Source organism: Streptomyces sp. NBC_01267, assembly GCF_036241575.1.
Taxonomy (GTDB): Bacteria; Actinomycetota; Actinomycetes; order Streptomycetales; family Streptomycetaceae; genus Streptomyces.
This window is the reverse complement of record NZ_CP108455.1, coordinates 283878-339601: the sequence shown is the minus strand read 5'-3', so window position 1 is coordinate 339601 and position 55724 is coordinate 283878. Positions and strand designations below refer to the sequence as shown.

General features: G+C 69.2%; 56 protein-coding genes, 2 pseudogenes and 1 riboswitch (2 of these 59 cut by a window edge). Of the genes and pseudogenes, 30 read left to right on the top strand and 28 right to left on the bottom strand.

What is annotated here, in order from left to right; translation table 11 throughout:
- Positions 1-372: the final stretch of an AraC family transcriptional regulator gene (locus OG709_RS01760; RefSeq protein WP_250304937.1), read on the top strand. It extends 411 nt beyond the left edge of the window; 372 of the gene's 783 nt are visible here — the last part of the coding sequence; the start codon falls outside the window, past its left edge; the stop codon is at positions 370-372.
- A gap of 190 nt (positions 373-562) precedes the next feature.
- Here the strand turns inward: OG709_RS01760 and OG709_RS01755 are convergent, their stop codons facing one another.
- The 3 genes from OG709_RS01755 to OG709_RS01745 form a co-directional block, all read right to left on the bottom strand.
- Positions 563-2107 (bottom strand): FAD-dependent monooxygenase, encoded by a 1545-nt coding sequence (locus OG709_RS01755; protein WP_443068567.1) that lies wholly within the window; start codon positions 2105-2107, stop codon positions 563-565.
- A gap of 129 nt (positions 2108-2236) precedes the next feature.
- Entirely contained in the window at positions 2237-2866 is a 630-nt protein-coding gene (locus OG709_RS01750; RefSeq protein WP_329164488.1) for an acyl-CoA-like ligand-binding transcription factor, read from the bottom strand.
- 181 nt (positions 2867-3047) lie between these two features.
- A complete protein-coding gene (locus tag OG709_RS01745) occupies positions 3048-4631 on the bottom strand; it encodes a hypothetical protein (RefSeq protein ID WP_250304939.1) in 1584 nt (527 codons plus the stop codon).
- 205 nt (positions 4632-4836) lie between these two features.
- Between OG709_RS01745 and OG709_RS01740 the strand changes: the two genes are divergently transcribed.
- Positions 4837-5628, top strand: a complete 792-nt coding sequence (locus OG709_RS01740) for a sirohydrochlorin chelatase (protein WP_329164486.1) — start codon at positions 4837-4839, stop codon at positions 5626-5628.
- Between the two features lie 141 nt (positions 5629-5769).
- Here OG709_RS01740 and OG709_RS01735 read toward each other — a convergent pair whose 3' ends face one another.
- The 3 genes from OG709_RS01735 to OG709_RS01725 form a co-directional block, all read right to left on the bottom strand.
- Complete coding sequence (locus OG709_RS01735) at positions 5770-5961, bottom strand: hypothetical protein (protein ID WP_329164483.1); 192 nt, start codon at positions 5959-5961, stop codon at positions 5770-5772.
- A gap of 282 nt (positions 5962-6243) precedes the next feature.
- Positions 6244-7059: a family 1 encapsulin nanocompartment shell protein gene (locus OG709_RS01730; RefSeq protein ID WP_250304942.1), complete on the bottom strand. Its 816-nt coding sequence runs from the start codon at positions 7057-7059 to the stop codon at positions 6244-6246.
- Between the two features lie 34 nt (positions 7060-7093).
- Positions 7094-8065: a Dyp-type peroxidase gene (locus OG709_RS01725; protein WP_266644621.1), complete on the bottom strand. Its 972-nt coding sequence runs from the start codon at positions 8063-8065 to the stop codon at positions 7094-7096.
- 164 nt (positions 8066-8229) lie between these two features.
- Here OG709_RS01725 and OG709_RS01720 point away from each other — a divergent pair, with 164 nt between their 5' ends.
- Entirely contained in the window at positions 8230-10752 is a 2523-nt protein-coding gene (locus OG709_RS01720; RefSeq protein WP_323136649.1) for an ATP-dependent Clp protease ATP-binding subunit, read from the top strand.
- A 121-nt stretch (positions 10753-10873) separates the two neighbouring features.
- On the opposite strand, the gene OG709_RS01715 is transcribed toward OG709_RS01720, so the two are convergent.
- On the bottom strand, positions 10874-11467 hold the full coding sequence (locus OG709_RS01715) for an isochorismatase family protein (RefSeq protein ID WP_250304944.1): 594 nt from the start codon (positions 11465-11467) through the stop codon (positions 10874-10876).
- Between the two features lie 253 nt (positions 11468-11720).
- Positions 11721-12248, bottom strand: a complete 528-nt coding sequence (locus tag OG709_RS01710) for a DUF1990 family protein (RefSeq protein WP_266644622.1) — start codon at positions 12246-12248, stop codon at positions 11721-11723.
- A 254-nt stretch (positions 12249-12502) separates the two neighbouring features.
- Between OG709_RS01710 and OG709_RS01705 the strand changes: the two genes are divergently transcribed.
- The 3 genes from OG709_RS01705 to OG709_RS01695 are packed head-to-tail and all read left to right on the top strand — an operon-like array spanning position 12503 to position 17569.
- On the top strand, positions 12503-13444 hold the full coding sequence (locus tag OG709_RS01705; protein WP_266644623.1) for an ABC transporter ATP-binding protein: 942 nt from the start codon (positions 12503-12505) through the stop codon (positions 13442-13444).
- Positions 13441-14796, top strand: coding sequence for an ABC transporter permease (locus OG709_RS01700; protein ID WP_266644625.1), 1356 nt, complete (start codon positions 13441-13443; stop codon positions 14794-14796). The genes OG709_RS01705 and OG709_RS01700 overlap by 4 nt, the downstream gene beginning before the upstream one ends.
- 4 nt (positions 14797-14800) lie before the next feature.
- On the top strand, positions 14801-17569 hold the full coding sequence (locus OG709_RS01695) for a bifunctional YncE family protein/alkaline phosphatase family protein (protein ID WP_329164480.1): 2769 nt from the start codon (positions 14801-14803) through the stop codon (positions 17567-17569).
- A 144-nt stretch (positions 17570-17713) separates the two neighbouring features.
- Here OG709_RS01695 and OG709_RS01690 read toward each other — a convergent pair whose 3' ends face one another.
- Together OG709_RS01690 and OG709_RS01685 are read right to left on the bottom strand one after the other, a co-directional pair.
- The gene (locus OG709_RS01690) at positions 17714-18319 is read right to left on the bottom strand and encodes a DUF998 domain-containing protein (protein ID WP_250304949.1); all 606 of its coding nucleotides are present in this window, start codon (positions 18317-18319) and stop codon (positions 17714-17716) included.
- A 187-nt stretch (positions 18320-18506) separates the two neighbouring features.
- A complete protein-coding gene (locus OG709_RS01685) occupies positions 18507-19496 on the bottom strand; it encodes a phospholipase D-like domain-containing protein (protein WP_329164479.1) in 990 nt (329 codons plus the stop codon).
- 485 nt (positions 19497-19981) lie between these two features.
- On the opposite strand from OG709_RS01685, the gene OG709_RS01680 reads away from it, so the two are divergent.
- Positions 19982-20620 carry a class I SAM-dependent methyltransferase gene (locus OG709_RS01680; protein WP_329164477.1) on the top strand — a complete coding sequence of 213 codons (639 nt, stop codon included), beginning with the start codon at positions 19982-19984 and terminating at the stop codon, positions 20618-20620.
- 65 nt (positions 20621-20685) lie between these two features.
- Positions 20686-21714 (top strand): hypothetical protein, encoded by a 1029-nt coding sequence (locus OG709_RS01675; protein ID WP_329164475.1) that lies wholly within the window; start codon positions 20686-20688, stop codon positions 21712-21714.
- 192 nt (positions 21715-21906) lie between these two features.
- On the opposite strand, the gene OG709_RS01670 is transcribed toward OG709_RS01675, so the two are convergent.
- Positions 21907-22449, bottom strand: a complete 543-nt coding sequence (locus tag OG709_RS01670; protein ID WP_250304953.1) for a DUF1707 SHOCT-like domain-containing protein — start codon at positions 22447-22449, stop codon at positions 21907-21909.
- 433 nt (positions 22450-22882) lie between these two features.
- Complete coding sequence (locus OG709_RS01665) at positions 22883-23266, bottom strand: hypothetical protein (protein WP_405683838.1); 384 nt, start codon at positions 23264-23266, stop codon at positions 22883-22885.
- Between the two features lie 351 nt (positions 23267-23617).
- Between OG709_RS01665 and OG709_RS01660 the strand changes: the two genes are divergently transcribed.
- Positions 23618-24166: a DUF1062 domain-containing protein gene (locus OG709_RS01660; protein WP_250304955.1), complete on the top strand. Its 549-nt coding sequence runs from the start codon at positions 23618-23620 to the stop codon at positions 24164-24166.
- A 104-nt stretch (positions 24167-24270) separates the two neighbouring features.
- Here OG709_RS01660 and OG709_RS01655 read toward each other — a convergent pair whose 3' ends face one another.
- The 8 genes and pseudogenes from OG709_RS01655 to OG709_RS01620 form a co-directional block, all read right to left on the bottom strand.
- A complete protein-coding gene (locus OG709_RS01655) occupies positions 24271-24675 on the bottom strand; it encodes a hypothetical protein (protein WP_250304956.1) in 405 nt (134 codons plus the stop codon).
- Positions 24676-25133: 458 nt separating this feature from the next.
- Positions 25134-25553 carry a (R)-mandelonitrile lyase gene (locus OG709_RS01650; protein ID WP_329164472.1) on the bottom strand — a complete coding sequence of 140 codons (420 nt, stop codon included), beginning with the start codon at positions 25551-25553 and terminating at the stop codon, positions 25134-25136.
- Positions 25554-25598: 45 nt separating this feature from the next.
- The gene (locus tag OG709_RS01645; protein ID WP_266644635.1) at positions 25599-26444 is read right to left on the bottom strand and encodes an SDR family oxidoreductase; all 846 of its coding nucleotides are present in this window, start codon (positions 26442-26444) and stop codon (positions 25599-25601) included.
- 1297 nt (positions 26445-27741) lie between these two features.
- Entirely contained in the window at positions 27742-28599 is an 858-nt protein-coding gene (locus OG709_RS01640; RefSeq protein WP_329164470.1) for a class I SAM-dependent methyltransferase, read from the bottom strand.
- Between the two features lie 21 nt (positions 28600-28620).
- Complete coding sequence (locus OG709_RS01635) at positions 28621-28965, bottom strand: VOC family protein (RefSeq protein WP_329164468.1); 345 nt, start codon at positions 28963-28965, stop codon at positions 28621-28623.
- A gap of 1 nt (position 28966) precedes the next feature.
- Positions 28967-29146: a CopG family transcriptional regulator gene (locus tag OG709_RS01630; RefSeq protein WP_250304960.1), complete on the bottom strand. Its 180-nt coding sequence runs from the start codon at positions 29144-29146 to the stop codon at positions 28967-28969.
- A 17-nt stretch (positions 29147-29163) separates the two neighbouring features.
- Positions 29164-29340 (bottom strand): hypothetical protein, encoded by a 177-nt coding sequence (locus OG709_RS01625; protein WP_329164465.1) that lies wholly within the window; start codon positions 29338-29340, stop codon positions 29164-29166.
- A 26-nt stretch (positions 29341-29366) separates the two neighbouring features.
- Positions 29367-29594, bottom strand: a pseudogene (locus OG709_RS01620) (response regulator transcription factor); the annotation flags it as partial.
- Positions 29595-29768: 174 nt separating this feature from the next.
- Here OG709_RS01620 and OG709_RS01615 point away from each other — a divergent pair.
- Together OG709_RS01615 and OG709_RS01610 are read left to right on the top strand one after the other, a co-directional pair.
- Positions 29769-30179 (top strand): VOC family protein, encoded by a 411-nt coding sequence (locus OG709_RS01615; RefSeq protein WP_250304962.1) that lies wholly within the window; start codon positions 29769-29771, stop codon positions 30177-30179.
- 300 nt (positions 30180-30479) lie between these two features.
- Complete coding sequence (locus OG709_RS01610; RefSeq protein WP_329164462.1) at positions 30480-31286, top strand: hypothetical protein; 807 nt, start codon at positions 30480-30482, stop codon at positions 31284-31286.
- 10 nt (positions 31287-31296) lie between these two features.
- Here the strand turns inward: OG709_RS01610 and OG709_RS01605 are convergent, their stop codons facing one another.
- A complete protein-coding gene (locus tag OG709_RS01605; protein ID WP_329169037.1) occupies positions 31297-31941 on the bottom strand; it encodes a response regulator transcription factor in 645 nt (214 codons plus the stop codon).
- Positions 31942-31994: 53 nt separating this feature from the next.
- The gene (locus OG709_RS01600; protein ID WP_250304964.1) at positions 31995-33332 is read right to left on the bottom strand and encodes a sensor histidine kinase; all 1338 of its coding nucleotides are present in this window, start codon (positions 33330-33332) and stop codon (positions 31995-31997) included.
- A gap of 512 nt (positions 33333-33844) precedes the next feature.
- Here OG709_RS01600 and OG709_RS01595 point away from each other — a divergent pair.
- The 7 genes from OG709_RS01595 to OG709_RS01565 all read left to right on the top strand — a co-directional run bounded on the left by OG709_RS01595 (position 33845) and on the right by OG709_RS01565 (position 40214).
- Positions 33845-34105, top strand: a complete 261-nt coding sequence (locus tag OG709_RS01595) for a hypothetical protein (RefSeq protein ID WP_250304965.1) — start codon at positions 33845-33847, stop codon at positions 34103-34105.
- Between the two features lie 120 nt (positions 34106-34225).
- Positions 34226-34351, top strand: a complete 126-nt coding sequence (locus tag OG709_RS01590; protein WP_266644643.1) for a hypothetical protein — start codon at positions 34226-34228, stop codon at positions 34349-34351.
- A 69-nt stretch (positions 34352-34420) separates the two neighbouring features.
- Complete coding sequence (locus OG709_RS01585; protein WP_329164455.1) at positions 34421-35401, top strand: hypothetical protein; 981 nt, start codon at positions 34421-34423, stop codon at positions 35399-35401.
- A gap of 346 nt (positions 35402-35747) precedes the next feature.
- Positions 35748-36524 (top strand): (5-formylfuran-3-yl)methyl phosphate synthase, encoded by a 777-nt coding sequence (locus tag OG709_RS01580; RefSeq protein WP_326695661.1) that lies wholly within the window; start codon positions 35748-35750, stop codon positions 36522-36524.
- 8 nt (positions 36525-36532) lie between these two features.
- Complete coding sequence (locus OG709_RS01575) at positions 36533-37936, top strand: aldehyde dehydrogenase family protein (protein WP_329164454.1); 1404 nt, start codon at positions 36533-36535, stop codon at positions 37934-37936.
- A gap of 2 nt (positions 37937-37938) precedes the next feature.
- Positions 37939-39042 (top strand): NAD(P)-dependent alcohol dehydrogenase, encoded by a 1104-nt coding sequence (locus OG709_RS01570; protein WP_329169034.1) that lies wholly within the window; start codon positions 37939-37941, stop codon positions 39040-39042.
- A 335-nt stretch (positions 39043-39377) separates the two neighbouring features.
- Positions 39378-40214 (top strand): class I SAM-dependent methyltransferase, encoded by an 837-nt coding sequence (locus tag OG709_RS01565; protein ID WP_329169033.1) that lies wholly within the window; start codon positions 39378-39380, stop codon positions 40212-40214.
- 28 nt (positions 40215-40242) lie between these two features.
- Here OG709_RS01565 and OG709_RS01560 read toward each other — a convergent pair whose 3' ends face one another.
- Positions 40243-40521, bottom strand: a complete 279-nt coding sequence (locus OG709_RS01560; RefSeq protein WP_329164452.1) for a hypothetical protein — start codon at positions 40519-40521, stop codon at positions 40243-40245.
- A gap of 211 nt (positions 40522-40732) precedes the next feature.
- Between OG709_RS01560 and OG709_RS01555 the strand changes: the two genes are divergently transcribed.
- From OG709_RS01555 to OG709_RS01530, 6 genes and pseudogenes are all read left to right on the top strand, one after another.
- On the top strand, positions 40733-41407 hold the full coding sequence (locus tag OG709_RS01555) for a hypothetical protein (RefSeq protein ID WP_329164450.1): 675 nt from the start codon (positions 40733-40735) through the stop codon (positions 41405-41407).
- Positions 41408-41460: 53 nt separating this feature from the next.
- Positions 41461-41574, top strand: a pseudogene (locus tag OG709_RS01550) (FAD-dependent monooxygenase); the annotation flags it as partial.
- A 44-nt stretch (positions 41575-41618) separates the two neighbouring features.
- Positions 41619-41770: riboswitch (cobalamin riboswitch) on the top strand.
- A 39-nt stretch (positions 41771-41809) separates the two neighbouring features.
- Positions 41810-42796, top strand: a complete 987-nt coding sequence (locus OG709_RS01545; RefSeq protein ID WP_250304971.1) for an ABC transporter substrate-binding protein — start codon at positions 41810-41812, stop codon at positions 42794-42796.
- Entirely contained in the window at positions 42793-43848 is a 1056-nt protein-coding gene (locus OG709_RS01540; protein ID WP_329164448.1) for a FecCD family ABC transporter permease, read from the top strand. The genes OG709_RS01545 and OG709_RS01540 overlap by 4 nt, the downstream gene beginning before the upstream one ends.
- Complete coding sequence (locus OG709_RS01535) at positions 43845-44633, top strand: ABC transporter ATP-binding protein (RefSeq protein ID WP_250304973.1); 789 nt, start codon at positions 43845-43847, stop codon at positions 44631-44633. The genes OG709_RS01540 and OG709_RS01535 overlap by 4 nt, the downstream gene beginning before the upstream one ends.
- Positions 44630-45397, top strand: a complete 768-nt coding sequence (locus OG709_RS01530) for a (2Fe-2S)-binding protein (protein WP_266644653.1) — start codon at positions 44630-44632, stop codon at positions 45395-45397. Before OG709_RS01535 ends, OG709_RS01530 begins: the two co-directional genes overlap by 4 nt.
- A 102-nt stretch (positions 45398-45499) precedes the next feature.
- On the opposite strand, the gene OG709_RS01525 is transcribed toward OG709_RS01530, so the two are convergent.
- Positions 45500-45907, bottom strand: coding sequence for a VOC family protein (locus OG709_RS01525; protein WP_266644654.1), 408 nt, complete (start codon positions 45905-45907; stop codon positions 45500-45502).
- A 311-nt stretch (positions 45908-46218) separates the two neighbouring features.
- On the opposite strand from OG709_RS01525, the gene OG709_RS01520 reads away from it, so the two are divergent.
- The 3 genes from OG709_RS01520 (at position 46219) to OG709_RS01510 (ending at position 48105) form a co-directional block, all read left to right on the top strand.
- Positions 46219-46728 (top strand): ricin-type beta-trefoil lectin domain protein, encoded by a 510-nt coding sequence (locus OG709_RS01520; protein ID WP_266644656.1) that lies wholly within the window; start codon positions 46219-46221, stop codon positions 46726-46728.
- Between the two features lie 189 nt (positions 46729-46917).
- Complete coding sequence (locus OG709_RS01515) at positions 46918-47388, top strand: ribonuclease domain-containing protein (protein WP_250304977.1); 471 nt, start codon at positions 46918-46920, stop codon at positions 47386-47388.
- A 315-nt stretch (positions 47389-47703) separates the two neighbouring features.
- Positions 47704-48105: a PPOX class F420-dependent oxidoreductase gene (locus tag OG709_RS01510; RefSeq protein ID WP_329164444.1), complete on the top strand. Its 402-nt coding sequence runs from the start codon at positions 47704-47706 to the stop codon at positions 48103-48105.
- 204 nt (positions 48106-48309) lie between these two features.
- Here the strand turns inward: OG709_RS01510 and OG709_RS01505 are convergent, their stop codons facing one another.
- From OG709_RS01505 to OG709_RS01485, 4 genes are all read right to left on the bottom strand, one after another.
- A complete protein-coding gene (locus tag OG709_RS01505; protein WP_329164443.1) occupies positions 48310-49014 on the bottom strand; it encodes a Clp protease N-terminal domain-containing protein in 705 nt (234 codons plus the stop codon).
- 236 nt (positions 49015-49250) lie between these two features.
- The gene (locus OG709_RS01495; protein WP_250304980.1) at positions 49251-50717 is read right to left on the bottom strand and encodes an MFS transporter; all 1467 of its coding nucleotides are present in this window, start codon (positions 50715-50717) and stop codon (positions 49251-49253) included.
- A 173-nt stretch (positions 50718-50890) separates the two neighbouring features.
- Positions 50891-51562 carry a response regulator gene (locus OG709_RS01490; protein WP_250304981.1) on the bottom strand — a complete coding sequence of 224 codons (672 nt, stop codon included), beginning with the start codon at positions 51560-51562 and terminating at the stop codon, positions 50891-50893.
- On the bottom strand, positions 51559-52842 hold the full coding sequence (locus OG709_RS01485) for a sensor histidine kinase (protein WP_329164440.1): 1284 nt from the start codon (positions 52840-52842) through the stop codon (positions 51559-51561). The genes OG709_RS01490 and OG709_RS01485 overlap by 4 nt, the downstream gene beginning before the upstream one ends.
- A gap of 131 nt (positions 52843-52973) precedes the next feature.
- Between OG709_RS01485 and OG709_RS01480 the strand changes: the two genes are divergently transcribed.
- The 3 genes from OG709_RS01480 to OG709_RS01470 all read left to right on the top strand — a co-directional run.
- Complete coding sequence (locus OG709_RS01480; protein ID WP_329164439.1) at positions 52974-53885, top strand: ABC transporter ATP-binding protein; 912 nt, start codon at positions 52974-52976, stop codon at positions 53883-53885.
- A complete protein-coding gene (locus OG709_RS01475; protein WP_250304984.1) occupies positions 53882-54769 on the top strand; it encodes an ABC transporter permease in 888 nt (295 codons plus the stop codon). Before OG709_RS01480 ends, OG709_RS01475 begins: the two co-directional genes overlap by 4 nt.
- A gap of 362 nt (positions 54770-55131) precedes the next feature.
- Positions 55132-55724, top strand: the 5' portion of a protein-coding gene (locus OG709_RS01470; protein ID WP_250304985.1) for an ABC transporter substrate-binding protein. 520 nt of this gene lie beyond the right edge of the window; 593 of the gene's 1113 nt are visible here — the first part of the coding sequence; it begins with the start codon at positions 55132-55134; the stop codon falls past the right edge of the window.

Here is a 55724-nt window from a genome sequence, read left to right as displayed (position 1 = left end):
ATCGCCGAGCGCTCCCCGCTCCCGTTCCACGTCGGGATTCCCGCCTCCGCGGATCTCGCGGGGCTCTGCCGCGCGTACCTGGCAGCCCCCGATGCCGGCGTCACCAACACCGGGTGGGCCGCGAGGGTGGCCATGAGTGAACGGGCCTTCACCCGGCGCTTCCGCTCCGAGACCGGTGACAGCCCCGCCGCCTGGCGGGCCCGCGCCCGTCTGCTCGCGGCCGTCCCGCTGCTGCGCACCGCCTCGGTCAGCGAGGTCGGCGGCCGTCTCGGCTACGCCTCTCCCGCCGCGTTCACCGCTGCCTTCACGCGCGCCTTCGGGATGCCCCCGTCCCGCTTCGCCGCGACCCGCCAGGGCAGCCGCAGCTCCTGACGGCACCCCGACGTTCCGGGCCCGGCGAAGATCGACCGGACAGGTCCTGGTCGTCGAGCAGCCGCCACGCGATGAGGGCGAGTCCGGCCCGTGCCCACCCGGTGGACCCGGTGACGGGAACTTCCGGGCGGGGAACGCCTCATAGGTGGTACCGGCGTTCGTCCTGCCGCCCGGGGCCCCTCGTCGACCCTCAGGTCGTTCCGAGGGGTTCCGGCTCGCAGCGGGCGGGTTCGGTGACGCCGAACCAGGGCTGGGCGGCTGTCCGGAGGGCGTCCGGGTCGGCCGGGTCGGGGTGCGGCAGGGCTGTTGCCCATGCCACGTAGCAGTCGGGGCGCAGCAGCAGGGCGGTGACCGCAGGGGCGGCGGGCCCGGGTTGCGCGGTGACGATGTCCACCTGATCGCGGCAGTGCGCGAACGCCTGCGCGACTGATGCGTCCTCGGTCAGGTCGAGCAGCAGTGGCCGTGCGCTGGTGGTGAGTTCCGCCAGCCGGACCGCACCGGCCGGAGTGCTCAGTTCCATGTCCGGTACGAACCGGCCGACCAGGGGGTGGGCGTCGGGCCCGCCCATGGCGTAGCGGATGTCGGTGCCCGCCGTGAGGTCGGCGAGGTGCTGGACGGTGCTCGGGTGGCCGAGAAGTTCGGTGAACAGCTCACGCAGCGCGGTGACGTCGCTGCCGGGGGCGCTCAGCGCGCTCTGCGCCTGGGCGTTGACGACCATGCGGTGGGCCGCTTGCCGGCGCTCGGTCTCGTAGCTGTCGAGCAGTTCGGGCCCGGCGTTGCCGAGGACGGCGGCGGCGAGTTTCCAGCCGAGATTGACCGCGTCCTGCAGACCCAGGTTGAGCCCGGGGCCGCCCCCTTCGGCGTAGACGTGGGCTGCGTCGCCTACGAGGAACACACGACGGTCCCGGAAGCGCTCGGCGACCCGGGTGTTGCCGCCGGTCAACCGGCGCAGCACGTGCGGTCCCTCACCGGTGGGCGGGCTCAGGGGCAGATCTGCGCCGAGTACGCGGTGGATGCTCGCCCCGAGTTCGTCGAGGCTCATCGGCGCCTCGGTCCTGGGCTGGTCCCACTCGGTGGTGCTGACCAGCGGCGGGTGACCGGGGAAGGGCGCGTAGGAGAACCCGCCGTGCTCGGTGCGGTGGGACAGGAACGGCAGGACGGGTCCGTAGCCGGGCACGTTCAGGGCACCGGTCGTGGGATCCACCCATGTCGCCGGTACCGTGGCGTGCGCCGTGCGGGTGGTCCTGCGGTCGTAACTGACGCCGGTGAAGCCGATACCGGACAGCTTGCGCGTGACGCTGCGCGCCCCGTCCGCCCCGACGACGTAACGGGCCCGCAGCCGGTACGTCCCGTCCGTCCCCGCGATGTCCACGGTCGCTGCCGTGTGGTCCTGCGACAGGCCGACGACCTCGTGTCCCCGCCGGAATTCCACCCCGAGTTCGGCCGCCCGCCCCTGAAGGACCTGGACGATGTGCTGCTGCGGCGCTGCCAGACCGTGGACGGGACTGTCCTGCAGCAGGCTCAGGTTCAGGCCCATCGCTGCGAACATGAAGTAGGCCGAGTTCGGCTGCGGCGGCCCGGGTTCGCCGCTGATGCGCTCGTACAGCCCTCGGTGGTCGATCATCCTGACGACCTGGCCGAGCAGCCCGTTCGCCTTCGGCTCCTCGCTCGGCACGGACAGTTTTTCCAGTACGACCGGCCGAATTCCGGCCAAGGCCAGTTCGCAGGCGAGCATCAGCCCGTTCGGGCCGCCTCCGACGATGACGACATCAGTGATCACCAGCGTGTCTCCTTCTGGACGGGTGGAGAAGGGCAGGACGGATCAGCCCGGCACCGACCGGGCGGGATCGGACTTCCTGTCGGCTCAGGAGGCGGGAAGGCCCGCCGCGATCCGTTCGAACACCTCGCGCAGCACCGGGGCGAGCGGGGTGGGCGGATCCGCCCGCAGACAGTGCTCCACGGCCACGGCGCTGCCCGCGCCGATCACCGCGGCAACGAGCTTCGGGTAGACGTCATGGGTGACGTCGGTACCGGTGCGCTCGGCGACGGCCTTGGCCAGTTCCTCCTGTGCGGACGCGTTCGCCTTGACGACCTCCCCGTGCAGGGCCGGTTCGGCCAGCATGAGCCGGAGCCCGTCCGTCCAGCGTTGGTCATGGGCGGAACCCGCGCCGGTTCCGCCCTGCGGGACGAACTGGGTCCGCACGGCGTGGGCGATCGAGTCCCACAAGGGCTCGGTGGCCGGCCGCGCGCGCAGTGAGTCGGCGATGCACAGCATGCGCTCCAGGTGGCCGGCGGCGATCGCCTCGGCCTTACCGGAGAAGTAGTTGCGGAAGGTGCGTACGGACACGTTCGCCGTGGCGGCGATGTCCTCCACCGTCACGTTGTCCCACCCTCGCTGGACGCACAGCCCGATGGTGGCCCGGCTCAGCGCGACGCGGGTCTCCCGCTTCTTGCGCTCCCGCAGTCCGATGCGGGCGTCGTCTCCCTGTGTCATGGAGCCACCGTAAACAAACGTTGCCGAATGGGCAAGTTTTCCGATGCGGCAAAATTCCGCCGTGTCCCGCGAACCTGCCCCGGGTGGGGGCGCGCCGCGGTCGCCCTGGCGGGTCAGGTTCCGGGCGGGGGGACGTCGCGGGCCGGGTCGACCCGTACAAGAAGGGTGTCGGTGTTGTGCCTCAGCTCTCGGGAGTGGGAACGAAGATCCCGGTGCGTCCGGTGAGCTGTCCGCGAAGATGTCCGTCTGTGCTCTCGGCTCCGGTGAGCCAGTCGGCATCGGCCAGGGGGTCGAGGAGCGCCGTCAGCTCTCCCGGGGCATCAAGGGCGCAGAACGTGGCGACTTCGGTCAGGGGCAGGCCGGGGGCGGCGAGTTGTCCGTCCGACCGGGCGTGCGCAGCCGTGTAGAGCGCGAGGAGGCGGGCTGCGGCCGGGGCGTTCTTCTTGCGCATCTTCTTGTCGCTGACGATGCGCTGGGCCCAGCCCGAGATCCGTGGGCGAGCGGCTTTGCTGAGCGCGAGGGGCGCCGCGGCGCCGGGCAGGAAGTCGGGCAGCGTGATCTGGACAGGTTCTTCCGCTCTGGCGGTGAGTACCGTCTCGGGCGCAGCGGTGAGCTGGAGCCAGCCGGTGTCCTGGAGTTCGGCCAGGATGGCCAGCGGGTCGCTGATGCGCCAGCTGGTCAGGTCCTGGCCGACAATGTTGCCGATGCCCCCGCGGGCGGAGCGCAGGGTGAACATCAGGGCCACCAGGCGGGCCTCGGGGGTGGTGCCGATCCGCCGGTCGGTGAGGTACGCCAGGACTCCGCGGGCCGCGCGCCCCTGACCGGCGGTCAACAGCCGCTCCTTCACTACGACTGCGGCCTCGGTCGTGGGGTCGGCGTCCGGGGCGGGCGCCGGTCCGGGGAGATGGACCTCGCGGTTACGACGGGCCTGGTGCATCTCCCGTGTGGTGCGGGCGGCGTCCCGCGCCCTGCTGGCCTCGGCCCGAAGCCCGACATCACCGGCGACGTCGGCCCACTGGCCGAACGCGACAGCCTTCCTCTCGTGCAGGGCGGCCAGGTGCTCCAGATCGATCACCTCGCCGGACTGGTAGGCCCGGAACTCGTCCCCCAGCGCGAGGAGTTCGTCCCGCAGGGCTGACGGGGTGAGGTTGGCGGGGATCGTGCGCTGGGCGATCTTCCCCGCTCTCCTGGCCGCCCGGGGCCGTACGACGGTCCGTGTGTTGGTACGGGCGGCCAAGGTGTGCGGCTGAGGCGCCCGGTCCGACGTCGGCGCGATGAAGCCGCCCGGTGCGACCCCCGGCCGCTGGGACGGTGCGGCTTCGGGAGCGGACCCCGAGACCGGGGCGGGGGTGGGCGCGGTGGCCAGGACCCGGCAGTCCGGGACCGAGGCCGCACACCGGCTGCAGATTTCCGCGAGACGCCACAGCCGGCCCTGCCGGTCGGTGGTCACTGCCAGCACCACCGCGCCCCCGCACCGCGATCCCGGCACGGCAGCCTGGGACCGTCGCGGTGCCTCGGCGCTGTGCCAGGAGCACTCGGCGGCTCGGCAGGCACAGTACGCACCGGGCCGGGGGCCACCGGACGCCGACAGGTGGGCTCTGATGTGGGCGACAGCAGCCTCGCGCCCCTGGCGGGCGGTGGCATGACTCTGCGGGCGGCATGCGGGCCGACTGCAGACGAGCACGACCGCCGGTGCCCGGTGACGACTGTCGGGGTCCAGGCGTACCTGCCACATCCGGCCGGTCGGAGGCTGAGCCGTCGTCATGTCACGTTCCCCTGCGAATAGCTGAGCATGAAGGTAAACCACCCTATCCACTCGATGCCCTGTCACCTTGCAGTTCCGCAAAACCCTCCGCAGGGACCAATCCGGACACGGACCACGGGGTCGGGGGCGGCCGACCCGTTCATCACGGACAGTAGGCTCTTCATCACTCATTGGATCCATGCCTGCATACGAGAGTGGTACGACAGTGACCAACCTGATCGAGACGCCGCACCCACAGGTCGCGGAGTCGGCCGGCATCGCGATGCTCCTGTTGGCGCACGGCAGCCTCGACCCCCAGTCGCAGGAGTCCACTCGTACGCTCGCCCGCGCGGTCAGGCTGTCACGGGCCTGTCGGGTCGAGGTCGCGTATCTTCGGTACGCCCGCCCCAGGGCCCGTCACGTGGTGCGCACGCTCGCCGAGACGGGACACGATCGTGTGATCGTGGTGCCGCTGCTGTTGACGTCTGCTTTTCACGCCCGGGTCGACCTGCCCAGGGCGCTGTCCGACACGTCGGCCCTGGTGCCGATCGTGACGCCGGTGTTGGGCAGTTCTCAGGGGGTGCCCGACGGGCGGCTGGTAGCGGCGCTGCGGCGTCGCCTCGTCGAGTTGAACGTCGCGTTCGACGCAGTGGTGGTCGCTGCTGCGGGCAGCAGCGACCGTGGCGCGTATGCCTCGGTGACCGCAATGGCGTCCGCGTTGGGTGCGGACCTCGGTCTGCCGTGCCTGGCCGGTTTCGCGTCGACCGCTTCGCCGACGCCCGGGGAAGCGGTGGCGCAACTACGCCTCGCGGGTGCGAGCCGGATCGTGGTCGCGTCCTATTGCTTTGCTCCTGGCCTGCTGTTCCGCCGGGCGGCCGACTCGTCGACCGCAGCCGGAGCGGTGGGCGTCTCCGAACCGCTGGGTGACGCACCGGAATTGGTGGAGCTCGTGCTGGAACGGTTCCATGAGGCCTGCGATGTGCAGGCCGGAACGAGGGTGTCAACTGAACAGCAGTGACAAGACTTTCCTGACCTGTGCGGCCTTCGCGTAGCCGGGGCATCGCGCAATGATCGAGCTGAGGAAGTCGTACCCGGTACTATCGGGCAGATGCGGGACGCGGTCGCTCCGCTGCTCAGTTGAGTGCCCTGTTGCCGGACCTCAGCCGTCGTTCTGCGTTTCAGCCTTCCCGCGTGTCGATGTCCCAGGATTCGCGGGGGCGTCGACCGCCCTCCGGTCCTCTTCGGTACGTTCCTCGAGTTCGACCTCGTCCGGGCGCAGAGGCATGCCCCGCCCGTGGCCGGAATCGGGATTTCCTTCGACGGCCTCTTGTGACTTGTGGTGATGTGCCATGTCTTCTCCCGGTTGTCGATCTTACGGGCCGGTGCCCATGCCGTAAGGGGAGATGATCGGTGGTGGGCAGCGCCTGATCTCAGGGCGAGGTGTCACCGACCGTTCGGGACCGGGCGCCTTCACGTGTGGCCGGTGGGCTTCGTTCGCTGAAGCCGGCACGCAGTTCCCGATGCCGAGGGCTGTACCCACTCAATCGCGTCAGGTACGGCTCTGCAACCGGGAAGGATCCAGGCGGCGGGGCAGCCGAACTCGGCTGGAGCTGTGGGTATGTCCCCGCAGGGGTTACACCCTCGCTGTCGCGGGCCCGATGGCGACGACGGCTTCGTCCGTGTGGACGAGGAAGGTCAGCGTTTCCTGGAAGTAGAGCTGGACGTTGGCCGCGTCGTGCGAGTGGTAGCCGATGGACAGGTCCTGGCCGAGCTGAAGGGTGAAGTCTCCGCCGCGGGTGGACAGCAGGAAGGCGCCGTCGATCGCCGGAGCCCAGACGATCTCGCCGTCCAGCAGGCGTCGCAGGTGCTCGTGGATCGGGTAGCCGTGATCCGATGTCTCGCTCACCGCCGTGTATGCGTCGGCGCTCAGGGCCAGCGTGTAGGCGCCGCCCACCCCGGCCAGGCGTAGCTCGCTGACGGCATGGCTGATCACATCGGGGTACTCCCGGGGGTCTTCGGGCAGCGTCAGCGCCGGATTGCTGGAGGCGGCGCGCAGGCCGGTGATACCCGCCGCGGGGAATCCTTCGAACACGGCGCGGTCCTCGGCGAAGGCGATGAGCCGAGCGGCCTCCTTCACCGGGCCCCAGTCCGCGTCCTGCGCGCCCCGGGCAACGGCGTCGGCCTGCCGGCGCTCGACGGTGAACGGCACCTGCAGCTGAACCACCGGCTGGCTGCGGCGCAGCTGTGCCCGCACGCCGGAGGCCGGTGCCTCGATGTCGTCCAGGTGGCCGGTGTTGACAGCCGCCAGATCCAGGCCGGCGGCCGTCTCGGGTACGTCCACGATGCGGCGGGCTGCGACGTGCCGGGTGAACGTACGCCGGGCCTCCTGTTCCAGGTCGGCCCAGGCGGCGGCGGAGATCGGGGCGAGCTCGCGGTGCAGGTTGTCCATGGCGGCGGTGCTCCTGTTGCTTGTTAGGGTCCTGTCAACGGTTCTTCAGGTCGCCGATGTCGAGGGAACCCTGGGCCAGGGCGGGCAGTTCGTCCTCGTCCGACATGTCCTCCAGGAAGCCGGCCGGGGGCGCGTAGAAGAGCGTTCCGGTGATAGCGGTGGAGAAGTCGAGGATGCGGTCGTGGCTGAACGGCCCGTCGCCGAGGAACATGTGGCGCAGCATCTCCTCGGTCACTGCGGGGGTGCGGGAGTAGCCGATGAAGTAGGTGCCGAACTCGCCGCTGCCGGGGCTGCCGAAGGGCATGTTGTCGCGCAGGATCTTCCGCTCGGTTCCGTCCTGGTCGGTGATGGTGTTGAGCGTGACGTGCGAGCCGAGGGTGTCGATCTCGACGTTGGTGAGCTTGCGGCGGCCGATGATCTGCTCCTGCTGTTCGACCGGTAGCTGGTTCCAGGCGTCCAGGTCGTGCAGGTACTTCTGGACGATCACGTAGGAGCCCCCGGCGAAGTCGGGGTCCTCCGTGCCGACGAGCACGCTGTCGGCGGCCAGCTGCCCGACCGGGTTCTCCGTGCCGTCGACGAACCCGAGCAGGTCGCGCCGGTCGAGGCAGGTGAAGCCGGATACCTCGTCGGCGAGGGCGACCGAGCCACGCAGCCGGGTCATGATCTCGGAGCCGAGAAGGAAGCAGAGGTCCTGGCGGGTGGCTCGGATGTGGAAGAGCAGGTCTCCCGGGGTCGCCGGCGCATGGTGACGGGGGCCGCGCAGTTCCGGGAAGGGGTGCAGTTCTGCCGGGCGCGGACCCTCCACGAGGCGGTCCCAGACCTCGGAGCCGAGCCCGGCGACGACACTGAGATGACCGTCAGGATGCCCGAAGCCGACTGCTCGTTGCATTCCCGTGAGGTCCGCGAGCAACTCCCGGACGACGGGCTCGCCGCCCGGGTCGACGGTGAGAACCAGGAAGAGGGAAGAGGTGGTCAGCGGATCGAGTACGGGTTGGGGTTCGGGCATGTACATCATCCTGGCACGGGTGCGATTCCGACGGGCGGGTGAGCGGGCGATGGATATGGCCGAGTGTGCCCTGTTCATCCCCCTCTCGGGGCCGGGAAGCCCGGGGGGTGCGATTGACCTAGACTCCGACAAAGGGAAAAAGGGGGATGAGGAGGGCATTTCTCATGTCATTTCCGCCTATAGGCCCCAGTGGATCCTTCGGGGCATCGGATCCGTTCTCCGATCTGCTCAACCGCTTCTTCGGCATGTCCGCGGCCTCTTCGCCGCCCGCTGTGCAGCGCGTCCCGATCGGACGGCTGCTGACCGAGTCCTCGCGTGAATTGATCGCACGAGCGTCGCAGAAGGCAGCTCAGGACGGCAGTGAGGATCTGGACACCGAGCACCTGCTCTGGGCGGCCACCCAGGTCGAACCCTCGCGCTCACTGCTCGCCCGCGCCGACGCGAACCCCGACGAACTCGCCAGAGAGATCGAGGACTCGCTGCCCGCGGGCTCCAGCACCCCCTCGGCCGAACCGGGGCTCAGCCCCGCTGCCAAACGGGTGCTGATCGATGCACATACCCGCTCGCAGGCCGCCGGGTCCTCCTACATCGGCCCTGAGCACATCCTGCAGGCGCTGTTCGACCCCGGCAACGACCAGGCCGCGAGCGTTGCCCAGAACCTCGGTGTCGACACCGGCCGGGTCACCCGCGACGCGAAGACCGCCGCCCTCAGCGAGACCGGGCAGCCCCCCAGCGAGACGCCGACCCTCGACGAGTACGGCCGCGACCTGACCGCCGACGCCCACGCCGGCGGCCTGGACCCGGTCGTCGGCCGGGCCGAGGAGATCGAGCAGACCGTCGAGATCCTCTCCCGCAGGTCCAAGAACAACCCCGTGCTCACCGGCGAACCCGGTGTCGGCAAGACCGCCATCGTCGAGGGCCTGGCCCAGCGGATCGTCGCCGGAGACGTCCCGAAGACGCTGGAGGGCAAGCGGGTCGTCGAACTCGACCTGGCCGGGCTGGTTGCCGGTTCCAAGTACCGCGGTGAATTCGAGGAACGCCTGAAGAAAGTCATCGACGAGGTGACTTCGGCCTCGGACAAGGTGATCCTCTTCGTGGACGAGCTGCACACCGTCGTCGGGGCCGGTTCGGGCGGTGAGGGTGCCATGGACGCGGGCAACATCCTCAAGCCCGCCCTCGCCCGCGGCGAACTGCACCTCATCGGCGCCACCACGCTCGACGAGTACCGCAAGTACGTGGCGAAGGACGCCGCACTGGAGCGCCGCTTCCAGCCGGTACAGGTGCCCGAGCCGAGCGTCGACGAGACCATCCAGATCCTGGAGGGCCTGCGCGACAGCTACGAGGCGCACCACCAGGTCCGTTTCGCCGACGCGGCGCTGGTGGCCGCTGCTGAGCTGTCCGACCGGTACGTCTCCGACCGTTACCTGCCCGACAAGGCAATCGACCTGATGGACCAGGCCGGCGCCCGGGTACGCCTGCGCTCGCGTGGCAAGTCCAAGGAGGTCCAGGACCGCGAGGACCGCCTGGCGCGACTCAGCAGGGAGAAGGACGAGGCCGTCAAGGGCGAGGAGTTCGACCGGGCCCAGGGACTCAAGCAGCAGATCGGCGAGTTGGAGAACGAGATAACGGAGGTCGAGGAGCGTCGTGAGGGTGTCGTCGCGGTCACCGAGCACGACATCGCTGACGTCGTCGCCCGCAAGACCGGCATCCCCGTCGCGCAGCTGACGGAGAGCGAGAGGGAGCGACTGCTCAAACTGGAGGACGCCCTGCACGACCGCGTGGTCGGTCAGGGCGAGGCCGTCCTCGCCATCTCGCAGGCCGTACGCCGCAGCCGGGCCGGCATGGGCGACCCGGACCGGCCGGTGGGCAGCTTCCTCTTCCTCGGGCCCACCGGCGTCGGCAAGACCGAGCTGGCCAAGGCCCTGGCAGGCCTGCTCTTCGGCGACGAGGACCGGCTGGTCCGCTTCGACATGAGTGAGTTCCAGGAGAGGCACACGGTCTCCCGGCTGGTCGGCTCCCCGCCCGGATACGTCGGTTACGAGGAGGCCGGACAGCTCACCGAGAAGGTCCGCCGCCAGCCGTACAGCGTCGTCCTCTTCGACGAGGTGGAGAAGGCGCATCCGGACGTCTTCCACACGCTGCTGCAGGTCCTCGACGACGGCCGGCTCACCGACGCGCAGGGCCGGACCACGGACTTCCGCAACACCGTGGTCATCCTGACCAGCAACATCGGCTCACAGCTGATCCTTGCCCACAAGGGTGAGGTGGACGAGATCAAGGACGAGTTGATGACGGTGCTGCAGGGCCAGTTCCCTCCCGAGTTCCTCAACCGCCTCGACGAGACGATTGTCTTCCACGCGCTGACCGAGGAGGACCTGTCCAGCATCGTCGACCTGCTGCTGGAGCAGAGCCGGCGGCGGGTGCGGGCCCAGGGCTTCGAGCTGGAGGTCACGGGGGCGGCGAAGAAGCTGCTGGTCGCCCGCGGCTACCGGCCCGAGTTCGGCGCCCGTCCACTGCGCCGGACGATCCAGACGGAGCTGGACAACCGCATCGCCACGATGATCCTCGCGGGGGAGGTCGAGAAGGGAGACACGCTCGTCGCCGATGTGGCCGACGAGACACTGCAGGTGACGGCGCGTCATCCGGAGGCGGAACGGCCCGAGCAGGAAGCCCGCGCTGCTGCGTAGTCACGTCGGTGCGGCAGCAGGAACTTCCCATGCCCGGGGCAGTCGGCAGATCCTCACCCGCCTGCCCCGGGCCGGGCATGGGCAGGCGACCCGACGCGGGAGGCAGTGGCCGAGCGGGGGACTATTCCGGTGCCGGCGTCTCGCCGGACACGTCAATGCCTGCCCGGCGGAAGTCGTCCACGGCGGCAGTCGTCGTGTGCGGCGCGACCCCGACCGAGTAGTCGAGACGTACCCGGGCACGGAACCCCGCCGCGACGGCATCCAGCGCGGTGGCACGCACGCAGTGATCCGTGGCGATGCCCACCACGTCGACATCCTTGACCCCGCGGGAATTCAGCCAGTCCGCCAGGGAGGTTCCGTCCGCGTCCGCACCTTCGAAGCCGCTCTTGGAGGCGCTGCGGGCGCCCTTGAAGAAGACGGCCTGCACCTTGCCGTCCGTGACGACGGGTGCGAAGTGGGGGTGGAACTCGCTGCCTTCGCCACCTGCCACGCAGTGCACGGGGAAGCTGTCCCGGTAGTCCGGGTTCTCGGAGAAGTGGCTGCCCGGATCGATGTGATGGTCCCGCGTGGCGACTACGTACTGGTAGTCACGCCCCGCGCTCTGCTCCACCAGATCGGCGATCGCCGAGGCGATGCGCGCGCCTCCCGCGACGGGGACGCTCCCTCCTTCGCAGAAGTCGTTCTGTACATCCACGACGATCAAACCACGGCTCATGACGGACACCTTTCACAACGGTGGATGGAGCACGGGGAGGGGGCGACGGCCCGGGGGTGGGCACTCGGCTCCCGCCGGCCGGTGCGACGGCGGTCAGGCGATCCGTACCGGCGAGCCAAGAGATAGCGGCTCGGCGCCCCTCCGCCCATCCATCCACTCGTTGGTGGGCGTGCCCGCGCCGGGGGTGACGTCCCGGCGGTGCATCAAGGCCTGCCGCACCGGATCGGTGCACGTTCCGGTGGGACGGGTCGTGTCAAGACGTGGCGGTCGCTCCACCCTGCGCAGCCAGCCGCCGCAGCACCCGCCCGCACCGGCGGGCGTACGCCCGCTGGAACACGGGGACCAGAGAGCCGGCCGCTCGGGCCCACCAAGCGTCGGGACGGCTGAAGGCGGAGACGGTCAGCCACACGACGCCGTCGTCCCGCCTCTCGACGACGAACGCCTCTTCACCGCATTCGGGATGACCCGGCAGGGTGCCGTACGCGAACCCCACGCGCCGGGGCTCCTGCGCGGTCCACACCACACGGCACGGCGCCCGAAGACGCCAGGAGCCCATACCGAGCCCCACGACCACCCGCGCACCCTCGATCGCCACCGGTGCCTGCGTTTCCATGGACACGCCCACTGCCCGGTGCATCCGCCAGCTCAACACGGCTTCGCCGGCCCTCCGCACGAGGTCTTCTCCCGTACCCAGCCGGGTACTCACCCGCAACGGCTGGAAGCCCTCGGGGCAGCGTCCTTCTCGGCTCGCGCCTACCTGTGCGTAGGTGAATTGGTCCACGACCGGACCGTACAGGGCTCGACGGGCCGGCACGGGCCCGGTATCAGGCAGGCGAGGACCAGTTGAGATCTGACGCATCATCGGATTCGGGTGCGTTCCGTGGACGTGATGGGGCGCGAACCGGACAAACGGACGGAAGTCGTCGGCGTGGCTGCAGCCGGTCGTCTCCCGTTCCTCAATCGTTCAACTCGCCGTCCCTGAGCGGGATATGCGCCGAATCTAGGGTCCTCGGAGGTTCTTCAGGGAAGGGACTCATGGACGCACTCCTCGCGATCCGGGCTCGCGGGATCACCAAGTCCTTCGGCGATGTCGTCGCGCTCGACGGCATCGATCTGGATGTGGCACAAGGGCAGATCCACGGCTTGGCCGGACCGAACGGCGCGGGCAAGACGACCTTGCTCGGTCTTCTGCTGGGTCTGGCCGTCGCCGACAGCGGTCGCCTCGAAATCCTCGGTACGCAGGTCGGGCGGGCGCTCGCCGCTCCCGGCAGCATCTCCGGTTTCGTGGACGGGCCGGGTCTCTACCCCTCGCTCACCGCCCGGCAGAACCTCGCCGCGCTGGCCGCCCTCCGAGGCCGCGACGCGCGAACGGCGGGGATCGACGACGTACTCGACCAGGTCGGGCTCACCGATGTCGCCGACGACAGGGCCCGCGGCTTCTCCCTGGGCATGCGTCAGCGGCTCGGGCTGGCCGCCGCACTGCTCACCAAGCCCCGCCTGCTCGTGCTCGACGAACCTTCCAACGGTCTCGACCCGGCCGGCAAAAGACACGTGCACGGTGTCCTCGACCGGCTCGCGTCGGAGGGAACCAGCGTCGTGCTGTCGAGCCACCGCATGGACGACCTGGAGGCGCTGTGCTCCGAGGTCACCATCCTCGCCACCGGACGGGTCGTCTTCTCCGGACCCCTGGGCAAGCTGGCCGCGGAGAACCGCGAACTCGACTACCGGGTCATCACCTCCGATCCGCCGGCCGCTCGCCGGCTGGCCGCCGACACGACCGGGATCCGGATCGTCGACGACACGGCGGCACGGTCCGACACCGAGGTGCTCCTCGTGCGCGCCTTGGCGCCCGCCCTTGACGAACTGGTGGTGAAGCTCGTGCACGCGGGCATCGCGCTGCGCGAGCTGGCCCCCGTGGTGTCGCCGCTGGAGGCCGCGTTCCTCGCACTGACCGAGCAGCAGGAGGCAGGCCGATGACCGCGACCGTCACCGAGAACGTCACGGTCGCCACCGCCAAGGTGTCGGTGGCGCGCGGCTACCGCTTCGAGCTGGTCAAGCTGGTCTCCCAGTGGCGGATCCGCTTGCTGGTCCTCGCCTGCTGGATCGCGCCGGCGCTCTTCGTCGCCGCCGTGAGTCAGCAGAGCTCGCTCCCCGTCGACACCCTCTTCGGCCGCTGGATGCACGCCACGGGATGGGCCGGACCGCTGGTGACGCTCGGTTTCGCGGGCACCTGGGCACTTCCGCTGCTCACCTCGGTCGTCGCCGGCGATGTGTTCGCCGCCGAGGACCGGCTCGGCACCTGGCGCCACCTGCTCGTGGCCGTCCGGTCGCCTCGACGGATCTTCGTGACGAAGACACTCGCCAGCCTCACCGTCATCCTGCTCCTCGTGGCAGGACTGGCCTGTTCCAGCGCGGTCGGCGGATTGCTGACGGTCGGCAACCAGCCGTTGGCCGGCCTGGACGGCCACCTGCTGACGCCCGGCGACGCCGCGGTCAAGGTCCTGCTCGCCTGGGTCTGCGTACTCGCCCCGACCCTGGCCCTCGCCGCCGTCGGACTCCTCGGGTCCGTCACACTCGGACGGTCCCCGATGGGGCTGCTGCTGCCCGCACTCGTCGCGCTCGCGATGCAGCTCGCGCAGATGCTGCCGCTCCCCGTTGCCGTGCGCCTCGCCCTGCCCGGCTACGCCTTCATCGCCTGGAACGGCCTGTTCACCGGCCCCGGCCGAATCGGCCCGCTCCTGATCGGCATCACGGTCAGCCTGGTATGGGCCGTGACCGCGACGGTGCTGGCCTACTTCCTCTTCCTGCGGCGGGACTTCACCAACCCGACCGACGACGGTTCGCCGCGCCGGGCGATCACCGCCGGAGTCCTCCCGCTCGCCGCACTGGCAGCGGTGACGGTCGGGGTGGTCGCCGGAACTACGACGGCCACGGGTTCCGGCATCGAGCAGGCGAAGGTGCAGCGCTCGGTCGCCACGGCGTTCGCCCACCTGTACCGCATGCAGACCGAGCAGCTCAACCGTCCTGCCGTCACCGAAGCGCAGCTGAAGGCCACGGCGACGTGCACCAAGGGCAACGTCTCGGACGGTGCCCAGGGGCCGGGCAACGACTGGCGCTGCGTCGTTTCCTGGCACCTCCCCGACGTCGAGGCCACAGGGACGGCCGTCTACCAGCTCGACGTCGCTCCGGACGGGCGGTTCGTGGCCGATGGCGACGGACCGAAGGAAGTGAACGGCTACTTCCTGGTGCGGACCCCGAACGGGGACACACCGAACCCGCTTTGGCAGTTCGACGCCGATGTCGGACTGCTCGGCACCACGAAGGGATGACTCCATGCAGGTAACACGCCGCCGCAGGCATGTCGAGGAGGGCCGACCCGGCCTTCTCGGCAGACGCATCCTCGGCAGACGCATCGGCCGGATACCCGTGGTGACGGCAGGCATCACCGCTGTCGCCGTCGCTGCCGCGGGCACCGCCTTCGCCCAGACACAGCAGTTCGGCACCGATCAGGTCGGCCGGACCACCCGTCAGGGCCAGGTCATCTCCAGCGACCAGTACATCGCCCCGTACGGCGACCGTCTCGCCCTCGACAACGGCAAGATCATGTCGTCCTCGGTCAGCCCGGACGGCACCCACCTCGCGGCCTCGGTCACCGACGGCGGAGCCGCGCTGTCCATCGTGGACCTGAAGAACTGGAAGGTGCAGCAGCTCGTCAGCAACGCCGCGTCGTCGAACCCGCGCATCAAGGGCAACGACGTGGGCCAGGAAGGCCCCACGTACTCGCCCGACGGCAAGCAGCTGTGGCTGGGTCAGACCGACGGCTACACCAGGTTCACCGTGAACCCGGACGGCAGCGTCGCCGACCCGACGTACGTCAAGATCCCGGCGGACGGTCCCAGGCACGCGCTGGTGGCCGCGGCGGTGTTCTCACCCGACGGCGCCACCGTGTACTCCGCGGTCAACGGCCAGAACCGGGTCGTCGCGATCGACGCGGCGACCGGGGCCATCCAGCAGAGCTGGGCCGTGGGCAACGCCCCGCGCGGCATGGTCGAGGCCGGCGGCAAGCTCTACGTCAGCAACGAGGGCGGGCGTCCGGCGAGGCCCGGCGAGACCACGGTCAACTCCTACAACACCCCCGTGCCGGCCGACCCGGTGACCGCTGCCACCACCACCGGCACGGTCAGCGTCATCGACCTGAAGAAACCGGCTGCCGCCGTCGGGAGTATCAGCGTCGGTCTGCACCCGACCGCGATGTACGCCAAGAAGGGGGCGGTGTTCGTCACCAACACCGCCACCAACGACGTGTCGGTCATCAGGACCGCCAACGACAAGGTCGTGCAGACCATCGCCACCCGGCCGTGGCCGGAGGCGTCGGTCGGGTACGAACCCGACGCGGTGACACTCACCGACGACGGCCACCTGCTCGTGACACTCGGCCGCGCGAACGCGGTCGCCGTCTACCGGTACATGGGCCCGCAGGAGCCGGTCAGCTACGTCGGCCTGCTCCCGACGGACTACTTCCCCGCAGAGATCGCCACCGTGGGCAGCCAGGTGGTGGTCTCCCACACCCGTGGCATCGACGCCCGCCGCACCACCTCCGGAGCCGGACACAGCACCCATGACACGACGTCGAGCCTGACGCGGTTCACGCTGCCCGACGACCGGACCATCAAGTCCGAGACGGCCAAGGTCTTCAAGCAGAACGGCTGGACCAACGGCTCCGTCAAGGTGGCGAAGGGCAAGAGCAGGGCGAAGCCCGTACCGGTCCCCGCGCGGCTCGGCGACCCCTCGACCATCAAGCACGTCTTCCTGATCGTCAAGGAGAACCGGACCTACGACCAGGTACTCGGCGACATCCCGAAGGGCAACGGCGACCCGTCCCTGACCCAGTTCGGTGAGAACGTGACACCGAACCAGCACGCACTCGCCGAGCAGTTCGGTCTGTACGACAACACCTACGACATCGGCACGAACTCCGCCGAAGGTCACAACTGGCTCATGCAGGCCGACAACCCCGAATACACGGAGTCCTCGGCCGGTGAGTACCTGCGCAGCTACGACACCGAGGACGACGCCCTCGGCCACCAGAAGAGCGGCTTCCTCTGGACCGGCGCGCAGGCGGCCGACAAGTCCGTACGCGACTTCGGCGAGTTCCAGCAGTTCCTGACCAAACCCGCGGGCGCCAGCTGGCAGAACCTGTACTGCGACAGCAAGAACATGGCGGCGACCGGGAAGGGCACTGCCTACCCCCTGGTCTCGTCCTCGCCGATCCCGTCGCTCAACGACGTCTCGGTGCACGGCTTCCCGAAGTTCGACACCAGCGTCCCGGACGTCTACCGGCAGGAGATCTGGAAGCAGGACTTCGAGAAGAACGGCCCTGCGAACCTGAACATGTTCTGGCTCTCCAGCGACCACACCGGCGGACCGGCGAACGCGGCATCCCAGGTCGCGGACAACGACCTCGCCGTCGGCAAGATGGTCGACGAGATCTCGCACAGCACGTACTGGAAGGACTCGGCGATCTTCGTGGCCGAGGACGACTCCCAGGCGGGCCTCGACCACGTCGACGGCCACCGCGCCCCGATCCAGGTCATCAGCCCCTACGCGCAGCACGGTGTCGTCGACAGCCACTACTACTCCCAGATCACGATGATCCGCACCATCGAGCAGATCCTCGGGATCCACCCGATGAACCAGAAGGACAGTGCGGCCACCCCGATGACCGGGGCGTTCACGAAAAAGGCGAACCTCGCCCCGTTCAACGCCCTGGCCAACCGGACATCGCTGACCGACGGTCTGGCGACCCCGCCCTCCTGCGGCCTGGACACCCCGGCTCCGCAGAACCCGAAGGCGGCGGCCGTGCCCTCGGCGAAGGTGCCGGCGGACATGCAGCCGCTCGCTTCGCAGTGGGACCACTGGAAGTCGCAGCAGCGGCTGACCGGGCCCAACGCCGTGGCCGACTATGCGAACCCCGCACAGATGAACCACTTCACCTGGTACCAGACACACAACTGGAAGCGGGCCTACCCCGGCGAGGAGAAGATCTTCGCGCCCCAGGACGTGCCGGGTGCGTACATCCCGTCGGCGGAGTCCGACGGCTGACCTGATCGGATCGCGTCAGAAGGGCCCCTGGCCGGCGGCAACGTCGGTCAGGGGCCGCTTTTCCGCTTCAGGCGGCGTGCGCGATCGGCGGCCTGATCGCGGACAGCGCCCGCCTTGCCCCTCGGGCCCTGTCTGTTCCGTACGTCACAGCCCCGTCGCCACTGAGACGCCGGGCCACAGCCGGCAGGAGACGGCCACCACCAGTGGCCACACGGCCTGAACGAATGTCACCACCCGCTCCGCAATGCCCGGCGCCTCCCCGGTCTGCAGCTCGATCGCGAACCACAACGCGCCCGCGCACATCAGGGCGCTCGCCATGACCGACACGTTGAACCGCAGCCCCCACGGCGCCATCCGTCCCCGACGGCCCGCGGCCAGAGCAGGCCACACCGCGAGCAGTACGAAGCCGACGGCCGCCACCGTCCCGTGCCCCAGCGCCCCACCACGAACGGGCGCGGGCACCAACGTCAGCATCATTGCGGACACGCCGCCACCGGCCAGGGCAAGCCGTCCGACGAGCGTGGCCTCCCGCAGCCCGTGCGCCGTGACCATGTAGCACGCCCCCAGCACGATCAGCATGCCCGTCATCAGCCAGTAGCTGCGGTTGCCGTGGGACGCCAGCACGCTGATCGTGTCGCCCACGGGGTCATAAGCAGGTCCCTGCAGCAGCTGCGCAATCGTCCAACCGCTGACCAGGAGCAGAGGGGCGCCGCCCGAGGAGAGCAGGACCCACCAGGGGGCACGTCGCATCGCCCCACCGTAAACATCGTTCGCTCAGTTTTCCCGGTGACACACACTCGGCAGGCAACAGTGTCCTGGCACGTCCCGTTCACCGGCGGACTCACGCCACGGGCAGACCTTTCCGGGGCTGGTTCCCGGACCCGGTCGCATGGGCCCGGTCCCCTGTCCGCCGGGGCCGACAGGGGACCGGGGTGGGTCAGGCTGTGCCGGAGCTCTTGTCGAAATCGGCGTTGAACGCCTTTTCGATACCGCTCATGACTGCGGAGTCGCTGATGATGAGGCCGAGTTCACGGTTGTCATTGAGGGAGTTGTCGGAGAAGTTCTCCGAGCCGGCGAATACCTTCGCCGAAGGTGTGCCGTAGTCGGCGACGATCGCCTTGGCATGGATGTAGAAGCCGGTGGAGCTTGTGTACGTGGTGACCTTGCCGCCCGCTGCGGTGACACTGTTCAGCTCTTTGCTGTACTTCGAGGACTGGTTCTCCGCGACGACGCGAACGGCGACGCCGCGCTTCGCGTCCGCGACGACCGCATTCACCAGCGTGGCGTCACCGAACTCCTCCTGCTGGACGTCGAGGGTGTGCGATGCGCCTTTGACGAGGGCCAGCAGACGGCTCTGTGAGTCGGTGGGGGACCAGACCAGGTCGGTGCCGTCGGACGGGGTGACGGAGGTCTTCGCGTAGTCGGCGTCGAAGACCTTCTCGATCGCTGCGACATCGGCCTGGTCGGAGTCGAACACTCCGTAGTCACGCGAGGTCGCGTAGTACTTCGTGTCGAAGTTGCCGGTGCTGATGTAGGACTTGGCTCCGTCCACGGTGATCGTCTTCTGGTGGGTGTAGACGTAAGCGGAGGACGAGTACGTCACCCCGGCGCCGGCCGCGGACAGCGCATCGTAGGCGGCGCCGTTGATGGATGTGTGCTGGGAGTCGAAGACCACGCGGACCTTCACGCCTGCCTTCTGCTGCTTCACCAGGTCGTTGACGAGGGTGGTGTCACGCAGCTCGTAGATCGTCACATCGATGGACTTCTTCGCCGAGTTGACGAAGTCGTAGATCGGGCCCTCCTTCTGGTCCGGCAGGATCACCAGGGAGTAGGCGCTCGTGGCGTGGGCGGTGGCGGGCAGAAGGGCAGCAACCGCGGCCAAGGCGCCTGCGGCCAGCATGGGTACGAGACGGTGGGTGGGGCGCACCGGGACTCTCCTCGTGGTCGGGGATGCACGCAACGCGCGTAGCGCATCCCAGTAAGACACTTTCCCGATGCTCGCTGAAGCCTTGTTCAGTGAAGAGAAGTGCAGCGTTGTGTAAAGTGCTGCAGTATTCGATCTTCGATCAACAGGCGTGAAAATACAGGCAGTTGAGAGTATTTTCATTAGGGCGACCATGCTTTTCCCGGGCTGGTTCCGGTGGCTTTTCCATAGCCGATCGATCCGCAATCATCTGTTTGCGAGAGCCGATCGCATAAGGCGTCTCATGGGCGAAAAACCCAACAGGATCGGCGGCGCGCGACGGCGCCGTCATCGCGCTGGACGATCGGACACGGGCCGGCGGGGCGGCGGATCTGTTCCTGCACCCACTTGTTGCCGAATCGGCAACCATGTTTGACGTGCATCGTCCCATGCGGCAACCCTGAACCCAGGTGCCGCCGACACCGCGCAGCAGACCCGAAGGAGCCTTGATGCCGACACCGCAGCCCCCTGCCCCGACACAGTTCTGGGAAGAGCGCTACCGCTCCAGCGACCGCATCTGGAGCGGGGACCCGAACCCACTCCTCGTACGGGAGACCAGCTCCCTGGAACCGGGCAATGCTCTGGATCTGGGCTGCGGTGAGGGGGGCGACGCGCTATGGCTGGCCTCGCGCGGTTGGCGGGTGACCGGGGTGGACATAGCCGCCACAGCGCTGGAGCGGGCGGCGGCCCATGCTGCGGAGGCTGGTCTCGCCGAGCAGTTGACGTTCGAGCAGCACGAACTCGGAGTGACCTTCCCTGAGGGAAGCTTCGATCTGGTCAGCGCCCAGTTCCTTCAGTCACCTGTCGCACTGGACCAGGACGGCGTACTCGAACGGGCCACCGAAGCGGTCGCGCTTGGCGGCACCCTTCTCGTCGTCATGCACGCGGGATGGCCGTCCTGGATGGAAGAACACGAGTACCCGTTCGACGCTGTCTTCCCCACGCTCCAGGGCTTGCTCGCGAGGCTCGCTCTGCCGCACACCTGGCAGGTGGAGACGCTGGAGGCCGTGGAGCGGTCCCTGGCATCGCCCGACGGCAAGCCCGGTACCCGGACGGACAACGTGTGGCGACTCACCCGTACCGACTGAGCGGGAGGGGCGGCTGAGGTGGGTTCCGTGACCGCTCGGACCGTGCAGGTTCTATGGTCTCGTGCATGACGAGGACCACGCCGCCGCGCCCGCTCGATGTCGAGGAGCTCTTCCCGGAACTGGCCGGGTACCGGGGCACGACCACCCGGCTGCACCCGCGGCCGGGAAACCCGGACGCGTCGGCGAGTTCGGTGGGCGGTCCGATGCTGTGGCCCGCGGATGAGCCGTGGCCGGTCTGCGACGAAGCGCATGGCCGCGGACATGGCCGACGCATCGCGGATATCCACCAGGAGCGGGAAATCCTCGCCTCCGTGCGCGCCGACGGCTGGTCCTCGGGCCTGACACAGGAGCAACGTCAGCACCTGGACGAACTGCGCCGCGGGCACCGGGACCCGGCGGCCCGTGAGTCCGATCCGCTTCCCCTGATCGGACTCGCCCAGCTGTACCGTCGCGATGTCCCCGACCTTCTTCCGGGCCCGGCCGACTGCGACCTGCTCCAAGTGTTCTGCTGCCCTTTCGACGCGCACGGCCCGAGCCGCTACGGAATGCTGCTCCACCTGCGCTGGCGTAGGTCCGCAGACGTCGGTGACGTGCTCGCCGTACCGCCGCTGCCGCCGCTCGTCGGATCCGCCGTGTACGTACCCGAACCCTGTGTACTGCACCCGGAACAGGTGGTCACCTACCCGTTCGCCGGTCTGCTGCCCGAGTCGCTGTGCGCCAGGATCGATGCATGGGAGGAGGCCCTCGAAGCGGAGGCCGAACAGTCGGGGGAGGACGAGGACGAGCTGGTCGGCTACCAGTACGACCTGTCCATCCCGCCCGGCTGGCGCGTCGGCGGATTCGCCTCCTGGCACAGTACCGACCCGTCCCCGATGGACTGCCAGGCCTGCGGGGCTCCGATGGAACTGCTGCTGACCATCGACAGCTCGGAGTGGGATGGCGGTAGCCGGAGCTGGAAGCCGTTGGAAGAGCGGGATCTCGCCCCGTATGCGGGCGCTACGCCCACCCAGGTCGTCGTGGGGCGGTCCGGCGAACTCAACGTCTTCGCCTGCCCCGCCGATCCCGGACATCCGCACCGCTGGAGCATTCAGTAGGATGCCGACGAGCATTGCGGTAGCGCTCGCTCCGGGTACCGCTGGGGCGGGCGTCGCCGGGACGGGGCGTCTCGGAGAGGAAGCCGCCGATCTTCACCAGCTGGGGGTAGGCGCCCTTGCCCCGGTCCAGGCCGGTGCCCACGGTGATTCCTTCGAGAGTGTGCATCAGGTGGTACTGGGGCCGGACAGGGCTCAGCGCCGTGCGTGGCGGATCTTCAACCGTCCGAACCCCATGGCCCCGGAGATACGGATCCTCGGCCCACCGGGGCGTGAGCTCCGCCGGGTCTTGTGCCGGGAGTCCTTCCACCCGGTGCGCAGATCCTCGAATTCGACGATCGCGTCGCGAGGCACCGTGATCTTGGCCCTGCCGGTGCCCAGTTGAAGCTCGATGTCGATCACCGGATGCTCGAAGACCGCCCGGGACAGGTCCAGATGCACCCTTCCGAACGCGGACTCGACCTTGAGGATCCGAGGTACGCGCCATACGCCCCGCCGCTGGATCCGACCGCCGGCGACGGCAATCGTGGATGTGGTGCCCGCCCTCTCCTCCGGGAGCGAGGCCAGAGCCGACGCGAGCTCGCCGTGCGTTCTTGCGGTGAGCGCCTGGTGGAGGCGTTCGTCCAACTCCTCGTGCGAGATGTGCACTTCGGCGTACGCGTCCTGCAGGCGCTGCACAGCCGTGTCGCGGTCGTCTTCACTGATCAGCGTCGGCGAGTCTTCCGGCAGAGAGGTCACCGATTCACTCTAGTGCCGTGCCGGCGCTGCGAACACGTCAAGGTTCGTCGCGGGCAAGGCTCCCACGGCCAGAACCCGGTGGACTTCCTCCGCTCGAACGTGGCCCTGGACCTCAGCGAGGCTGTAGCCGGCACCGGCCACGCGACCCGCGCACCGTCACAGTGACTCACCTCCTCCACGCCATGATCTGGATCCGCAGCCACTACGGGTCCGTCCCTGGCTATCTCCTGGCGCACGGGGCGAAGGAGTCCGAATTGCTGGCGCTGCAGAGGGCCTTGACCTGAAGGGCTCCCATGCGACAGCCACAGATGCTGAGCCAGGACGGGACGTCACCTCGATGGGGCGGACGTGGTGCCGGCGACGGCCCAGCAGGGTGGCTGTTCCTGCTTGAGCCGGTCGAATCCGTGCGAGGTGTGTGACGTCCGGAGGCGGATCACGCTTCGTCGCGGTGTGTGAGGTGGCCGTTGCTGAGCCGCCAGTAGTGCTGGTGGGGAGTCAGCTGCCAGGTCTCGTCGGCAGCGATTGCCTGCGTGATCCACTCGTGGAGTTGGGGGAGAGCCTGCGCACGTAGAACAGCGCGGGTGGCGGCACGTTCGGTGGCATCGACCGGGTGAACGTCTATGCGGAAGCCGACGACGTCCGGGTGGACGCCCCGGCCGTAGTTCCGGGGGGTCGGAGGCACCCATTCTGCCCCCAGGACGATGGTCCCGCTGTCATGCCCGGTGAGGAAGCCCAGGTCCGTGACTCGGGTCATGTAGCTGCCGAGACACTCGTTGATGTCGGTGGTCGTCAGGGGCCAGGAACGGTGCCTGGGCAATCTTCGATTCCGTGCGGGCATGTGAGGAAGGATGCAGGAGATCCCTGTCGGCCCACATCAGGTTTCTGTCCGATCAGCCGGGCTCGCGTCTTCCACGCACTGTCACCGTCGCCGCGATCCGGCCCTGGCTTCGCCCACGATCCACCGGACAGACCCTGGCGGTGAGGCGCTCGAAAATCAGTGGAACAGCGCCGCAGTGCGCCATTACTGTACTGCCGACCCGAGTTGTCCAGGCAAGGACGTCCCGTTGTACACCCTGTGAGACCTCCCGAGCGCTGAATCGTCGCGCGTCGCACATCTGCGCCGCGCTCCTTTTTGCTGCGGATTTCTCACTGAAACCGGTGTACTTCTATGCTCAACAACTGGATGGTCACGCCCACCTGCCTGCCGCACGTCCTCCGTCGTTGCCATACGTGTGCGGCCGAGCGCTTTCGGGCAAGCGGCAAATTTCGCGTCAACGCACACCACAAGCTCATCGACGCCTGGCTCCTCGTCCTCTGTACCGCTTGTGGGGAAACTGCAAAGCTCACGGTTCTGGAGCGGATGAATGTGCGTTCCGTACGACCTGAGCTGCTGGACCGGCTGCATGACAACGACCCTGGTCTGACAGCTGAGTTGCTCCGGGATCCGGTCGTGTGGCGCCGAAATCGCATAGCCCTCGACTGGGACAACGCCTGGCGCCTCGACACAGGCGGATCGGATCACCTGGACCGCGAGGTGATCGACGTCAGGGTTTGCTTCGCCGCGCGGATCCCTGTCAGGCCGGTGCGACTGATCGCTGAAGGCTGCGGTCTTTCGCGGGCCGAGGTCGGGCGACTGATCACGGAGGGGGAGCTGGTCTCGGCAGTCCGGCTGACCGGCAAGGTCTCAGGCGAGTTCACCTTCACGCTCAAGCGCTGAGTCCTCCTCGGGACCCAGGGCCTGTCCGGCAGGATCTGCCGGACAGGCCCTGGAATTCGCCCGGAACGCCCGCAACGACGCTCTGCGTACCGACGTCTACCGCCTCACCACCGGTCGATGCCCATCGTCTTCGCCGCACTGTGGATCGCGTTGTAGTGCGGAATCGACATGTCCGACTTCTTCTGCTTCGGTGGAAGGTGCTGGTCGGTCTGCCGGAACTCGTCACGTGCCGCGGCCAGCAGGCTGGTTCCGTAGCCGACCGGCACATCGTCCTTACCGTGAACGGGATGCGATTTGGCCGCCGTCTGGCTCCCGGCGTTGGCCAGAATGCTCCGCGCCTGGTTGTACGCGGCAGGCTTGATCGCCTTTGGGTTCGCCGCAACCGTGTGGGCACTGGTCACCACGCGGGCGTTGCCGGTACCGATGGTGGCGGAGGCGGGGGCGACGGCCGATGCGAGGGCTCCGACCGCCACCGCTGTGGTGAGCCAGGTCCGGATGATGAGTTTCATGAGATTCCTCTCTTCTGCGACAAAAGGGTTCCGATTGGTGCGAGAGGGATCCTGCCCACACGGGCAGAGGACTCTTGGCGCTGCTGGTCGAATGGTCCATCGAACTTGATCACTCGTGGAGGCAATCGCCGGGGCGGGAAAGCGACCCCTTTCGATCCGGCGCGCGCGGAACGCAGTACACAGAATCCGCGCGCCCATCCTTAACGGGTCGGCTGTACCTGCCACATCACGGACCCGGACCCGCGTCGTCGTTACGGCGCCGGTGGTGGTCGGGCTGGTCGCAGTGCCGACAGGTGCGCGTCGCGGTCGGCGAATGTGGCGCTGTTGCCCAGGGCGCCATGCGGGGACCGGTCCGACAACGACAGGTGGCTTGTCCTGTCAGTTGCGGTGGTGTTGTCGGGGCGTGTCATGCGTGCCGGCCGGTACTGGCAACTGACCGGGGGAGGTGTGGTGTCCGGTCAGCGACCGGGGGTACGCGGGGCGCGGTACTGCTTGTCGGTGACGTGCTCCAGCCAGGTGGTCTCGGGGCGGTCGTCGTCCGGGGCGGTGCTGTCCCACAGGGCCAGGTGCTGCATGAACCGGTCCTCGGTGGCGCCGTGCCAGTGTTCTTCGCCGGGCGGGCAGGTGACGGTCTCGCCGGGGTGGGCTTCCAGGACGGTGCCGTCGCGGGTGCCGATCAGGGCGATGCCTGCGACGACGTGAAGGGTCTGGCCGACGGCGTGGTGGTGCCAGGCGGTTCGAGCGCCCGGTGCGAAGCGGACCATGTTGGCGCGGATGCGGGAGGGCTCCTGGCCGGTGTGGATGACGTCGAACCAGACGTCTCCGTCGAACCAGTCCTGGGGGCCCTTGCCGGTGGGTTGTGGCTTGACGAACTTCATGGCGTGTTCCTTGTCCGTGGCAGGGGAGGGGGTGCGACGAGTGGGTCAGGCGGCGCCGTCGTCGTGGGCGAGGGCGCCGCCCAGGGTGCGGGAGGTGGTCGCCTGTTCGCTGATCTCCTTGCCGCGCGCCTCGGCGGTGGCGATCGCGTCGTCGCCGGCGACGAACCGCAGCGGCGGCTCACCGAGGTCGACGACCTTCAGCAGGGCGTCGGCGAGCTTGGCCGGGTCGCCGGCCTGTTGGCCGTTCATGGACTGCCACATGGCTTTGGCGGCCCTGGTGCGCTCGGCGTAGTCGTCGATGGAGAGCTCTGCCCAGCTGGTGGAGGCGTCGACGAGCAGTTCGGTGCGGAAGAAGCCGGGTTCGACGATCGTGGTGCGGATGTTATACGGCTCCAGGTCGTGGCGCAGAGACTCCATCCAGCCCTCGACGCCGAACTTGGAGGCGGCGTAGGCGACACAGAACTCCTGGCCGACCAGTCCGGCGATCGAGGAAATGGTGAGGACATGGCCCGAGCGCTGGGCGCGCATGACGGGCAGGACCGCACGGGTGACGTTCATCGGGCCGAACAGGTTCGTCTCGATCTGGGCCCGCATCTGGGCGTCGGAGATCTCCTCGAAATATCCGGCCTGGAAGGTGGCGGCGTTGTTGATCAGCACGTCGATACGGCCGAATCGGCTGACCGCGGCGTCGACCGCCGACCGGGCGGAGTCCGGACCGGTGATGTCCAGGGCCGTGACCAGCAGGTTGTCCTGCTCACCGCCGAGCGCGTCCAGGACGCTTTCGGGGCGGCGCCCCGTGGCGACGACCTCATGGCCGGCTGCCAGGGCCTGGCGGGCGATGTCGGTACCGAGCCCGCGACCGGCACCGGTGACGAAGATGATCTTGCTCATGGGGGGCTACTCCTGTGTACGGGGTGAGATCAGGGCCAGGGCCGGGTGTACTCGCCAGGGCCTGACGGCTTCCCGCTTCCCTGTACCTGCGGGGTGACTGCGCCGCCTTCCGGCATCCGCACCATCGACTCTCACACCGGGTGGGGATCATGAAAAGGGGAGGGTTTCATCCTGGGAAGGAGCTCTCCCGGGAAGAAACCCTCCCCCCTTTACGTGGTGTCCGCGACCCGTACCGGCGTGGAAGCCCCCGATTCTCGCCTCTGCTCTCCTGAAGGGCCAGGGCCAGGGTCAAGGGGTTCCAGGCCCACCGCGCGCTGGACAACGGGGTGCGTGCTTCTTTGTAACTGCGTACGGCTTCGCCGTCAGCGACGGCGGGGTACTCCTTCCGTAGCCCCGCCCATCGCTGTGTGCTGTCGGTCGATCGCCTGTCCCGGGCAGTCGCTGCGTCGGCGCTTACCTGTGGCGTCCTGTCACGCGTCACGTGGCTCGCCGGGCCGGAACGGCGTCGATTCACTCCCATGGATTGAACGTGTTCAAATCCAGTGAGAGCATCCTGCTCAACAGTTCAGGGAGGGCGAGGATGGAACGCAGGACAGCGTGTCACGAAGCGGCGACCGTGGGGAGATCCATCGGACTCCTCTCGGCATCCCTGGCATGGGCGACAGTGGTTGTTGTCGGCCCTTGGCTGCCAACGGCTGCGGGCGTCGCAGATCTGACGGGCGTTGCCGTCATGCTGAGCATGGTGGTCTGCGGCAGTGTGCCTTCCTTGTTGTTGGGGGCGCTCCTGGGGCGTGCTCGCGCCTGCTGGGCACTGGCAACGTGTGCTGTCTCGGGGCCGGCCCTTTGGATTCTCGACTTCACCGTCCCCGGCGATCCTGACGTCCGTTCATCGGTTCCGGTGGCCGTGTACATCTCGGGCACTCTGGCCCTGGGACTCGTCAGTGCCCCTCTCCTGGTGGGTGCGGTTGCGGGGTGGTGGTGCAGTCGTCTCCGTACGGCCCGGTGAGGGGGTGTGGCCTCGCGCAGGGATGATGCGGACTGCTGTGCCGTTGGGGGCACGGCCGCCCTGGTGGTCCGGTCGTGAGGCGCTGACGCACCTCCCTGCGAGTGCCTTGTTCCTCCCGGGCCGAGGCTGCCGATCCGGGGCCAGGAGGCGGTTTGCGGTTCGGCGGACATCCGAGCGCCAGTTGTCGCAGCGTTTGCAACCGCTTGGGCAACTCGAATTCTCGTACACCTTCCCGCGCCGGCGGCGGTGTCCCCAACTCGTCCTATCGGGCAGGTGGTCGGCCGAGGAGCGTCAGGTGGTGGCCACCAGCAGATCCTCGCCGCTTGACGGGCGAAGGCTGTCGGACCGATCGGCGAAGTACCGTTCGGCGAGCACGGTTCCCGGCACGTGTTGCACGTCCTCGAAGCCACTGTCACCGGCCAGTGTCAGCATCTCGTGCGGGGTGTAGAAGCTGATGAACGGTGTTCCGGCTGCCCGTGCCTGTGGCTTGGTCGCCTCAAGTGCGGGGCGGTCGGCGTCGTCGATGAGTTCGGTCGGCAACATGAACGTCATGGCGAGCGTCGAGCCGGGGGCGAGCCCGGCGAACCTGCGCAGGGTGGCCGCGGTGGCGTCCTTGGTGAGGTACATGGTGACGCCGGTACAGACGACGAGCGCCGGCCGGCCCGGGTCGAAACCGGATTCGGACAGCTGCCGCCACCAGTCGCCGCCCGCCTCGAAGTCCACCGGCACCAGCCGCAGCCAGTCGGGGATCCCGTAACCGAGCTCGATCAGGCGTCGGCGTTTCCAGGCCTGGGTGCCCGGCTGGTCGATCTCGAAGACCCGGAGGCGGGAGGCGATTTCCGGCCTGCGCTGGGCGAAGGTGTCGAGTCCGGCTCCCAGGACGACGTACTGGGTGACGCCGTGGTCGGCCTGCTCGACGACCAGGTCCTCGATGAAGCGGGCGCGGGCCACGATGGCTGCCCGGAACCCGCTGGTGCCGCGCGGGTCCATGTCCGGGCGCCGCCGCCAGCCGTCGTCGGGGGCCACCAGCTGCAGGCCGACCTCGTCCTCGATCACGTGCGGCGGCGGGTCGGCCTGTACGTGCAGCGCCCGCCAGAGGGCGGTACGCACCGCGGTGCTGTCCGGCGCTTCGTTCTGTTCGTCAGCCATGGTGTTCCCCTTTCGTCGCGGTCACTTCTCGGCGGGAGCCTGGAGGCTCCACAGCCGGCCGTCGGCGTCGCGGACGGTCATCTCCTTGGTCCCGAAATGGGTGTCCGTGAACGGCGTGACCACCTCGACGGCAGGATCGGGACGGAATGTGCCTGCGTCCGGAACCTTCAGCACGATCTGGGTCTGGGGCTCCCGGTCCTCGGGGACCTCGGCAATGAAGACGTAGGGTCCGTCGCCATTGCGGAGCTGACCGGAGTTGTGGTCGGTCGAGAACTCCAACTCGTAGCCCAGCGCCTGGAAGAACTTCGCCGCCTTGCCCCAGTTGTGGGTCGTCAAGAACACGGCCTCGATGCCTTCGGTCGCCATGTCAGATCTCCTTCTCGGACGATTGCTGCCGCTGCCGATGGGTGTCGTCGAGGTAGGCGCGCAAGGCGTCTGCGACCAACGCCGAGAGGGACGAGCCCGACTCGATGGCGTGATATTTGACCTGCTTGATCAGCCCGACCGGCAAGTACACGTTGAACTGCTTGACCTCTTCGTCACTCACAAGGTGATGCTAGCATTCTAGCAAGCTAGTGTCGCGTGGTAGGTGATTCTCGACGGTGTCACCACGAAGAAGTGCCGGCGGGTCGACTCCTGGACGGCCGCGATCCGCACCGCCGGTCGGCAGAGCGAGCCCGAGTAGCGGCGGAACTCAGGGAACCGGATGCGCAGAACCTCGTGGCTGATGTCGTCGACCACCTCTCTCGCCCACAAGGAAACCCGTCTCAGGACAGCAGCCGCTGTTCCTTCGCCACCGCTACCGCCCCGGTACGGGTGTCCACGCCGAGCTCGTTGTAGATCCGGCCGAGGTGGGTCTTGACCGTTGTCTCGCTGATGAACAGCGCCTTCGCGATGTCGCGGTTGCCCAGGCCCTGCGCGAGCTGCGCCAGGATGTCCCGCTCCCGGCCGGTGAGTGTGGGCCGCGGCCTGCGCATGTTGGCCATCACCCGGCTGCGGTCCGTACGAGGGCGTCGCGGTCGTGCCCGACGGCCGCATCCCCGAGACGGCGGCTTCTCACGATCACGCCAGGCTTAGGACCAGCGTCCGATAGGCGCGCGATCACTTGGTCTCTAGGCTCTGTGACACCCATCAGCCCGTGGAGAGCGAACGCCACCAGGAGGCAGCACATGCCGGCCAACGCCACGGCTCACCTTCGCATCGCCCGTCCGACACGGGATATCCGTGCGGCGGAGCATTTCTGGATTTCGGGTCTCGGCCTTGAGGTCCAGTACCGGCATGAGGCGGACGGCACTCCGGGCAGGAACTCGCTCCTCATGGTCGGCTGGCCCGATGCCGCCTGGCATGTGGAACTCGTCCACGACCCTGCCGCCCCCGTGGACCCGCAGCCGACCCCCGAGGACCTGCTGGTGATCTACCTCGGCGAACCGGTGCCCGACTCGCTGGTGGACCGGCTCGAACGCCATGGCGGGAAGCGAGTGCCGGCGCACAATCCGTACTGGGACACCTGGGGTGTGACGGTCCAGGACCCGGACGGCTATCTGCTGGTGCTGTCCACGCGCGCCTGGGCCAACTCGTAGCCTTCTGATGAACCTGCTGGTGACGGCCGTTCGAGATGTCGTCATGGTCGGATCGTGGGCTGTGCAGTCGCCGCTCACCGGCCACGTGAACAGAACGGCGGACTCACATGCGGAGTTCACGCCATCGCGGAGTCACACCATGGCTGGGGGGTGTGGCAGGCCACACCCCAAGTGGGCGGCGGACCGTAGTGACCGGGCGAGCGCCGCTGCGAAATGGTCATCAGCATGACAACAACGGCACGACCCACCCACAGGCACGGACCCTCTCGATCCGGAGGCAGTTCCGGTCGCGCATTCGCTGTGCTCGGCGCTCTCGCCACGGCCCTCGTCCCGGCCTTCGTCCTCGCCCCTCGCCCCTTGGCGGCGAGCACGTCGGGCGGCGGCTTCGGCGGTCAGCAAGGCCTCATCGACAGCCTCTCCAAGTCGTTCGTCGACTACTGGAGTTCCGGCGACCGGACCTTTCCCCCCGGTTTGGAGCGGGCCGTCGACTACTGGCGTCATTACCACGTGGTCAAAGCCGTGATCGCTGCGATGCTGCTGGCCGTGCTCATCGCGCTCGGCGCTCTTCTCTGGAAGGCATTTCTGCGGGCCGGGGGGCTGGGGGCGGCAAGCAGGTTCGCTCTCGCGTCGGCCGCGGCTGTCGTCACGGCGCTCGCGGTGTTCTCGTCGGCGATGGTCATGGCCAACATCCAGGGTGCGACGGCGCCGTTCTCCTCGCTGCTGTCGATGCTGCCGGTACACGCGCCCCACGGGGAACTCGCCGATACGCTCCGCCAGGTCAGGCAGCACCTTGCCGACTACCCGAACACCGGTGACCGAACTCCGCCTGCTCTGGAGGTGATGGTCAGTGACTTCTCCCGGTACCACGCGGTGATAGCCGTGGCCGCCACGACGGTGGCGGTCGTCCTCATCGGGATGAGTGCGGTGTCGTGGAGGAGGTCTGCGAGAACCGGGGCGTCCGACAGACGAACACGGCGCGTGTTCAGGTCGTTCGGTCTTGTCTCGGCCTTGCTGTCCCTGGTCGTCATCGTTGTCGCTGTGGCGAACACGACTACCACGGCCGACCCGGCACCTGCGCTTCTGGCCTTCTTCGAAGGCGGATGGTGAGAGGCCGCCGTCAGGCATTGAGAAAGGCGAGAACGGCGAGCACCCGGCGGTGCTGGGCGTCATCGGGCGGTAGGCCGAGCTTCGCGAAGACGTTGCCGATGTGCTTTTCCACCCCGCTGTTGGAGAGCGCCATTCGCCGGGCAATGGCCGTGTTGGAATGGCCCTCGGCCATCAGCGCCAGCAGTTGCCGTTCACGCGCGGTCAGTGCGCCCAGCGGGTCGTCCCGCCGCTGTCCGGCCAGCAACTCGGCGACGACTTGTGGGTCGAGCACCGTCGCGCCACGGGCCACGCGGTCCAGGGTGTCCAGGAACTCCTCGACCTTGGCGACCCGGTCCTTGAGCAGATAGCCGACCGCGCCGGAACCGTCCGCGAGCAGGTCGGCGGCGTAGGACACCTCCACGTACTGGCTGAGTACCAGCACGGGGGTGCCGGGCAGTTGTCTGCGGGCGGTGGCCGCCGCCCGCAGGCCCTCGTCCGTATGCGTCGGCGGCATCCGGACATCGACGACCGACACGTCCGGGCGGTGTGCGAGCACCGCTTCGACCAGGGAAGGGCCGTCGCCGACCGCCGCCACCACCTCGTGACCGTCCTCGGTCAGCAGCCGGACCAGGCCCTCGCGCAGCAGCACCGCGTCATCGGCGACGACGATCCGCAGCGGATCCCGGTGCGCGGGGTACGACGGTGCTCCAGGCGTTGTTTCGTCCGAGGTCAGCGACATGGCAGCTCCGCGGTGACCGTCGTCGGGCCGTCCTCGGGACTGTCGACGCGCAGTCGGCCGCCGACCGCGTGCACCCGGTCGGCCAACCCCTGCAGCCCGTGTCCCTTGGCCAACGCCGCACCACCCACTCCGTCGTCCGTCACCCGGACCCGCAGGATTTCCCCCGTGTGGCGCATACCGACCGTGCACCGGCGGGCGTGGCTGTGCTTGGCCACGTTCGTCAGCGCCTCGGCGACCACGAAATACGCGGCTGTCTCGACGCCGGCGTCCAACTGGCGGCTCAGCGGACCGGCGTCGAGCTCGGCGGGTACGACGCAGCGAGCGACCAGAGCGGAGAGCGCCTCGCGCAGTCCTCGGTCGGTGAGGACCGGCGGGGCGATGCCGCGTGACAGGGCCCGTAGCTCGTCCAGCGCCTCCTGGGTCTGGACGACCGCGTCGGCGAGTGCGGCCCGGACAAGTTCCGGCTTTCTGTCGAAGTGATGCTGGGCGCGGCCCAGTTCCATCGCCAGCCGGACCAGTTGCTGTTGGGGGCCGTCGTGGATGTCGCGTTCGAGCCGGCGCAGGGCGACCGCCTCGGCCGTCACCGCTGCGGCGGCCTGTCCACGGGCGGTGTCGCGCCCCTGCCCCGATCTGCCGGTCCGGCGGTGCGACACGGACGTGCTGGACAGCAGCGCCTGCCCGAGACCGGCCTGAGCGGCGACGCACACCCGGGTCACCAGCGGCAGGGTGAACAGCAGCAGCACGCCGACCGTGATCGCGAAGACGAGCCGCTCGGTCGGCGCCGTCAGTCCCAGGCTCAAGGCGATGTGGGACCGGTCGCTGCCCGCGTACAGGGTCATGGGCCGCAGCGACCCGGGGGTGACCTGGATGCGCAGGGGGTACGTGGCGGTCGCGGCTCCCACGAACCACCACAGGACCGTCACCACCGAGGTGACCAGTACGACGGGGAGCACCGACACCGCGTGTGCCAGGTCGAGCCACAGCCCCGGGCCGGTCGCGTCGGCCGTCTCCTTCGACCTGGGCCGCCGGCCCGCTCCTCGTGTGCCGTCGGTCCGGGAACGCACCGTGCCGATCCGCCACCACTCCAGATCGCCGGACCACCGCGCCAGTGCCAGAGAACGGGCCGCTACGGGCGATCCTCCCGGCAACAACGAACCGACCGTTGCGACGCACAGGCCGCCGACCATCAGCAGCAGACCGGCGGCGGCGGTGAAAGGCGCGGTCAGGAGATACAACGACTCGACGAGCGTGCGACGCCCTGCGCGAACGACGAACCCGGCACTCGGCCGCCACCGACCCGCGACCACGGAGGGCAACGACTCAACCATGTGGACAGCATAATGTCGCTCCGATCCGGGATTTGGACGATCACGTCGAGAGCGATTTCTGCGACTCGGGCGATCCCGGGGGACCGACCTGCAAGGGCCACCTCATCGGTGAAGGCGGATGCGGTCGTTGGCCTTCCTCGTCACATCTGACCGGTGGGGCAAGGCGGCCGGCCCGCCACCGTCGACGGCGAGATCCGTAGAAGCCGCAACGAGGCCGAGCGCACGCTCAACCAATTCAAGACCCCCGAACCGTCGCCGTCCGGCACGGCAGAAGGGGTCTGCGCCTTCCACCGCACAGTCACGATCGGAGTGATCCGATCTCGGCCCCGTTCGCGATCACAGGACGGCCCCGGCCTCTAGAGTCTCCCGGTGGACGTCGATACCTGGTTCCCACCCGCTGGGACACCGACCGACAACCCGGAGCCGGCTCCCCGACCCTGACCGTGGGTCGGCGCACCCTCACGATCCGGACGGCCGCACGCCCGTCCTCACCGTCACCCCGGAGGAACCCCATGACCACAGAGCAGGAAGCACGCGACACGATCCGCCGCGTCCTCGGCGACACGCACCCCGATGTGAAGGAGTTCCCCGCCGGGAACCTGTCGGTCACCGTCCACGTCGGCCGGCACGCCGCGACGATCGACGGGCACCCGGAGACCGGTTGGGGCTGGACCGTCGACCCCGGCGAGGACGACGGATTCTCCGGCCACGAGCTGACCGCGCCCACCCTCGAAGCCGCGCTCCAGGCCATCCGTGACACAGTCGCTCCCTGACCTGGTGAACGGAGAAGCGCCGACAGGGCCGGGTCCCGGGACCCACCACCCCAACGGGTGGGAACAAGACCTGTGTTGCTGCGCGCCCGCAGTGTTGTCATCCCCCTCACACTTCGTCATGTGCCCTGTCCCCGGAGCGCGGCGCGGCGCATGGCGGGCAACCTCGGTGCGATCTCCGGTCCGCTCCTCGTGCTCGTCGTGACGCTGATCGGACAAGAGCTGGGCAAGGATTCCTGTTTCGATTGACTCCGCGTTCTGTCATGAGCATGGTTTCTGCGTACTCCTTGGCCCCCACCCTTGAGAGGAACGCACCCCGTGAGACGTCTGAACTCCATGGCGGCCGCGCTCGGCGCCGCCACTGTTTTGATCCTGGCCTGCGGTCTCGGCAGTGCCTCCGCAGCCGCGGCACCCACCGGCGGTCACGCCGCCACCACGCGGCAACAGGCCGCGAACGTCTGCACGTCCGCAGCCGCCAACTCCGGCCGCCCGGTTCACGGGGCGCTGTCCCGCGACCAGGTGCACCACCAGCTCTCCGGCCTGACCGGAGCCCACCGTGAGGCCCGCGGATACCCCGCCTCAGGGGTGGCCGACAAGGGCCCGTTGGGGGGTGGCGCGCCCGACCGCGGTCTGCTGACGGACATACACCCGGCCCAGGGCACCTCCTTCAAGGCGATCAACGGCAGTGACGGCTCCTGCGCCACCCAGTCCGTGTCCACGCAGCTGAACATCCAGGACGGCTCGACGACGATCTACACCCCCACGATGTACCCGGCCGGTGGCTCGTGCGTCGAACTGGTCACCGTCTACACGCTGTCCGGTCGATCGGTCTCGGCCTGGGACTGGTGCCAGAGCGTCACCTTCGAGGCATCGGTGCCCATCGACAGTGCCTTCCTGGGTACCTACACGGACGGGTCCTCCAGCGCGTACACCGGCCGTGTCGTGAAGACCGACGCGACCACCAACTCCTGGACCGCTGCGCTGTACAACTACCGGACCGGTTCCTGGGACACCCTCTTCACCCAGTCGGGCCAGAACCAGTCGGGCCGCGACACCGGCTGGGACATCGACGAGTTGTACTCCCAGGTGGGCAGCTCCGGCCGCGCCTATTCCTGCGACGCCATGGCGGGCCAGACCTTCGAGTCCAGCAACATCACGGTCCGGATCAACGGCAGTTGGACTCCCGCCTCGTCGGCCAATTCCGATACCACCTACGACTCGCCGGACAGTTCCTTCTACTGCCCCGACCGCACCTACCAGATGGTCAGCGCGTACGACCATTGGAAGGCCGTCGGCTAGCCCGTGCCTCTTTGCTCGGCCGGTCGGCTGATCGGGTGTGTCTGTCCGGTTGGTGACCGGTGAGGGGATGTGGGACCGGATCAGGCCGTTCGTGCCGGCTGATCCGGTCCGTCGGCTGAGTGACGTCGTTCAGCGTGGCGGAGGCGTCGGTCAGGTCGTCCGCGGCTTGCTCTGTCGTGTTTCGGCGGGAGCGGGTTCGAACCGGCGTGCACGGCGCACTGGGTACACCGTGCCAACACCCGCCCGGACTCCGCACGCCCTACCGGTGCCCTCGGGCCGCAGTGATGATGAGCCGACCGCAAGGGATCCAGTCGACTCCGCGCACTTGCCTCTTGGCCAGGTGGACATGCGGGGGAAGGAGTCCACGTTGTTGCTTCTCATCTCCCCGGACAGCGTCGAGGAGGCCCTCGACTGCGCGAAGGCGGCGGAGCATCTCGACATCGTCGATGTCAAGAAGCCCGACGAGGGCTCGCTCGGCGCGAACTATCCGTGGGTCATCAGAGAGATCCGCGACGCGGTCCCGGCGGACAAACCGGTGTCCGCCACCGTGGGAGACGTGCCGTACAAGCCCGGCACGGTGGCCCAGGCGGCGCTCGGTGCTGCTGTGTCCGGAGCCACGTACATCAAGGTGGGCCTCTACGGATGTACGACGCCCGATCAGGCCATCGATGTCATGCGAGGGGTCGTCCGGGCAGTGAAGGACTATCGGCCGGACGCTCTCGTCGTCGCATCGGGCTACGCCGACGCGCACCGGATCGGCTGCGTCAACCCGCTCGCACTGCCCGACATCGCCCGTCGTTCCGGCTGCGACGCGGCCATGCTCGACACCGCTGTCAAGGACGGGACGCGGCTGTTCGACCACGTTCCGCCGGAGGCCTGCGCGGAGTTCGTCCGGCTGGCTCACGAGGCCGGTCTGCTCGCCGCACTCGCGGGCAGCGTGAAGGCGGGCGACCTCGGCCTGCTGACCCGCATCGGCACGGACATCGTGGGGGTGCGTGGGGCGGTCTGCGAGGGGGGCGACCGCAACACCGGAAGGATCCAGCCGCAGTTGGTGGCCGCCTTCCGGGCGGAGATGGACCGTCACGCCCGGGAAGCCGCGGCTGCCGTCACCACCGCGAGCTGACCGCCGGCATGGCGACACGTGAGCCCTGCCACGCTCCCGGAACCCTCGGCGAGTGCTTCGCTGTCCTCGATCCGGCAACGGGCGAGGCATTCGAAGAGGCTCCCGAGCAGCAGCCGGAGGAGTTGGATGCCGTCGTAGGCCGGGCCCACGAGGCCTGGCGAAGCTGGCGGGCCGACCCCGTCACCCGTGCCACCTCGTTGCTCGCGGCAGCCGACGCAGTGGAGGCGGCCGGGGCCGACCTCGCTCCGCTGCTCACCCGTGAACAGGGCAAACCCCTGGCCGAGTCGTACGCGGAGATCGCCCGCACGGCAGCCCGCCTGCGCTACTTCGCGGAGTTGGCCCCCAGGCCACGGCCCATCAGGGACGGCCGACCGGTACGCAGCGAGATCCGCTGGCGACCGCTCGGGCCCGTCGCCGCGATCGTCCCGTGGAACTTTCCCCTCCAGCTCGCGTCGGCGAAGTTCGCGCCCGCGCTCGCCGCAGGCAACACGGTGGTGCTCAAGCCCTCTCCCTTCACGCCCTTGGCCACACGGGTGCTGGGGTCCGTCATCGCCACGGCCCTCCCCGAGGACGTACTGACGATCGTCACCGGTCATGAACCCCTCGGCGCCCGCCTGGCCTCCCATCCGGGGATCCGCCATGTGACCTTCACCGGTTCGATTCCCACCGGACGCGCTGTCGCGGAGGGAGCGGCGGCGTCGCTCGCCCGGGTCACCCTGGAGCTGGGTGGCAACGACGCCGCCGTCCTGCTGGAGGACGTGGACGTGGAACTGATCGCGGACCGGCTGTTCTGGGCGGCGTTCCGTAACTGCGGACAGGTCTGCATGGCGGTCAAACGTGTCTACGCCCCGGCCCGGCTCTACTCCGACGTGGTCGAGGCCCTCGCGCAGCGCGCGAAGACCGCCGTTGTCGGAGCCGGCCTCGACCCGGGCACGCAACTGGGCCCCGTCAACAACGCCCCCCAACTGGCCCGGGTGGAGCGCTGCACGGCCCAGGCCCTGGCAGCCGGTGCCCGAGCAGTGGCCGGTGGCCACCGGCTGGACCGGCCGGGCTACTTCTACGCCCCGACGATCCTCGCCGATGTCCCGCCCGACAGCCCGGTGGTGACGGAGGAACAGTTCGGTCCGGTCCTGCCGGTGCTGCCGTACGGGAGCACCGACGAAGCCGTCGAGGCCGCCAACGGCACCTCCTTCGGGCTGGGCGGATCGGTATGGGGAACGGACCTCGACCGGGCCGAGGCTGTGGCCGACCGGCTGGAGTGCGGGACGGCGTGGATCAACCACCACGCCGAACTGTCCCTCGCTCAGCCCTTCGCGGGCATCAAGGAGAGCGGCGTCGGCGTCGCGGGCGGGCCATGGGGGCTCTACGGGAACCTCAGACCGTTCGTCGTCCACCGTCCGGAGGAGGCATGACGATGAGGTTCGGCGCGGCGGTACTGCGCTCGTACGAGAGCCGATTCGCCGTCGAGGAGGTGATCCTGAACACGGGACCGGCCGACGGCGAGATCCTGGTCAGGATCGCGGGCTGCGGGATGTGCCGGACCGATCTCGCGGTCCGGCGTTCGGCGGGCCGCTCGCCGCTGCCGGCGGTGCTCGGCCACGAGGGGGCCGGGGTCGTGGTGGAGACGGGCGGCCCGCACACCGGCCTGAGCAACGGCGACCACGTCGTGCTGAGCTTCGACTCCTGCGGACGCTGCCGGAACTGCCTGGACGCTGCCCCCGCCTACTGCGGCTCGTTCGCCTCGCTCAACCTCTTCGGAGGGCGCAAGGAGAACGCCGCGCGGTTCACCGATGCGGCAGGGGAGGAACTGGCCCCCCGGTGGTTCGGACAGTCCTCCTTCGCCGAGTACGCGGTGGTTCCGGCCCGCAATGCCGTCCGGGCCGACCCCTCGCTGCCCGTCGAACTTCTCGGACCGCTCGGCTGCGGCTTCCTCACCGGCGCCGGAGCGGTCTTCAACTCCTTGGGTGTCGGGCCCGGCGACACCTTCGCGGTCTTCGGCGCAGGAGCGGTCGGTCTGGCCGCGGTGATGGCGGCTGAGGTCTCCGGAGCGGTGACCGTGGCCGTCGACCGGCACTCCGAACGGCTGGCCCTCGCCGAACGATTCGGCGCGATCCCGCTGCACGCCGCTTCGACCGACCTGCCCGGCCGCATCCGGCAACTGACCGACGGTGGCGCGCAGTTCGCGCTGGATACCACGGCCTCTGCCCGGCTGATCAACGACGCGCTCCGGGCCCTGCGTCCGACCGGCCACCTCGGTCTGGTGGCCCGGCTCCACAGCACGCTGCCACTCGAACCGGGGGCACTGGACCGGGGCAGGAAAATCTCCCACATCTGCGAGGGGGACGCGGTGCCGGGACTGCTCATCCCGCGGCTGACCGGGCTGTGGCAGGCCGGGCGGTTTCCCTTCGACGAGCTGATCCGTACGTACCCGCTCGCCGCCATCAACGAAGCCGAACGCGACTGCGAGGCGGGCCGCGTGGTCAAACCGGTTCTGCTTCCGGAGGGGAGGAGCCGATGAGCGAAGCGTTCAATGCCCCTGCCCATCCGGTCGACGCCGATCGACCGTCACCGGGCAGCATGACGGCAGGTCCTTGAACCGCCCGCACCGAGACGGCCGGGCCGAGGAACCGGGTGGCCGCAGGGCTGCTCGCTACGGGGCGCTCCCCGAGGAACGGGCGCCCGGAGCGGTGGCGCCGTGCGTCCGCCGCTGATCCAGCATTCCTGTCCCTCACTGTTCGTGGTCGCAACTAGCTCGATGGAGGACACGTGGCCGGCACAACGCCCGGGAACATCGGTGTGGATGGCGTGGATGGCGTGGATGGCGTGGAAGGAGGGGTAGGCCTGACCGCTCTCATGGTCGCCGCGGCACGGGCGATCGAGACACATCGCCACGACACGCTGGCACGGGACATCTACGCGGAGCACTTCGTGCTCGCCGCACCGGCATCCGCCGGCTGGCCGGTCCGCATGCAACAGGTTCCGGACGGGGACGCGAACCCGCTGTGGGGGCGATTCGCGCGCTACTTCGGTCTGCGGACGAGGGTCCTCGACGACTTCCTCCTCCGGTCGGTGCAGCCGGGCGCCCGCCAAGTGGTGCTGCTCGGGGCGGGGTTGGACTCCCGGGCGTTCCGGCTCGACTGGCCTCCCGGCTGCGTGATCTTCGAGATCGACAGGGAGGGCGTGCTGGCGTTCAAGCACAAGGTGCTCGACGGACTGTCGGCCACCCCCAAGGCGGCGCGTGTACCCGTCCCGGTCGATCTGCGGGCCGACTGGGTCGGAGCGCTGGCCGACGCGGGCTTCGACCCGGCAGCACCGAGCATCTGGCTGGCCGAGGGATTGCTGTTCTACCTGCCATCCGCCGCCGAGACGTACCTCATCGACACGGTGGACCGGCTGAGCACGGGAGGAAGCGCGCTGGCGTTCGAGGTCAAACTCGACAAGGACTTGCTGGAGTACCGCGACAGCCCGCTCTACACCTCGACGACACACCAGATCGGCATCGACCTGCTCGACCTGTTCGACAGAGAGCCGCGGCCCGACTCCGCCGGTGATCTGGGGAGCAAGGGCTGGTCCACATCGGTTCGTACCCCCTTCGACTTCACCCGCCACCACGGACGCGGCCCGCTGCCCGAACAGAACGACGCGCTGGCGGGCAACCGATGGGTGTTCGCGAACAAACCCGGACCGTGACGCCAGCGCCGGGCGGCCGACCGGATGTTCAGGCGGCATGGCGTCCGCCCGGTGTGGATTGTTCCGTGCGAGAGGCCGGCGGGCCCATCCCGTACGAGTGATCCTGCCAGTTTTCGGAGATCGACTTCCCTCTCGCGCGCAACGGGTCCCGCTTCGAGAAGGGCACCATCGAGACGACCGGTTCATCGTCCTCCTCGTCCCAGTCACGCCGCAGGTGCACGACGTTCCTGTCCGCGAATGCGCCGAAACCCTCACACCCACGCTGCGCGTCCCGCTCGGCGCGCAGTTCGTCCAGTCCGGGCGGCATCCGAGGCGCGTCGATGTCGACTCGACCTCGCGTGGCGACCGGTCAAGAACACCTGCCTGAGGTCAGCGTTCGTCCGGCCGGGGCGACCGCCCAGGGGTGGTGTCAGGCCCACCCCTGGATACGGGTTCCAGGCCCAGAGACTGCGAGGCCCGCGGGGCACAGGCTTCTCCTTATGGACAGCAGCGCATCGCTGAGAACTGAGGGGAATCCGATGAACGAGATCGTCGCCCGGCGTTTCACGGGGGCTGTGGGGATCGCCGCAGCGGCGGGCCTGATCCTGGAGGTACCGCTGTACTTCGTCTACTCGGGCCCCCCGCCGCAAGCCAATGTGCTGGCCCGCCTGCTGATCGGGATCCTCGCTCTGGGCCTCGTTCTGGTCTTCGCCACCGCCTTCCGCGAACTCGTCAAGAGGGCTGCTCCCCAGGCGGAATGGGCCGGCACGCTCGCCTTCGCGTCCGGCCTCGCCTACACCGTGGTCACGCTGGTCTCCAGCGGCCTGGAAGCCGGGGCCGTCATCGCCACCGACCACCCGATCGACCCCACCATCAGCGTCTCCGGCACCTACATCCTCTACGGGACGATCTCCCGCATGCTCCTGGCCATGTTCCTGGGCAGCTTCGGCTACGCCGTCAGCAAGAGCGGCCTGCTGTCCCGTTGGGCCCACCGCAGCGCCTACACGATCGCCGGGATCAACCTGGCCTTCATGCCGTCCCTCTTCTTCGGGAACGCCCCCGCCCACTTCTACGCCGCCAACGGCTGGGGTACCACCGCCCTCATGGGCGCCCTGCTGAGCTACTGGCTCCTGGCCATCGGCATCACCACCTACCGCAGCGCCCGCCGCGTCCCGCAGCAGGCCGCGATCTTCCAGCCCCTTCCCGCCCCCTGAAGCCACCTCCACCGCCGCCCCTGCCGACACCTGGCAGAGGCGGCGGCCCGCTGGGCGACGCCGCGCACGTACACGCGCCGTTCGGGGGTCAGGGGTTCAACCTCGGCGTCGGCGACACGATGAACCCCGGCTGGAAGCTCGGCGCCGTGCTCGCCGGGCCGTACCCGGCCGTCATTTCGCCACCGCTCTTCCGACCGCCTGTCGCGGCCCGGAAAGTAACGGCATATGCGGTCTGACAGACTGAGCCCCGAAAACTCAGGCGACGCGCGTCAGGAAACCGGTGTGAATCCGGTACGGTCCCGCCACTGTGACCGGGCTGCAACAGCCCGGAAGTCAGACACTGGCCGCGCCGCCTTCTCCGTACAACCAGGGGACGAGGACATCCCCCGGAAAGGCTCGGCCATGCCCCGGATCCGCCGTGTACCACTCGCGCTCATACCGCTGCTTCTGCTACCGCTCACCAGTTGCGGCTCCGGCACGGGCGGCGCGGACAAGGCAGCGGCCGTACCGGTCGCCGACGGTTTCCCCTACACGGTCACCAACTGCGGCACGAAGACGACCTTCGACGCCCCGCCGAAGCGGGCCGTCACCATGAACCAGCACGCCACCGAAGTCATGCTGGCCCTCGGCCTCCAGGACCGGCTGGCCGGGACCGCCTACCTGGACGACAGCATTCTGCCGAAGTACCGGGCCGCATACGCCAGAACCAAGGTGCTGGCGAAGGAGTACCCCTCGAAGGAGGTGCTGCTCGGCGCGAACCCCGACTTCGTCTACGGCGGATACAGCAGCGCCTTCGACAAGGCCAAGGGCGAGGACCGGGCGGGACTTCAGCAGAGCGGCATCAACACCCGGCTGAACGTCGAGAACTGCACCGGGGGAAAGGTCGGTATCGATCAGCTCGCCACCGAGATCACCCAGGTCGCCAGGACCTTCGGCGTACCGGAGCGCGGCAAGAAGCTGATCGCCGAGGAGCGGCAGAAGATCGGAGCGGTCGAGACAGAGCTCAAGGGCTCCTCGCATCCCTCGGTGTTCGTGTACGACTCCGGCGACAGTTCCGCGTTCACGGCGGGCGGTAACGGCATCGGCAACGAGATCGTCCGGCTCGCCGGGGGCAGGAACGTCTTCGCGGACCTCGACGACACCTTCGGCGACGTGTCCTGGGAGCAGGTCATCAAGCGCAGGCCCGAGGTGGTCGTGATCTACGACTACGGTGGCACCACGGTCGCGGCCAAGAAGAAGCGGCTGCTGAACGACCCGGCGCTCGCGGACGTACCAGCGATCAAGAACAAGAGGTTCGCGGTACTCCCGCTGTCCTCGGCCGTGCTCGGCGTCCGGGTCGCCGACGCCGTGCAGGACCTGGCCGGGCAGCTGCACCCCGATACCCCGTGAGCGCGGAGTCCGCCCGCACCCGCCTGAAAACCGTCCTCCGCTCGACACCCGTCGTGATCGGTGTCCTCACGGTCCTGCTGCTCACGGCAGTGGTGGCCGGCCTGGCGCTCGGCCCGGTACGGATTCCGCCGGGCGAGGTGCTGCGTACCGTAATGGGCGGCGAACACACCGGTGCCTACCCGACGATCGTGTGGGAGGTACGGCTGCCCAGGGTGCTGCTCGGGGCCGTCGTCGGCGCCGGGCTGGCCCTGTCGGGCGCGGTGCTCCAGGCGCTGGTGCGCAATCCGCTGGCCGATCCCTTTCTGCTGGGCGCTTCCTCCGGGGCATCGGCGGGCGCCGTCGTGGTCGTCGTGCTTGGGGTCGGCGCGGGCGCGGCCACCGATGTGGCGCTGCCCGCCGCCGCGTTCGCAGGGTCCATGGTCGCGCTGGTCGCCGTCTACGCGATGGCCCGGCGCGGCGGCACCATGACGACGGGTCGGCTGATTCTGGCCGGGGTGGCGATCCAGTACGTGCTGTCCGCGTTCACCAGCCTGATCCTGGTGCTGTCCTCCCGGGCCGAGCATGTGCGGGCGATCATGTTCTGGACCCTGGGAGGCCTGGGCGGCGCCCGCTGGGACCAACTGGCCCTGCCCGCCGCGGTCCTGGGCGTGGGGGCCGTACTCCTGATCAGCCTGGCCCGTCCGCTGGATCTGCTGCTGACCGGGGAGGAAGGGGCCCGCAGCCTCGGCCTGGACCCCGGCCGCTTCCGGGGCTTGGTCTTCGTGCTGGTGTCGCTGATCATCGGCGTGCTGGTCGCCTACAGCGGGGCGATCGGCTTCGTCGGCCTCATGATCCCGCACGCCGCCCGGCTGATCGTCGGCGCGTCCCACCGCAGACTGCTGCCGGTGACCGCCCTCGGCGGCGCGGTTTTCCTGCTGCTGGCCGATCTGCTGGCGCGGACGGTGGCAGCCCCCGAGGAGATCCCCGCCGGGGTGGTCACCGCCCTGGTGGGCGGCCCGTTCTTCCTCTGGCTGCTGCGCCGCTCCAGCCGTACCGAAGGGATCACCGGATGAGCCCGGCACCGTCCCCGACGGCGCTCACCGCCGACGGGATCAGCTACGAGGTGGCCGGCCGCACCCTGCTCGACGGGGTCGCGCTGGACGCAGCCCCCGGCGAGACGGTCGGCCTGGTCGGGCCGAACGGCAGTGGCAAGACCACCTTTCTGCGCTGCGTGTACGGCGCCCTGCGCCCCGTGGCGGGGCGGGTCCTGCTGGACGGGGCGGACGCCGCGGCCCTCGGTGTGAAGGAACGGGCCCGGCACGTCGCCGTCGTACCGCAGGACAGCCCCGGTGCCTTCGGCCTGACCGTGCGAGAAGTGGTGGCGATGGGCCGCAGCCCGCACAAGCGGTTCTGGGAGCAGGACGACGCCGACGACGCCCACCGCATCGACCGGGCGCTGCGGCGTGTCGGCGCGGCGGCCCTGGCCGACCGGCGCTTCGAGGAACTGTCCGGCGGGGAACGGCAACGGGCCCTGATCGCCCGCGCCCTGGTCCAGGACCCGGGACTGCTGGCGCTCGACGAGCCCACGAACCATCTGGACATCCGCTACCAGTTGGAGATCCTCGGCCTGGTGAGGACGCTGGGCACCACCAATCTGCTGGTGCTGCACGATCTCAACCTGGCCGCTTCCTACTGCGACCGGCTGTTCGTCCTCAGCGCCGGACGGGTGGTGGCGTCCGGCTCCCCGCACGCGGTGCTGACGGAAGAACTGCTGGCCGAGGTCTACGGGGTGCGGTCCCGGATCGGCGTCCACCCGGTCACCGGCGCTCCCCACGTCGTCTACCTCCCGCTGTCATGAGCGACAACACGTTCCCTGTCTGGACGCCTCTGCCGCACGGGCCACGCTGGCAGGTCACCGAAGGCGAACCGTCCACGGGCCGAGCCGGGCCGTGGCTGGCGGCCGACCGACTGGCCGACCCGGCGGGCGACGAGCTGTCCAGGCTGCTGGAGAGCGAGCGCGCCGGCAGCGGCCACCGCACCGGCCATGCGACCGCGCTGACCCTGATGGCGGTGTACGCGGGCCGGGTCACCGCTGCCGCCGTGCTCCACTGGGCGCTGTACGACGAGGTCCCGGACATGCGGTCCGGCAATGTGCTGCTGCGCCCCGCCGCGCACGGGATCGGCGGGGTCCAAGTGCGCCGGTCCCGGCTGCTGGTGCCCCGGGCCGGGGAGGACCCCGTACGGCTGCTGCACCGCACCGTGCTCGACGGGCATCTGCTGCCGATCGCCGATGCGCTGCACCGCCGTACCCGCGCCGGGCTCAGGCAGTTGCGCGGCGGGATCGCCCACGGCTGCGCCACCGCGCTGTGCGCGTACGGCGCCCAGGTGGATCTGCTGGCCGCCCGCTGGCGGCAGTTCGCGGACACCGCACCCGGCGGACTCGCGGCGCTGGGCGAGGTGGCACGGGTCCGGCGGTCTCCGGACGGTCCGGAGCGGCTGGTCTATCTGCGTAACACCTGCTGTCTGTACTACACGAGCGCGGAGGCGGTGCGCTGTGCGAGCTGCTGTCTGACGAGCCGTGAGGAGCGGCTGCGGGCCTACGCGACGCCGAAGGAGAGATAGCGGGCGGCCCGGGGCGCCGGAGATACGCACGTTGCCACGACGTTCGGGGTGGCGTGGCAGCGTGTCCCCCTTCTCTCTCCGGTTCCTGCGCCAAGTTCACTGTCACTCGGGCAGGTTCAGCTGCCAGGAGACGCCGAAGCGGTCGTTCACCCAGCCGAACTTGGCGCTGAAGCCGTACGAGCCCAGCGGCATGAGCTCCGTGCCCTGTTCGGCGAGGGCAGCGTAGAGCCGGTCGAGCTCGGCCTCGGTGTCGCACCCGACGAACAGCGACATCGACGGGGTGAACCCGAAATCGTGTGTGACGTGACTGTCGATACACATGAACTGCTGTCCGGCGAGGGAGAACGTGGCGTGCTGAACGGTGCCCGCCGGACCGGGGCCGTCAGCGCCGTAGCGGGAGATGTCGACGACCTCCGCGTCGTCGAACAGCGACGTGTAGAAGGTCATCGCCTCCTTCGCCCTGCCTTCGAACATGAGGAAAGTGGTGATCTTCTGCGGCGTCACGGCCATGGTGCAGCCCTCCGGGTATCGGCGTCAGCCTTCTGAGGACGAGGCTAGGACCTACCTCTGACATCGGCTCCACGGACACACACGGCCGGGCCGTCTCCGACGGGGATCCGGGACTGCGGAGCGGACCTGACAGGCCCCAGCAATGCGCCGTGCGGGTGAGATCGTCGGGTCTCGACCGGGCACGGCCCGACGTGGTGGCTAGGTTGACGTGCATCCCCATCCCCATCCCCATCCCCATCCGCGTCCGCGCGGGGGAGGGCGTGCCCCTCCGCCGCGCGGACACGGCCCTGTCTGCTTCCGGGAGTTGCCCTGTGTCCGTCACCATCCGCACCGCCACCTTTCGCGCCAGTACTCGCGTCGCCGCAACGGCCGCGGCGGTTCTGGCTCTGGCTTCCACGGCCCTGACCGGCAGCGCCGCCGCCGGCACCGGCGACCCCAACGAGACGATCCGGCTCGGATACGCGCAGAGCTACTGCCTGACCAACGACACGAACACTGACAAGGTCCACACCGCTCTGTGTACCGGTAAGCAGAACCAGGCGTGGCTCGTCACCCGTACAGGAGACCGCAACGCCACGATCCGGCTCGGCTACGCGCAGGGCTACTGCCTGACCAACGACACGAAGACGGACAAGATCCATACGGCGCCGTGCACCGGTAGGCAGAACCAGGCGTGGCTGGTGTCGGCCACCGGCAACCGCAACGCGACGATCAAACTCGGCTACGCACAGGCGTACTGCCTCGCCAACGTGACCAACTCCGACAAGGTCCACAACGAGCCGTGCAGTGGTCGTCAGAACCAGGCCTGGCTCCTGTCCTGACCGGCAGCCGAGCACTCAGCAGGCGGCTCGCCTCGTACAAGGGAGTTCGCGACGGTGTCCTGCCCGCTGACGCTGGGCTCCTGCCGGATCTTCCTTCGGCAGAAGGCGGTTTCGCACGGCCGGTCCGGGACCAAGCTCCGCGTCGGCGGCGGCCGTTACCAAGGCAGCCACTTTCCGGTTTGAGTCGGTATGACTCTCATCCGTAATCGGCGCGCTGCGGTAGCCGCCGCTCTGTTCGTGACCGGGCTCGTTCTCCCGGCCGTCTCTTCCGCGACGGCCGGGACACCCAGCGGTGCTCCGTCGAGCCAGACTCTCCGAGTCGTCGGTGTCATCGACCCGCCGCAGCCGGTCGAGGCGTTTCCGGGGCAGGTCAAGAAGGCCTGCGAGATCTGGAAGGAGATGGACTGGCCGGCAGCGAAACGACCCACCGACTACCCCGTGGTGAACACCCCGCTCGTGATCCGTGGCAGCAATGTCTACGGCAACCGCTCCCACGACCTCCCCATGAACGGCCATTACCGCGAATACGACGTCAACCCCCGCACCCCCGGCACCCATCGCGACGCGGAACGCCTCGTCCGTGATCCCGACACCCGCACCGTCTGGTACACGGGCGACCACTACGACAACTTCCAGGAGATCTCCTCCGGCTGTCCCTGACCCGCGCTCGGCATTGTTCAGGTGGAGGCGGGCACACAGGTAGAGAGTGCCCCGCTCGACTGACTCCGGATACGCAGGCGTCAGGCCCCCGCGGAGAAACGATGCGGGGGCCTGACCCTCCTGCACGATGCTGTGGCCCTTTGCCGGCGACTTACGCGCGCCGTGAACCTGACCGGCGCATGTCGCGTCGTCCTGCGCTGACGGCCGGGCAGCGTACGGGGGTTGTTCGCGAAGCCCCCAGGGGGTGGGGAACGGGTTCCCCGCTGTGGCTACCGTTGCCCCAGCACCCCAGCGAAGCGACCCCTGGAGAACCCCGTGCCCGTAGACCTCGGCGAGGACGTGGTGGCGCTGCTGCGCCGCCCCGTCACCTGCTACATCGCTACCACGATGCCCGACGGCTCGCCCCAGCTCACCCAGACGTGGGTCGACACCGACGGCGAGCACGTCCTGATCAACAGTGTTGAGTCGCACCAGAAGACCCGGAACATCGCGCGCGACCCGCGGGTGGCCGTCGCGCTCGCCGACCCCTCGGATCCCACCTCCTACGTGCAGATCCGTGGCCGTGTGGTGCGTATGACCACTGAGGGGGCGGTCGACCACATCGAGGCGCTCGCGCAGAAGTACCTCGGCGGGCCCTACCCGTGGTTCGGCGGCCGTGAGCAAGTCCGGGTGATCTATGTGATCCAGCCCGAACGGATCAGCAGCCCTCGCGGCTGATCGACCGTGATGTCAGGGTCTCCCGCCCCGACCCCACCCCTTGAGCAGGTCAGGTCAGTGTGCAGCGGGACAACATGTACCGATTGCCAGGTCCGGTGACGTCGAGCTCCTGGACGGTCAGGCTGGCGGCGTCTCGGGCGCGGCCTCCTCGAACCGGCGGGCGGGGGCGGGCGTCCCATCGAGTGCGGACCGCCCGCTCGTTCGTCACTGCTTGTCGCGCGCGGTGGACCGCTTGGTGATCTCGGTCTTGATCGTCTCGCGCAACTCGTCCGACGTGAAGCCGAGGTTGCGCAGGATCTGCGCGGCTGGGCTCTCCTCGGCCTGGATCAGGCCGAGGAGCGTGTGTTCCGTGCCGACCCAGTCGTGGCCGAGGTCGGCCGACGCGCGGCGCGCCTGCTCGATGGCCTCCTTGCTCTCCGGCCGGAACGCGATGTGACCCCGCAGCGCCTTTTCGCCGGCCGGCGGCATCGCTTCCTCGATGGCGTCGCGGATGAGTTGTTCCGACTCGGTCCTCGCGATCAGCACCTCGTATGCCAGGCCCCGCGGCTCGCCGAGCAGGCCGAGCAGGATGTGTTCGGTGCCGATGAAGTCGTGCTTGTGTGTGCGGGCGGCCTCCTGTGCCAGCACGATGCTGTGCCGGTTCAGGTTGGTGTACCGCTCGAAAGGGCCGGGTGCGTGGCGTTGCTGGGCGGCCTGCTTGGACACCCCGATGGCGTCGCCGATCGCGGTCCACGACGCGCCGGTCTGCTTGGCCTTGCTGACGTAGTGGTCGATGAGCTGGTCACCGAGGTCGGAGAGGGTCTGGGCGCGCAGTCGCGCCTCGCTGATGCGGGACAGTTCGTTGGCGTCGGGGAGTTCCTCGTCGAGGCGGGCGATCAGGTCGGCGAGACTGATGTCGAGTGGACTCATGCGTCAATCTTAAGTTGACGATTGAGGGTCGTCAACCTGTAATTGACGCTTGTTCCGGGTCGAAGCCGGCGTCTGAGCAAGGCTGTTGGAGGTTGCGCCGAACGGGCGCAGGTCCGGGCGCCGCCCACAGCTCCTGGTTGGGAACGTCCCGTTGGAGCGTCGAGCCGACCATCGCCTGGCTCCACCGGTTCGAGCGACTCCGGTACCGCCACGAGATACGCCGCCTACAACCTGGCCTACCGTCGTTCGGGAGGTGCGTCGGCAGTGACCGGTTCCAGTGGGGGCGCCGACAGCCCGCAACTCATCCGGCACTCGGGCTCCGCGCGCACCTGGGCCAGGTCCGCGGGGGTCGGCCTTCGGATGGTGAGGAAGGCGACGAGTGCGCCCACGATCAGGATGCCCGCGCAGATCGGCATGGCCTTGTCGAACGACCGGTCGAAGGCGGTGGCGGAGTGGTACGCCTCTGGTCCCATCCCCGTGAGGAACGGCAGCGCAGCGACCGCGATCAGGCCGGCCGCCCGCGCCGCCGCGTTGTTCACGCCACTCGCGAGGCCCGCCCGCGCAGTCTCGACGGAGGACAGCACCGTCGAGGTCAACGGGGCGATGAGTGTGACCAGGCCCGCGCCGAGCACCACCAGCGCGGGGAGCACGTCGGTGGGATAGAAGGCGTGTCTGCCGACCCTCAGCATCAGGAGCATGCCCCCTGCGCACAGCAGAGGCCCCACGGTCAGCGGGAGCCGCGGGCCGATCCGGTCCGCGAGTTGCCCGGACCGCGCCGAGAACAGCAACAGGAGCACCGTTGTCGGCAGCAGGGCCGTGCCGGCCGCCAGCGGTGAGTAGCCGGACACGACCTGAAGTTGCAGTGTGCCGAGGAAGAAGAAGCCGCCCAGAGCCGCGTACACGCAGAGGGTCACGATGTTGACCATGGAGAACAGGTGGGAGGAGAAGATCGACAGCGGCAGCATCGGGTCCGATCGCCGCTTCTCCACCAGCACGAACGACACCGCTCCTACGACACCGAGCGCCCCGGCCCACCCGTTCTGCGCGATGAGCGAGTAGGCCAGGAGTGCCAGCGCGAGCGCGCCGAGCGAGGCCCCACCCACGTCGAACCTGCCGTGGTGCCGTGGATCGCTCGTCTCCGGCACGTGTCGCAGGGCGACCGGCACGCACAGCGCCGCGAGCGGAAGGTTGATCAGGAACACCCAGCGCCAGCCGGGTCCGTCGACGAGCCAGCCGCCGACGAACGGGCCGATCGCCGATCCGATGCCACCGAGGCCCGACCACATGCCGACGGCCCTCGATCGCTCGTCGGGATGAAAGCTGGCCTGGATGATGGCGAGAGAGCCCGGCGTCAGCAGCGCGCCGCCGATACCTTGCAGGGCACGCGCGAAGATCAGCACTCCTGTGGTCGGCGCGAGACCGCACAACAGCGAGCCGAGCGCGAACCAGACCACCCCGATGACGAAGACCCTGCGGCGGCCGTAACGGTCGCCGAGCGAGCCACCCAGGAGAATCAGCCCGGCCAGCGTGACCGTGTACGCGTTACTGATCCACTGCAAGGACGCCAGTGGGGCGTGCAGGTCGTCGCCGATGTGAGGCAACGCGACATTGACGACGGTGGAGTCCAGCAGCGCCATGCTGGAGCCCAGCACGGTCGTGAGGATGACCCAGCGGCCCTGGGCCGTGGACAGGCGGATATCCATATCCGGATCATCCCCGTCTCCAGCGGGCCCGGCGAGCCCATCAGCACCCGTTCGACCGGCCTCGCCCTGCTTTCCGCCGCGTGGCCACGACCAGTTCAGGCCGTCAGGGACACCACTGTTCCCGTCTGCGGCCCGCTCGGCCCGCTCGGCCCGTGACGGACAGGGTGCGGTGGTCAGCGGGGCAGCGTCACCAGGCCCGTCTCGTACGCGAGGATGACGAGCTGAACGCGGTCGCGGGCGTCGAGCTTGGCGAGCAGCCGTGTCACGTACGTCTTGACGGTGGCCACGCTGATGACCGACTCGGCGGCGATCTCGGTGTTGGACAGGCCGCGTCCGATGAGGGTGAGGATCTCCCGCTCCCGTCCGGTGATGCCACTGATTCTCCGGGAGGCGGGAGCAGGAGCGGACGGGGCGGTCTCGGGCCGTCCGGCGAACTCGGCAATCAGGCGGCGGGTGACGCTCGGAGCGATCAGGGCGTCTCCGGCGGCGACGACCCGGATCGCGGTGAGGATGTCGTCCAGTGCCATGTCCTTGACCAGGAAACCGGACGCCCCCGCGCGTAGCGCGGCGTAGACGTAATCGTCGTCGTCGAAGGTGGTCAGCACGACCACGCGGGTGTCTCGCGGGCCCGCAGTGACCAACCGGGTTGCCTCGATGCCGTCCATGCCGGGCATACGGATGTCCATCACCACCACGTCGGGGTGCAGCTCCTCGGCCAGCCGAACCGCCTCCCTGCCGGTTCCGGCCTCCCCGGCGACCTCGACGCCGGGTGTGCCGGAGATGACCATCTCCAGGGCAGCGCGCACCAGCGGCTGGTCGTCGACCAGCAGGACGCGGATGCTCATGGCGCTTCGCCCACCGTGGGCAGGCGGGCCGAGACCCGGAAGCCGCCACCGGTCCGGGGACCTGCGTGGAACTCCCCGTGCAGCAGGGCGACCCGCTCGCGCAGTCCGGCGAGGCCGTAGCCACTTCCCGGCGTCGCGCCGTGGCTGCCGCCCCGGTCGGTGATCTCGACGGCCACCTCGTCGCCCGTCCGGCAGTCTATGGACACCTGGCAGGAGGTGGTCTCGGCATGGCGCACCACGTTGGCGACCGACTCCTGGACGATGCGGAACACCGCCAGGCCGACCTCCGGCCGCAGCGGGCGCCGCTCGCCCCGCCACCGGACGTCGACCCGCACGCCCGCCGCGGTCGTCGCGGCGGCCAGCCGGTCGAGGTCGGCCAGGCCCGGCGGCCGACGCGACGCGGTGGTCCCGGCGCCGGCGTCCTGCTCGGCCCGGCGCAGCGCGCCGAGCATCCGCCGCAGCCCCGACAGCGTCTCCCGCCCCGCGGTCTCGATCTCGGTCAACGCGTCGCGTGCCCGGTCCGGCCGACTGTCGATGACTCGCCGCGCCGCGCCGGCCTGCAGGGCGACGATGCCGATGCTGTGCGCCACCGTGTCGTGCATCTCCCGGGCGATCCGCAACCTCTCGGCGGTGACCGCCTGCGCGGCCAGTTGGGTGCTCAACATCTCGGTGTGCTCACGGGACTGGCGTATCGACCGGCCCACCAGCCAGGCGATGACGGCGGCCAGGACGCCCTCGTCCGAGACGCCGATGTGCGGCAGGCTGGTGGTCACCTGGAAATGATCGACGACGAACAGGGTTCCCGGCGCCGGAGCACCGTCGTACGTGGCAGTCGTCAGCCCGAAGGTGTTGGCGGGCGTCAGACCCAGGTGCAGGAACAGCACGACCAGCACCATGGCCAGGGCGGCGCGGGAGGTCCGGCGCGGCTGGGCGGCCGTGACCAGACAGAGCGCCACGTCGACGGACAGAAGCGCGGTCAGTGGCAGCTGTACGTTCGAGCGCGTCGCATCCGTCGCCGCGAGGGTGGCCACGGTCAGCAGGGCGATCGAGAGCAGTGGCCGCCGGTTCAGCAGGGCGGCAGCGCTGAACGCGATGAGGGACGCTGCGCCGAGGAGCGCCCAGTCCCGGTGCCCGGCGGTGCCTCCCGCGTGGGAGAGGGAACGGTCCGGCGTCCCACCGAGAACGACCGTGGGGTACGCGACCGACACGCACCAGGCCAGAGCGGTCCAGGCGCCCGGTGGCACGCGCTTGAGCAACGGCAGGGCCGGGGTCACGGACATGTCGTGATCGTAACCAGGTGCCTTCCCGCGGGCATCGGACCACGGTTGTACAACCAGGGTCGACAGGCGGTGCGGCGGGTGTCGGTTCTGGTCCGATGCCCGTCGGCCTCGAACGGGGCACCGTTGAGGGCATGATCGAAGTCCACGAACTGGCGAAGCGCTACGGCGGGAAGCCAGCGGTCAACCATCTGAGTTTCACCGTGAATCCCGGCCACGTCACTGGGTTCCTCGGCCCCAACGGAGCCGGCAAGAGCACCACACTGCGGTTGATCCTCGGTCTGCACACCCCCACCAGTGGGTCCGTCACCATCGGTGGCCGCTCGTTCCGCTCGCTGCCCAGGGGCCTGCGGCATGTCGGGGCGCTGCTGGACGCCGGCGACGTGCACGGCGGTCGCAGCGCGCGGGCCCACCTGCGCGCCCTGGCCCGCAGCAACGGCATCCCGCGGAGCCGGGTGGAGGAGGTGTTGCGCGAGGTCGGGCTGACCGGTGCGGCGGACCGTCTGATCGGCGGGTACTCGCTGGGCATGAAGCAGCGGCTCGGCATCGCGACCGCGCTGCTCGGAGATCCACCGGTTCTCCTGTTCGACGAGCCGCTCAACGGGCTGGACCCGGAGGGCGTGTACTGGATGCGTGGCCTGTTCCGCCGACTGGCCGGTGAGGGACGCACGGTCTTCGTCTCCAGCCACCTGATGTCCGAGATGGAGCACACCGCCGACCAGCTCATCGTCCTCGGCCGTGGTGAGTTGATCGCCGCGGAGAGCGTGGCGGAGTTCGCGGGCCGCGGGGCCGGCCGAAGCGTGTTGGTTCGTACGCCGGCTCCCGCGAGTCTGTCGCCGCTGCTGAGCGCCGAGGGCGCGTCGGTCCAGCACGAGGCCGACGGGCGGCTCACGGTGGTCGGACTCCATGCGGACCGGATCGCCGAGATCGCCTTTCAACACCGCATTCTGCTGAACGAGTTGACCAAGCGCACCGGCTCGCTGGAGGAGGCGTTCATCGAACTGACCGCCGACAGCATCGAGTACCTCGCAGGAGAGACCCAGTGACTGAGCCGACGCCCACACCCGCACCGGAATCGACACCCGCACCGGCGACGCCGATGACCGTGGCGGCCGAGGTGCCGGACCTGGAACCCCGAGCCCGGTTCGCCGATCTGCTCGCCGCGGAGTGGATCAAACTGTGGTCGCTGCGCTCGACCATCTGGGCCTTTACGGCCACCATGCTGGCGGTCCTTGGCGTCACCGCCAGTGCTGCCTACGCCGATTACCAGAACTGGCCAGGGTATGGCGCGCAGCACCAGCAGTACTTCCGCATGTTCGGGGCGGTGGGTGACTCGTTCCCCATGGGCAGTGCCACTCTGTTGGTTCTCGGTGCCGGTGCCATTGGCGCCATCACCGTTCTCGGGGAGTACACGACCGGTCTGATCCGCACGACCTTCACGGCCGTTCCGGCCCGCCGCTCGGTGATGGTCGCGAAGGTCGGGGTGGTCGCCGCCGCCACAGGCGTTCTCGGCGTGCTCGTGGCGCTGTTCTCGTTCGGTGTGGCCCAGCTGATCCTTTCCGGCCGGGGCGCCGACGCCGGCCTCGGCCATCACGGCGTACTTCGCCTGCTCGCGGCATCCGCGGCGCTGTCGCCGGTGTCCGCACTCGTGGGTATGGGGATGGCCGCAGTGATCCGGCACAGCGTGCTGACCATCGTGGCCACGGTCGTGCTGCTCTTCGTCCTGCCGTCTCTGCTGAGCAGCCGGAAGCACCTCACGGTCACCATCCTCCACACGACGGTCCTTCAAGCCTGGCGGCGCCTGAGCTTCGACCCCTCTCCCACCGACCCGTGGCAGTGGACGACCACCGGAGCCTGGACCGTCCTCGCCGGCTGGGCACTGGCCGCCACGGTGCTGGCCGTTCTCACCCCGAACCACCGGGACCAGTGAGGTGCTCCGCGTGTCCGGCGGGTGGCACGGCGCGGCGTGCGGCACCGCGGACGGCACTCCACGGACTGCCCGGTGGTGAACACGCCGGCCGTGATCCGGGGCGGCAGCGTCCAGGGCCCGCGCGGGTGCCGGAGACGGGGCGTCGAGTTGGCGATCGTCCGGGAAGATTCTTTGAGCCCGACAGCTCAGCGAACAGATAATCGGTTGCCCGTTGGCGATGGTGGTGTATGCAATGTCCGGCAGGGTCGTCCGGATGCGCCCACCGCGGCGTGATGCGATGACAACGTACTGCCTGGCCTGGCCTTGCCGCTCCGTGAGCCGGGCACACGGCAATCAAATCTTCACAAAGGGGACGCCGACGTATGAATACGCCACCATCGCCACCTGGGGCGGAGCGGACTGACGGGGTATCCGTCCAGATCGGCGCTCTCCTTCCCCTGACCCGTCCTGGCTGGGGCGAGGCGGGTCAACACCTGCTCGCTGGACTCGAGTTGGCCGTTCGTGAAGTCAATGACGTCGGCGGGATCGGCGGAAGGCCACTTGAACTGGTGGTCCGAGACACCGCCGCTGATCCTCGGAGGGCCGCGGCGGCCGTGGACGAATTGGCTCGCCTGGGCGTGGCTGCCTTGGCGGGGGAGTACCACAGCGTCGTCGCTCGCGCCGCTGCCGCCAGGGCCGACGCCCTCGGCCTACCGTTCCTCTGCTCGTCAGCGGTTCTCGACGCGCTCACCGAACAGCCGACGGAATGGGTCGCGCGTCTCGCCCCGGCGCAGTCCCACGGCTGGCAGATCTACGCAGACTTCCTCCTCGGCGCGGGCCACAGCCGCATCGCCGTAGCGACCCAGCCGAGTGTCTACTGGGCATCCGGGGCGCGCATTCTGCGGGACTACCTCGCTCCACGTGGCGGCAACGTCATCGAAATCGACATGAGCGCGCTCGCTCCTGCGGACGTGTG

Coding starts and splice junctions, on each gene's coding strand:
- OG709_RS01755 (WP_443068567.1), bottom strand. CDS start 2,107: ATGCTCGCCTGCGAACTGGCCTTGGCCGGAATTCGGCCGGTCGTACTG.
- OG709_RS01750 (WP_329164488.1), bottom strand. CDS start 2,866: ATGACACAGGGAGACGACGCCCGCATCGGACTGCGGGAGCGCAAGAAG.
- OG709_RS01745 (WP_250304939.1), bottom strand. CDS start 4,631: ATGACGACGGCTCAGCCTCCGACCGGCCGGATGTGGCAGGTACGCCTG.
- OG709_RS01735 (WP_329164483.1), bottom strand. CDS start 5,961: ATGGCACATCACCACAAGTCACAAGAGGCCGTCGAAGGAAATCCCGAT.
- OG709_RS01730 (WP_250304942.1), bottom strand. CDS start 7,059: ATGGACAACCTGCACCGCGAGCTCGCCCCGATCTCCGCCGCCGCCTGG.
- OG709_RS01725 (WP_266644621.1), bottom strand. CDS start 8,065: ATGCCCGAACCCCAACCCGTACTCGATCCGCTGACCACCTCTTCCCTC.
- OG709_RS01720 (WP_323136649.1), top strand. CDS start 8,230: ATGTCATTTCCGCCTATAGGCCCCAGTGGATCCTTCGGGGCATCGGAT.
- OG709_RS01715 (WP_250304944.1), bottom strand. CDS start 11,467: ATGAGCCGTGGTTTGATCGTCGTGGATGTACAGAACGACTTCTGCGAA.
- OG709_RS01705 (WP_266644623.1), top strand. CDS start 12,503: ATGGACGCACTCCTCGCGATCCGGGCTCGCGGGATCACCAAGTCCTTC.
- OG709_RS01700 (WP_266644625.1), top strand. CDS start 13,441: ATGACCGCGACCGTCACCGAGAACGTCACGGTCGCCACCGCCAAGGTG.
- OG709_RS01695 (WP_329164480.1), top strand. CDS start 14,801: ATGCAGGTAACACGCCGCCGCAGGCATGTCGAGGAGGGCCGACCCGGC.
- OG709_RS01690 (WP_250304949.1), bottom strand. CDS start 18,319: ATGCGACGTGCCCCCTGGTGGGTCCTGCTCTCCTCGGGCGGCGCCCCT.
- OG709_RS01680 (WP_329164477.1), top strand. CDS start 19,982: ATGCCGACACCGCAGCCCCCTGCCCCGACACAGTTCTGGGAAGAGCGC.
- OG709_RS01675 (WP_329164475.1), top strand. CDS start 20,686: ATGACGAGGACCACGCCGCCGCGCCCGCTCGATGTCGAGGAGCTCTTC.
- OG709_RS01660 (WP_250304955.1), top strand. CDS start 23,618: ATGCTCAACAACTGGATGGTCACGCCCACCTGCCTGCCGCACGTCCTC.
- OG709_RS01655 (WP_250304956.1), bottom strand. CDS start 24,675: ATGAAACTCATCATCCGGACCTGGCTCACCACAGCGGTGGCGGTCGGA.
- OG709_RS01650 (WP_329164472.1), bottom strand. CDS start 25,553: ATGAAGTTCGTCAAGCCACAACCCACCGGCAAGGGCCCCCAGGACTGG.
- OG709_RS01645 (WP_266644635.1), bottom strand. CDS start 26,444: ATGAGCAAGATCATCTTCGTCACCGGTGCCGGTCGCGGGCTCGGTACC.
- OG709_RS01640 (WP_329164470.1), bottom strand. CDS start 28,599: ATGGCTGACGAACAGAACGAAGCGCCGGACAGCACCGCGGTGCGTACC.
- OG709_RS01635 (WP_329164468.1), bottom strand. CDS start 28,965: ATGGCGACCGAAGGCATCGAGGCCGTGTTCTTGACGACCCACAACTGG.
- OG709_RS01615 (WP_250304962.1), top strand. CDS start 29,769: ATGCCGGCCAACGCCACGGCTCACCTTCGCATCGCCCGTCCGACACGG.
- OG709_RS01600 (WP_250304964.1), bottom strand. CDS start 33,332: ATGGTTGAGTCGTTGCCCTCCGTGGTCGCGGGTCGGTGGCGGCCGAGT.
- OG709_RS01595 (WP_250304965.1), top strand. CDS start 33,845: ATGACCACAGAGCAGGAAGCACGCGACACGATCCGCCGCGTCCTCGGC.
- OG709_RS01580 (WP_326695661.1), top strand. CDS start 35,748: ATGCGGGGGAAGGAGTCCACGTTGTTGCTTCTCATCTCCCCGGACAGC.
- OG709_RS01575 (WP_329164454.1), top strand. CDS start 36,533: ATGGCGACACGTGAGCCCTGCCACGCTCCCGGAACCCTCGGCGAGTGC.
- OG709_RS01570 (WP_329169034.1), top strand. CDS start 37,939: ATGAGGTTCGGCGCGGCGGTACTGCGCTCGTACGAGAGCCGATTCGCC.
- OG709_RS01565 (WP_329169033.1), top strand. CDS start 39,378: ATGGTCGCCGCGGCACGGGCGATCGAGACACATCGCCACGACACGCTG.
- OG709_RS01560 (WP_329164452.1), bottom strand. CDS start 40,521: ATGCCGCCCGGACTGGACGAACTGCGCGCCGAGCGGGACGCGCAGCGT.
- OG709_RS01555 (WP_329164450.1), top strand. CDS start 40,733: ATGAACGAGATCGTCGCCCGGCGTTTCACGGGGGCTGTGGGGATCGCC.
- OG709_RS01545 (WP_250304971.1), top strand. CDS start 41,810: ATGCCCCGGATCCGCCGTGTACCACTCGCGCTCATACCGCTGCTTCTG.
- OG709_RS01535 (WP_250304973.1), top strand. CDS start 43,845: ATGAGCCCGGCACCGTCCCCGACGGCGCTCACCGCCGACGGGATCAGC.
- OG709_RS01530 (WP_266644653.1), top strand. CDS start 44,630: ATGAGCGACAACACGTTCCCTGTCTGGACGCCTCTGCCGCACGGGCCA.
- OG709_RS01525 (WP_266644654.1), bottom strand. CDS start 45,907: ATGGCCGTGACGCCGCAGAAGATCACCACTTTCCTCATGTTCGAAGGC.
- OG709_RS01515 (WP_250304977.1), top strand. CDS start 46,918: ATGACTCTCATCCGTAATCGGCGCGCTGCGGTAGCCGCCGCTCTGTTC.
- OG709_RS01505 (WP_329164443.1), bottom strand. CDS start 49,014: ATGAGTCCACTCGACATCAGTCTCGCCGACCTGATCGCCCGCCTCGAC.
- OG709_RS01495 (WP_250304980.1), bottom strand. CDS start 50,717: ATGGATATCCGCCTGTCCACGGCCCAGGGCCGCTGGGTCATCCTCACG.
- OG709_RS01490 (WP_250304981.1), bottom strand. CDS start 51,562: ATGAGCATCCGCGTCCTGCTGGTCGACGACCAGCCGCTGGTGCGCGCT.
- OG709_RS01485 (WP_329164440.1), bottom strand. CDS start 52,842: ATGTCCGTGACCCCGGCCCTGCCGTTGCTCAAGCGCGTGCCACCGGGC.
- OG709_RS01480 (WP_329164439.1), top strand. CDS start 52,974: ATGATCGAAGTCCACGAACTGGCGAAGCGCTACGGCGGGAAGCCAGCG.